Annotated in this window: 52 protein-coding genes and 1 riboswitch (2 of these 53 cut by a window edge); of the genes, 24 read left to right on the top strand and 28 right to left on the bottom strand. The window is 68.1% G+C overall.

Annotation, left to right across the window (positions count from 1 at the left end):
* Both AB7878_RS08025 and AB7878_RS08020 read left to right on the top strand, forming a co-directional pair.
* Positions 1–723 carry the 3' portion of an alkaline phosphatase family protein gene (locus tag AB7878_RS08025; protein WP_369493857.1) on the top strand. 1,323 nt of this gene lie to the left of the window's left edge, so the window shows 723 of its 2,046 coding nt (coding positions 1,324–2,046); the start codon falls outside the window, past its left edge; the stop codon is at positions 721–723.
* A gap of 76 nt (positions 724–799) precedes the next feature.
* Complete coding sequence (locus tag AB7878_RS08020) at positions 800–1,273, top strand: DUF3617 domain-containing protein (RefSeq protein ID WP_369493856.1); 474 nt, start codon at positions 800–802, stop codon at positions 1,271–1,273.
* 16 nt (positions 1,274–1,289) lie between these two features.
* Here AB7878_RS08020 and AB7878_RS08015 read toward each other — a convergent pair whose 3' ends face one another.
* The gene (locus AB7878_RS08015; RefSeq protein WP_369493855.1) at positions 1,290–1,859 is read right to left on the bottom strand and encodes a hypothetical protein; all 570 of its coding nucleotides are present in this window, start codon (positions 1,857–1,859) and stop codon (positions 1,290–1,292) included.
* Positions 1,860–1,950: 91 nt separating this feature from the next.
* Positions 1,951–2,775, bottom strand: a complete 825-nt coding sequence (gene queF, locus AB7878_RS08010) for an NADPH-dependent 7-cyano-7-deazaguanine reductase QueF (RefSeq protein WP_369493854.1) — start codon at positions 2,773–2,775, stop codon at positions 1,951–1,953.
* Positions 2,776–2,995: 220 nt separating this feature from the next.
* Between queF and AB7878_RS08005 the strand changes: the two genes are divergently transcribed.
* Positions 2,996–4,963 carry a M1 family metallopeptidase gene (locus AB7878_RS08005; protein WP_369493853.1) on the top strand — a complete coding sequence of 656 codons (1,968 nt, stop codon included), beginning with the start codon at positions 2,996–2,998 and terminating at the stop codon, positions 4,961–4,963.
* A gap of 28 nt (positions 4,964–4,991) precedes the next feature.
* Here AB7878_RS08005 and AB7878_RS08000 read toward each other — a convergent pair whose 3' ends face one another.
* Positions 4,992–5,741 carry a glutathione S-transferase family protein gene (locus AB7878_RS08000; RefSeq protein ID WP_369493852.1) on the bottom strand — a complete coding sequence of 250 codons (750 nt, stop codon included), beginning with the start codon at positions 5,739–5,741 and terminating at the stop codon, positions 4,992–4,994.
* Between the two features lie 366 nt (positions 5,742–6,107).
* On the opposite strand from AB7878_RS08000, the gene AB7878_RS07995 reads away from it, so the two are divergent.
* Positions 6,108–7,058 carry a FecR family protein gene (locus tag AB7878_RS07995; protein WP_369493851.1) on the top strand — a complete coding sequence of 317 codons (951 nt, stop codon included), beginning with the start codon at positions 6,108–6,110 and terminating at the stop codon, positions 7,056–7,058.
* A 172-nt stretch (positions 7,059–7,230) separates the two neighbouring features.
* Positions 7,231–9,573, top strand: coding sequence for a S9 family peptidase (locus AB7878_RS07990; RefSeq protein WP_369493850.1), 2,343 nt, complete (start codon positions 7,231–7,233; stop codon positions 9,571–9,573).
* Positions 9,574–9,698: 125 nt separating this feature from the next.
* Here the strand turns inward: AB7878_RS07990 and AB7878_RS07985 are convergent, their stop codons facing one another.
* From AB7878_RS07985 to AB7878_RS07960, 6 genes are all read right to left on the bottom strand, one after another.
* On the bottom strand, positions 9,699–11,657 hold the full coding sequence (locus AB7878_RS07985) for a M56 family metallopeptidase (RefSeq protein ID WP_369493849.1): 1,959 nt from the start codon (positions 11,655–11,657) through the stop codon (positions 9,699–9,701).
* A gap of 1 nt (position 11,658) precedes the next feature.
* On the bottom strand, positions 11,659–12,045 hold the full coding sequence (locus tag AB7878_RS07980) for a BlaI/MecI/CopY family transcriptional regulator (RefSeq protein WP_369493848.1): 387 nt from the start codon (positions 12,043–12,045) through the stop codon (positions 11,659–11,661).
* Between the two features lie 100 nt (positions 12,046–12,145).
* On the bottom strand, positions 12,146–12,823 hold the full coding sequence (locus AB7878_RS07975) for a CPBP family intramembrane glutamic endopeptidase (RefSeq protein WP_369493847.1): 678 nt from the start codon (positions 12,821–12,823) through the stop codon (positions 12,146–12,148).
* Between the two features lie 44 nt (positions 12,824–12,867).
* Complete coding sequence (locus AB7878_RS07970) at positions 12,868–13,434, bottom strand: TetR/AcrR family transcriptional regulator (protein ID WP_369493846.1); 567 nt, start codon at positions 13,432–13,434, stop codon at positions 12,868–12,870.
* Positions 13,435–13,550: 116 nt separating this feature from the next.
* The gene (locus tag AB7878_RS07965; RefSeq protein WP_369493845.1) at positions 13,551–16,796 is read right to left on the bottom strand and encodes a TonB-dependent receptor; all 3,246 of its coding nucleotides are present in this window, start codon (positions 16,794–16,796) and stop codon (positions 13,551–13,553) included.
* 171 nt (positions 16,797–16,967) lie between these two features.
* The gene (locus AB7878_RS07960) at positions 16,968–17,966 is read right to left on the bottom strand and encodes a ribonucleotide-diphosphate reductase subunit beta (protein ID WP_369493844.1); all 999 of its coding nucleotides are present in this window, start codon (positions 17,964–17,966) and stop codon (positions 16,968–16,970) included.
* A 60-nt stretch (positions 17,967–18,026) separates the two neighbouring features.
* On the opposite strand from AB7878_RS07960, the gene AB7878_RS07955 reads away from it, so the two are divergent.
* A complete protein-coding gene (locus tag AB7878_RS07955; RefSeq protein WP_369493843.1) occupies positions 18,027–18,395 on the top strand; it encodes a four helix bundle protein in 369 nt (122 codons plus the stop codon).
* A gap of 53 nt (positions 18,396–18,448) precedes the next feature.
* Here the strand turns inward: AB7878_RS07955 and AB7878_RS07950 are convergent, their stop codons facing one another.
* Both AB7878_RS07950 and glnK read right to left on the bottom strand, forming a co-directional pair.
* The gene (locus AB7878_RS07950; protein ID WP_439653776.1) at positions 18,449–20,956 is read right to left on the bottom strand and encodes a ribonucleoside-diphosphate reductase subunit alpha; all 2,508 of its coding nucleotides are present in this window, start codon (positions 20,954–20,956) and stop codon (positions 18,449–18,451) included.
* A gap of 150 nt (positions 20,957–21,106) precedes the next feature.
* Positions 21,107–21,320: riboswitch (cobalamin riboswitch) on the bottom strand.
* A 202-nt stretch (positions 21,321–21,522) separates the two neighbouring features.
* Positions 21,523–21,861: a P-II family nitrogen regulator gene (gene glnK, locus AB7878_RS07945; protein WP_192163057.1), complete on the bottom strand. Its 339-nt coding sequence runs from the start codon at positions 21,859–21,861 to the stop codon at positions 21,523–21,525.
* A 182-nt stretch (positions 21,862–22,043) separates the two neighbouring features.
* On the opposite strand from glnK, the gene ubiK reads away from it, so the two are divergent.
* The gene (ubiK, locus tag AB7878_RS07940) at positions 22,044–22,301 is read left to right on the top strand and encodes a ubiquinone biosynthesis accessory factor UbiK (protein WP_077484001.1); all 258 of its coding nucleotides are present in this window, start codon (positions 22,044–22,046) and stop codon (positions 22,299–22,301) included.
* A gap of 154 nt (positions 22,302–22,455) precedes the next feature.
* A complete protein-coding gene (locus AB7878_RS07935) occupies positions 22,456–23,955 on the top strand; it encodes a YifB family Mg chelatase-like AAA ATPase (protein ID WP_369493842.1) in 1,500 nt (499 codons plus the stop codon).
* Positions 23,956–24,022: 67 nt separating this feature from the next.
* On the opposite strand, the gene aceA is transcribed toward AB7878_RS07935, so the two are convergent.
* The gene (aceA, locus tag AB7878_RS07930) at positions 24,023–25,318 is read right to left on the bottom strand and encodes an isocitrate lyase (RefSeq protein WP_369493841.1); all 1,296 of its coding nucleotides are present in this window, start codon (positions 25,316–25,318) and stop codon (positions 24,023–24,025) included.
* A gap of 95 nt (positions 25,319–25,413) precedes the next feature.
* Positions 25,414–27,012: a malate synthase A gene (gene aceB, locus AB7878_RS07925; protein WP_369493840.1), complete on the bottom strand. Its 1,599-nt coding sequence runs from the start codon at positions 27,010–27,012 to the stop codon at positions 25,414–25,416.
* Positions 27,013–27,127: 115 nt separating this feature from the next.
* Between aceB and AB7878_RS07920 the strand changes: the two genes are divergently transcribed.
* The 5 genes from AB7878_RS07920 to AB7878_RS07900 all read left to right on the top strand — a co-directional run bounded on the left by AB7878_RS07920 (position 27,128) and on the right by AB7878_RS07900 (position 31,530).
* Positions 27,128–28,177, top strand: coding sequence for a LysR family transcriptional regulator (locus tag AB7878_RS07920; protein ID WP_369493839.1), 1,050 nt, complete (start codon positions 27,128–27,130; stop codon positions 28,175–28,177).
* 130 nt (positions 28,178–28,307) lie between these two features.
* Positions 28,308–28,850: a hypothetical protein gene (locus AB7878_RS07915; RefSeq protein ID WP_369493838.1), complete on the top strand. Its 543-nt coding sequence runs from the start codon at positions 28,308–28,310 to the stop codon at positions 28,848–28,850.
* 121 nt (positions 28,851–28,971) lie between these two features.
* The gene (locus AB7878_RS07910; protein ID WP_369493837.1) at positions 28,972–29,574 is read left to right on the top strand and encodes a hypothetical protein; all 603 of its coding nucleotides are present in this window, start codon (positions 28,972–28,974) and stop codon (positions 29,572–29,574) included.
* A gap of 15 nt (positions 29,575–29,589) precedes the next feature.
* Positions 29,590–31,014, top strand: a complete 1,425-nt coding sequence (locus tag AB7878_RS07905; protein ID WP_369493836.1) for a phospholipase effector Tle1 domain-containing protein — start codon at positions 29,590–29,592, stop codon at positions 31,012–31,014.
* Between the two features lie 21 nt (positions 31,015–31,035).
* Positions 31,036–31,530, top strand: a complete 495-nt coding sequence (locus AB7878_RS07900; protein ID WP_369493835.1) for a hypothetical protein — start codon at positions 31,036–31,038, stop codon at positions 31,528–31,530.
* Between the two features lie 57 nt (positions 31,531–31,587).
* Here AB7878_RS07900 and bla read toward each other — a convergent pair whose 3' ends face one another.
* The 10 genes from bla to AB7878_RS07850 all read right to left on the bottom strand — a co-directional run bounded on the left by bla (position 31,588) and on the right by AB7878_RS07850 (position 38,661).
* Positions 31,588–32,667 carry a class A beta-lactamase gene (bla, locus tag AB7878_RS07895; RefSeq protein ID WP_369493834.1) on the bottom strand — a complete coding sequence of 360 codons (1,080 nt, stop codon included), beginning with the start codon at positions 32,665–32,667 and terminating at the stop codon, positions 31,588–31,590.
* A 35-nt stretch (positions 32,668–32,702) separates the two neighbouring features.
* Positions 32,703–33,332: a LysE family translocator gene (locus AB7878_RS07890; protein ID WP_369493833.1), complete on the bottom strand. Its 630-nt coding sequence runs from the start codon at positions 33,330–33,332 to the stop codon at positions 32,703–32,705.
* Between the two features lie 33 nt (positions 33,333–33,365).
* Positions 33,366–33,962, bottom strand: coding sequence for a 1-acyl-sn-glycerol-3-phosphate acyltransferase (locus AB7878_RS07885; protein WP_369493832.1), 597 nt, complete (start codon positions 33,960–33,962; stop codon positions 33,366–33,368).
* Entirely contained in the window at positions 33,959–34,381 is a 423-nt protein-coding gene (gene arfB / locus AB7878_RS07880; protein WP_369493831.1) for an alternative ribosome rescue aminoacyl-tRNA hydrolase ArfB, read from the bottom strand. The genes AB7878_RS07885 and arfB overlap by 4 nt, the downstream gene beginning before the upstream one ends.
* 96 nt (positions 34,382–34,477) lie before the next feature.
* Entirely contained in the window at positions 34,478–35,194 is a 717-nt protein-coding gene (locus AB7878_RS07875) for a pseudouridine synthase (protein WP_369495741.1), read from the bottom strand.
* A gap of 99 nt (positions 35,195–35,293) precedes the next feature.
* Positions 35,294–36,943 carry a ubiquinone biosynthesis regulatory protein kinase UbiB gene (ubiB, locus tag AB7878_RS07870; protein ID WP_369493830.1) on the bottom strand — a complete coding sequence of 550 codons (1,650 nt, stop codon included), beginning with the start codon at positions 36,941–36,943 and terminating at the stop codon, positions 35,294–35,296.
* On the bottom strand, positions 36,940–37,617 hold the full coding sequence (locus AB7878_RS07865; protein ID WP_369493829.1) for a ubiquinone biosynthesis accessory factor UbiJ: 678 nt from the start codon (positions 37,615–37,617) through the stop codon (positions 36,940–36,942). The genes ubiB and AB7878_RS07865 overlap by 4 nt, the downstream gene beginning before the upstream one ends.
* A gap of 95 nt (positions 37,618–37,712) precedes the next feature.
* Positions 37,713–38,180 (bottom strand): tRNA (uridine(34)/cytosine(34)/5-carboxymethylaminomethyluridine(34)-2'-O)-methyltransferase TrmL, encoded by a 468-nt coding sequence (gene trmL / locus AB7878_RS07860; protein WP_369493828.1) that lies wholly within the window; start codon positions 38,178–38,180, stop codon positions 37,713–37,715.
* 48 nt (positions 38,181–38,228) lie between these two features.
* On the bottom strand, positions 38,229–38,432 hold the full coding sequence (locus AB7878_RS07855; RefSeq protein WP_369493827.1) for a hypothetical protein: 204 nt from the start codon (positions 38,430–38,432) through the stop codon (positions 38,229–38,231).
* Positions 38,433–38,466: 34 nt separating this feature from the next.
* Positions 38,467–38,661, bottom strand: a complete 195-nt coding sequence (locus AB7878_RS07850; RefSeq protein ID WP_369493826.1) for a hypothetical protein — start codon at positions 38,659–38,661, stop codon at positions 38,467–38,469.
* A 261-nt stretch (positions 38,662–38,922) separates the two neighbouring features.
* Here AB7878_RS07850 and AB7878_RS07845 point away from each other — a divergent pair, with 261 nt between their 5' ends.
* Together AB7878_RS07845 and AB7878_RS07840 are read left to right on the top strand one after the other, a co-directional pair.
* Entirely contained in the window at positions 38,923–41,817 is a 2,895-nt protein-coding gene (locus tag AB7878_RS07845) for a M16 family metallopeptidase (protein WP_369493825.1), read from the top strand.
* A 99-nt stretch (positions 41,818–41,916) separates the two neighbouring features.
* Positions 41,917–42,321 carry a DUF4156 domain-containing protein gene (locus tag AB7878_RS07840; protein ID WP_369493824.1) on the top strand — a complete coding sequence of 135 codons (405 nt, stop codon included), beginning with the start codon at positions 41,917–41,919 and terminating at the stop codon, positions 42,319–42,321.
* A 99-nt stretch (positions 42,322–42,420) separates the two neighbouring features.
* On the opposite strand, the gene AB7878_RS07835 is transcribed toward AB7878_RS07840, so the two are convergent.
* Entirely contained in the window at positions 42,421–44,502 is a 2,082-nt protein-coding gene (locus AB7878_RS07835) for a S46 family peptidase (RefSeq protein WP_369493823.1), read from the bottom strand.
* 203 nt (positions 44,503–44,705) lie between these two features.
* Here AB7878_RS07835 and AB7878_RS07830 point away from each other — a divergent pair, with 203 nt between their 5' ends.
* The 5 genes from AB7878_RS07830 to pssA are packed head-to-tail and all read left to right on the top strand — an operon-like array spanning position 44,706 to position 49,983.
* Positions 44,706–45,200, top strand: a complete 495-nt coding sequence (locus tag AB7878_RS07830) for a MarR family winged helix-turn-helix transcriptional regulator (protein WP_369493822.1) — start codon at positions 44,706–44,708, stop codon at positions 45,198–45,200.
* A 21-nt stretch (positions 45,201–45,221) separates the two neighbouring features.
* Positions 45,222–47,327 carry an FUSC family protein gene (locus AB7878_RS07825; RefSeq protein WP_369493821.1) on the top strand — a complete coding sequence of 702 codons (2,106 nt, stop codon included), beginning with the start codon at positions 45,222–45,224 and terminating at the stop codon, positions 47,325–47,327.
* Positions 47,317–47,517, top strand: coding sequence for a DUF1656 domain-containing protein (locus AB7878_RS07820; RefSeq protein ID WP_369493820.1), 201 nt, complete (start codon positions 47,317–47,319; stop codon positions 47,515–47,517). Before AB7878_RS07825 ends, AB7878_RS07820 begins: the two co-directional genes overlap by 11 nt.
* A gap of 12 nt (positions 47,518–47,529) precedes the next feature.
* Entirely contained in the window at positions 47,530–48,534 is a 1,005-nt protein-coding gene (locus AB7878_RS07815) for an HlyD family secretion protein (protein ID WP_369493819.1), read from the top strand.
* 60 nt (positions 48,535–48,594) lie between these two features.
* Positions 48,595–49,983 (top strand): CDP-diacylglycerol--serine O-phosphatidyltransferase, encoded by a 1,389-nt coding sequence (gene pssA, locus AB7878_RS07810; protein WP_369493818.1) that lies wholly within the window; start codon positions 48,595–48,597, stop codon positions 49,981–49,983.
* A 93-nt stretch (positions 49,984–50,076) separates the two neighbouring features.
* On the opposite strand, the gene dbpA is transcribed toward pssA, so the two are convergent.
* Both dbpA and AB7878_RS07800 read right to left on the bottom strand, forming a co-directional pair.
* Positions 50,077–51,471, bottom strand: coding sequence for an ATP-dependent RNA helicase DbpA (gene dbpA, locus AB7878_RS07805; RefSeq protein WP_369493817.1), 1,395 nt, complete (start codon positions 51,469–51,471; stop codon positions 50,077–50,079).
* A 33-nt stretch (positions 51,472–51,504) separates the two neighbouring features.
* A complete protein-coding gene (locus AB7878_RS07800) occupies positions 51,505–51,915 on the bottom strand; it encodes an OsmC family protein (protein ID WP_369493816.1) in 411 nt (136 codons plus the stop codon).
* Between the two features lie 130 nt (positions 51,916–52,045).
* On the opposite strand from AB7878_RS07800, the gene folB reads away from it, so the two are divergent.
* From folB to AB7878_RS07785, 3 genes are all read left to right on the top strand, one after another.
* The gene (folB, locus tag AB7878_RS07795) at positions 52,046–52,405 is read left to right on the top strand and encodes a dihydroneopterin aldolase (RefSeq protein WP_369493815.1); all 360 of its coding nucleotides are present in this window, start codon (positions 52,046–52,048) and stop codon (positions 52,403–52,405) included.
* Between the two features lie 2 nt (positions 52,406–52,407).
* Entirely contained in the window at positions 52,408–52,890 is a 483-nt protein-coding gene (gene folK / locus AB7878_RS07790) for a 2-amino-4-hydroxy-6-hydroxymethyldihydropteridine diphosphokinase (RefSeq protein ID WP_369493814.1), read from the top strand.
* Between the two features lie 70 nt (positions 52,891–52,960).
* Positions 52,961–53,815, top strand: a complete 855-nt coding sequence (locus AB7878_RS07785; RefSeq protein WP_369493813.1) for a DUF6159 family protein — start codon at positions 52,961–52,963, stop codon at positions 53,813–53,815.
* Between the two features lies 1 nt (position 53,816).
* Here AB7878_RS07785 and AB7878_RS07780 read toward each other — a convergent pair whose 3' ends face one another.
* Both AB7878_RS07780 and AB7878_RS07775 read right to left on the bottom strand, forming a co-directional pair.
* Positions 53,817–54,563, bottom strand: coding sequence for a pteridine reductase (locus tag AB7878_RS07780; RefSeq protein WP_369493812.1), 747 nt, complete (start codon positions 54,561–54,563; stop codon positions 53,817–53,819).
* Positions 54,564–54,620: 57 nt separating this feature from the next.
* Positions 54,621–55,304 (bottom strand): hypothetical protein, encoded by a 684-nt coding sequence (locus AB7878_RS07775; RefSeq protein WP_369493811.1) that lies wholly within the window; start codon positions 55,302–55,304, stop codon positions 54,621–54,623.
* A gap of 199 nt (positions 55,305–55,503) precedes the next feature.
* Between AB7878_RS07775 and AB7878_RS07770 the strand changes: the two genes are divergently transcribed.
* Positions 55,504–55,788 carry the beginning of a TonB-dependent receptor gene (locus AB7878_RS07770; protein WP_369493810.1) on the top strand. It continues 1,911 nt past the right edge of the window, so the window shows 285 of its 2,196 coding nt (coding positions 1–285); it begins with the start codon at positions 55,504–55,506; its stop codon lies off the right edge, out of view.

The raw sequence follows: 55,788 nt of genomic DNA, 5'->3' as shown, positions 1-55,788 counted from the left end.
CCGACGAAGCAGGACAACCTGGCCCTGCTGCTGAGCCGCCACCACGTGAGCTGGAAGTACTACGGCGAGGGCTGGGACAACGGCAAGGAGGACGGCGAGGGCGGCAGCTACTGCAACATCTGCAACCCGTTCCTGTACTCCGAACAGGTGATGACCAACCCGAAGCTGCGCGCGCGCAACCAGGACATCAACGACCTCTACAGCGACATTCGCAACGGCACCCTGCCCGCGGTCTCGATCGCCAAGCCCGACGGCCTGCTCGACGGCCATCCCGCCTCGTCCAAACTCGACCTGTACGAGGGCTACGTGCAGAAGATCGTGGAGATGGTCAAGGCCAACCCGACGCTGTGGAACGACACCGCGATCATGGTGACGTTCGACGAGGGCGGCGGCTATTACGACTCCGGCTACGTGCAGCCGATCGATTTCTTCGGCGACGGCACGCGCATTCCGCTGCTGGTGATCTCGAAGTACTCCGAGGGCGGCCACGTGGTGCACACCTACTACGACCACGTCTCCTTCGACAAATTCGTCGAGGCGAACTGGGGCCTGCACGAGCGCATCTCGCAGCGCAGCCGCGACAACCTGCCCAACCCCGTCGCGCTGCCCGAGGATCCCTACGTGCCGCTCAACGCACCGGCGATCGGCAACCTGATGGACATGTTCGACTTCCGCCTGGCGCACCAGCCGGGCCGCGACGATGACGAGGCGCTGCAGGACTGAGCGCGAACAGGAAGCGGGAATGCGCGGGCGGCTCGCCACGGCGGCCGCCCGCGCACCGCGTCACGGAGGTAAAGCCATGAGCGCATCGGATCGAATGACGGCATGCTGGACGCGTGGGTCGATCCTGCGTCTGGGCCTGTGCACGATCCTGCTGCTCGGCATGGCATCCATCGCCGTCACCCGCGCCGATCCCGCCGATTTCCAGGCCATGCCCGGCCTGTGGCGGATCGTGTTGCGCGACGTCAGCCACGGCCATGCGGGGCCGCCGCGGGTGGAGTGGCACTGCGTGAACGAAGGCGACGATCCCTGGGCGCGCTTCGCCGCCTTGCCGATGCCCGCGCCGCAGTGCCGGCGGGACAATGCGCACCGCAGCAGCACCACGCTGGACTGGACGCTCAGCTGTGCCGGCCTGCCGGCGCCGAGCGGACGCGGCCGGGTGGATTTCGACACGCCCGAGCACTACACCGCCAGCGTCAGCCTGCGGGGGCGCGGCGAGGTGTTGCGGGTGGAAGGCGTGCGCCGCGCCGCCTGCACCGGGCCCAGCGACTGAAGGTGTGCGGGCGGCTTCAACGCTTCCCGATCTCGAACTCGCGGCTGGCGACGGGTTTGCCGTTGAGCGAGATCTGCACGTTGTAGCGGCCGACTGGCCAGCGATTGGGGTTCTGCACCTTGAACGTGGTGACGGCGGGGCCGTCGGCGGCGACGATCTGGCTCAGTTCGTTGACCAGCACGCCCTGGCCTTCCAGGTAGCGCCAGCGCGCGTCCAGCGTGGCGCCGGCGGTGCGGCCGGTGGTGGCGACGCTGGCGTAGATCACCGGTGTGTCGGCGGCGAAGCGGGTGGCGGGCGCGGTCACCGCGTAGCCGGCGTCGATCGCGCTGCCCAGGGTGAGGGTGGCGACGCGGAAGCCGCCGTCGCTCGCGGCGGGCTTGGTGGTGCTGGCGGCCGGTGCGGGTGTGGTGCCGGCGGCGGCCGGCGCAGCGTGGATGATGGAAACCGGCTTGCTCGCATGTGCCACGGTGGACGCAGCCTTGGGCGCGCCCGCGGTCGATTCGGCCGGCGCGCTGTCGTGCCGGTGGCAGCCGCACAGCAGCGCGGCGGCACAGCACAGGACGAGCGGAAGAGCGAGACGGTGCATGGCGGTATCCCGTGGTCGCGGCCTCGCGCCGGACGCGATGCCGTTGCAGGCGATTACCGTCGAGGCTAACCCGTGCGCTCTGAAGCGCCGATTACTGCCGGGCGCCGCGCGGGTTGTCCGGCGTGGCTGGCACGCTGCTGCGGAACGGGTTGATGTCCAGCCCGCCGCGGCGGGTGTAGCGCGCGTACACGCTGAGCTGCGCGGGCGCACAGCGCGCCATCACGTCCATGAAGATGCGTTCCACGCACTGCTCGTGGAATTCGCTGTGGGTGCGGAATGAAACCAGATAACGCAAGAGGCCCTCGCGGGCTATCGGCGCGCCGCGGTAGGCGATCCGCACACTGCCCCAGTCGGGTTGGCCGGTGACCGGGCAGTTGGAGCGCAGCATGTCGGAGACGAGGGCCTCCTCGACCACCGCGGCGTGCGTGTCGGCGCGCAGGTAATCGGCTTTGGGCGGGCCGTAGTCGTCGATGCTGACGGACAGGGCATCGATGGATTCGCCCGCGAGGTCGACGAAGGCGTGCGCGGCGCAACGCGCGGGGTGCAGGATCACCTCCACCACGTCGCCAGCGGCGGTGGTGAGGTCCTGCTGCAGCAGCGCGCGCAACGCGGCCGCATTCGCCAGCGGCTCCTGCGCGAAGCCGTTCAGATACAGCTTGAACGACTTCGATTCGATGATGTTCGGCGTGCTCGCCGGCACGCGGAACTCGGCCACCGCCAGCTGCGGCTTGCCGTGCATGTCCAGCCACGACAGCTCGTAGGCGTTCCAGATGTCGGTGCCGTGGAACGGCAGCGGCGTGCCGATGCCGAGCTCGGTGCGCTTGGCCGCGCGCGGAATCGGGAACAGCAATTTGGGGTCGTAACGGTCGGCATAGGCCGTGGCCTTGCCGAGCGGGGAATGGTCGGGCGTGCTCATGCGTATCTCGAAAGCGATGTCTTGGGCCGTCATTCCCGCGAAAGCGGGAATCCACGCTGCTGTTGCGCAAGATCGCCATGGATTCCCGCTTTCGCGGGAATGACGACATCTGGTGGGAATGGATGCATTCTATCGGGTGCGGCCGGCGATGACTTCTGGCCTATCCGCCGGCGCGGCGCGCTTCCTATAGTGGGCGGGCCTCCCCACGCCGAAGACACCGATGAAGAACCCGATCCCGGCTTGCGCCGCCGCCACGCTTGCCGCCATCGCCCTGTGCGCGCCGCTGCATGCCCAGGACAAGGCTTCCCCCTTCGATCCGCAGGCGCTGTTCGCCCCGCTGTCCCTGCCGCAGCCGGCCAACGCGTTCCGCGATGGCGCGGGCAAGCCCGGCCCGGAGTTCTGGCAGAGCCGCGCCGACTACGACATCAAGGCGCGCATCGACCCGGCCACGCACAGCTTGGCCGGCGAGGAAACGATCACCTACACCAACCACAGCCCCGACGCGCTGGACGCGCTGTGGCTGCAGCTGGACCAGAACATCTACAAGAGTGATTCGCGCGGCGCGCTGACCTCGCCGTGGCCGAAGAAGTCTGGCCAGTCCACCGAGGGCTACCAGCTCGACGCGGTGGAAGTGGACGGCAAGCCGGTGCATTACCTCGTCGACGACACCCGCCTGCGGGTGGATCTGCCGGCGGCGCTGAAGGCGAAGGGCGGGCAGTTGAAGCTGCACATCCGCTACCACTACACCGTGCCCGGCACCTGGGGTGGGCGCACCGCGGTGACGCCGACGAAGAACGGCGACATCTACGAGATCGCGCAGTGGTTCCCGCGCATGGCGGTATACGACGACATCCGCGGCTGGGACACGCTGCCCTACCTGGGCCAGGAGTTCTATCTCGAATACGGCACGATCAATTACGCGGTCACCGTGCCGTGGAACTGGATTGTGGAAGGCTCCGGCGAGCTGATGAACCCCGAGCAGGTGCTCACCGCCACCGAGCGCGCGCGCCTCGCCGAAGCCGCGAAGAGCGACACCACCGTGTACATCCGCAAGCCGGAGGAGGTGAACGATCCGGCCTCGCGGCCGACGCGCAGCGGCACGCTCACCTGGCGCTTCCGCATGGAGCACACCCGCGACGTGGCCTTCGCCGCCTCGCCCGCCTTCGTGTGGGATGCCGCGCGCATCAACCTGCCCGACGGCAAGCACGCGCTGGCGATGTCGATCTATCCGGTCGAAGGCGTGGGCGCGGACAAGTGGAACCATTCCACCAAATACCTGAAGGGCGCGGTCGAGCACTTCTCCGCCAAGTGGTATCCCTACCCTTGGCCGGTGGCGGTGAACCTCGGCGGCCACGGCGCCGGCATGGAATACCCCGGCATCGTGTTCGACGGCTACGAGGACAGCGGCAAGCTGCTGTTCTGGATCACCGCGCACGAGATCGGCCACACCTGGTTCCCGATGATCGTGGGCTCGAACGAACGCCGCCATGCGTTCATGGACGAAGGCTTCAACACCTTCATCGACGTGTACTTCTCCGATGCGTTCGAGGGCGGCAAGTTCGGTCCCAAGCGCGACAGCGAATACGCGCCCAAGGGCGGCAACCCGGTGGACGAGATCCTGCCGCTGCTGGCCGACCCGGACGCGCCTACCCTGATGGCGCACGCCGACTCGGTCAGCGAGAAGTACCGCCATTCGCTCACCTACTTCAAGGGCGCACTGGGCCTGATCCTGCTGCGCGAGCAGATCCTCGGTCCGGATCGCTTCGACCCTGCGTTCCGCGCGTATATCCGCACCTGGGCGTACCACCATCCCACGCCGTCCGACTTCTTCCGCTTCATGGACAGCGCGGCGGGCGAGGATCTCTCGTGGTGGTGGCGCGGCTGGTACATGCACAACTGGCAGCTCGACATGGGCATCGCGGGCGCCGGCTACGTCGACAAGGATCCGGCCAAGGGCGTCACGGTGAACCTGGTCAGCCGGCAGAAGCTGGTGATGCCTGCCACGCTGCGCGTGGACTTCGCCGACGGCACGCAGCGCGACGTGCGCTTGCCGGTGGAAACCTGGCGCTACAGCGCCACGCCGAAGCTGACGCTGGATACGAACAAGCGCATCGCGAAGCTGGAACTCGACCCCGACCACAAGTTGCCGGATGCGGATCGTGGCAACAACAGCTACGTGATGCCGTGAGAACCGGAATCCTGGAAATGCAGGAGCGTCATGAGCTGCGCGGCAGCACCGGCCGCGGCGCGCAGGTGCCCATGGTGTCGCTGGTGAGCGGGGCGCCGGTCGCAAGCAGGGCGGCGCGCTGCTCGGCCAGCGGCAGGCGCAGCGTGCAGTCCTCGTAGCGGGCCAGCTTCTGCAGCGCCGGCAAGGCCTGCACCCGCGCCACCAGTGCGGCGGTATGCGGCCAGCGCGCGGCGTCGATCTCGTAGCGCACGAAGGATGCGGTGCGGAAATAGCTGGCGATGCCGAGGTCGGCGATCGACAGCGCGCCGAAGATGAAGCCGTCGTCCGGCAGCTGGGTTTCCAGGTAGTCGATCGCGGCGGGGATCTCGACCTCCAGCGCCTGCGTCACCACCGCCTCGTCGGGTGGTTCATGGAACACGCGGCGGCGGATCGAGCGCTGGTAGAACAGCTGCCAGATCAGCCCGTCGGCCAGCCGCGTGTCGGCATACTCCTCCAGCCAGCGCGCGCGGGCGCGGTCGGCGATGTCGCGCGGGTAGAGCGAGGGCGTGGGGTGGCGATCCTCCAGGTACTGGCAGATCACCGAGGAATCGTTCAGCACCAACCCGTCGTCGATCAATACCGGCACGCGCCGCAGCGGACTCAGCCGCGCGAAGTCCGCATTGCCCACGAACGGCGGCATCGGGTCGATCTCGTAGTCCAGCTCCTTGAGTTCGAGGAAGGCGAGCACCTTGCGCACATAGGGCGAGAGGTAGCTGCCGATCACCTTCAGACGAGACATCGTGCCGCTCCGCCGGGCGTGATGGCAAAAGCGTGCGCGGGTCGCCGTGCCGGCGTCAATCACCGGCGGGCAATCCAGGGGCCGCAATCCGGTCTTGTCCAGGCCAGCGCCTGGCCGCCGAACAGCGCGCCGTGGCGGCTGGTGTGGCCGGGGAAAATCACCCCGGCTGGCGGCTTCGGGCAGGGCGGTCGGCGTCGGCGGTTCCGGCAGGGGACGGAAAGCCCGCCATGTTGCCGCAGTCACCCCGGCAACCGCCCGCCGGGGCGGCGATGTTGCGTCGCCAGATGACAGATTGTCGCAGGCACGGGTTAACTGGCAGCCAGCCGTACCGTCGGGGAATGGCAGCGGAGGTCGGGCGTCATCGTCATGGCTCGCATATATGCCGACAACATCGTGTTCCTGATGCGTCCGGGCGAGGCGTCGCGGCGGCGTGTCGAGCGCGCGCCGGAAACACGGACTCCGCGGTCCGGCGAGCAGGCCGCGCCCGCCCGCCGCACGATCCCGGACGCGAATGCCCCGCTGGGATACAGCCATACCCTGGCGCCCCGGACTGCCGTGCGGGACGAGGTCCGGCAGTGCGAAGAGGCGCCTGTCCGTCGCGCCCCCTTGCTCCGGGTGCTGCTGCTGGCGGCGGCTTGCGTATTGCCGATGGCGGCGCTCACCTGGCGGGCCGTGGCCCACCAGGCCTCGCTGCAGCACTACACCACCGCCATCGGCGGCCAGCGCACGCTGCCGCTGCCCGGGGGCGGCTCGGCCCTGCTGGACACGGCGACATCGGTCAGCGTGGCTGCCGACGCGCCGCACGCGGTGACGCTGGAGCGCGGACGCGTGCAATTCGACACTAGCGGGCGAGCCATCGTCGTGCATGCCGGCGACGGCATCGTCCGCGCGGCGGCTGGCCGCTTCCAGGTGAGCCGGCTGTCGGACGCGGTGCGCGTCACCGCGCTGGCCGGCGCCGTCACGGTGCAGCTGCCGGCCAGCCATGAACAGGTGACGCTGCGGCCCGGCCAGCAGGTCGACTACGGCTACGGCCGCCTGGGCGGCGTGGAACCGGCGGACCTGGCCGCCGCCCGTGGCTGGCCGCGCGGCGAGCTGGTGTTCCACCACCGCAGCCTTGCCGAGCTGGTGGCGGCGATGAACCGCTATTCGGACACCCGGCTGGTGATCGGCGACGCGGCCTTGCGCAACCTGCCGGTCAGCGGCGTCTTCGACGCGGGCGATCCGCTCGCCTTGGCGCAGGCGCTGCAACGCAGCCGCCTGCTGCGGGCGGTCCAGGTGGCGCCGGACGAGATCGTGCTGCAGCCCGCGGCACATTGATCCCCCTCCCCGATCCAACGCGCGGCGCATGTCGGCATGCCGCCGACCTCAACCTTTGGCAGGGGTGCCGAAGGTCATGGCGCGCTAGCATCGGGTGTTCGCGCACGGCGCGAAGGTCGCTACACCGGAACACCCGTACTCAGAACACCCGCACTCCGAGGGGAACACGACAATGCATTCGACGATCAGCAGGAAGCGCCTGACCGGCGCGCTGGCAGCAGGGCTGCTGGTGTGCGCCACCGGCGCGATGGCGCAGGGACGCACGCTCACCGCGCAGGACTACGCGCAAGCGGAACGCTTCATGTCCTACAACACCGCGCCGCTGGTCGACCACGACGTGCAGCGGGTGAAGTGGCTGGACGATACCCACTTCTGGTACATCGACCACGATGCCGGCGGCGACCATGCGATGACCATGGACACCGCCACCGGCAAGGCCGCGCCGGCGTTCGACCAGGCCAAGCTCGCCGCCGCGCTGGGCAAGGCCACCGGCAAACCGGTGCAGGCGAACAAGCTGCCGCCGCGCGGCTTCGATTTCAGTGTCGGCAAGGACGGCAGCTACGACGTCGCGCTGATGGGCAAGCATTACCTCTGCGACCTCAAGGGTGCCGGCGAATGCACGGCCAAGGCCAAGGCGAAGACCGGCGACGAGCCCGGCATCGTCTCGCCCGACAAGACCAAGGAAGCCTTCATCCGCGACTGGAACCTGTGGGTGCGTGACCTCGCCACCGGCAAGGAGACCCGGCTCACCACCGACGGCGTGCAGGACTTCGGTTACGCCACCGACAACGCCGGCTGGATCCACACCAATCGCGCCGTGCTGAACTGGTCGCCGGACTCGAAGAAGATCGCCACCTACCAGCAGGACCAGCGCGGCGTGGGCGAGATGTACACCGTGCAGACCAAGGTCGGCCATCCGGTGCTGGACGCCTGGAAATACCCGCTGCCGGGCGACGAGAAAGTGTTCATGATCGAGCCGGTGGTGATCGACGTGGCCGCGCACAAGGTGGTGCGCCTGAAGATCGATCCGCAGCAGCGCCTGTCCAGCCTGTGCGACGACATCAGCTGCAACAGCGACGGCCAGTGGAGCGACCTGAAGTGGTCGCCGGACAGCAAGACCTTCGCGATGGTCAACAGCTCGCGCGACCGCAAGCAGGTCTGGTATCGCGTGGCGAATGCCGACACCGGCGCCGTGCGCACCGCCTTCGACGAGCAGGTGGCGACCTATTACGAGAGCGGCCACGGCGAGGTGAACTGGCAGTACCTGCCCAAGGCCAACGAGGCCGTCTGGCCGTCCGAACGCAACGACTGGAACAACCTCTACCTCTACAACCTCAAGACCGGCAAGGCGATCCACCCGATCACCAGCGGCGACGGCAACGTCACCGAGGTGCTGCACCTGGACCACCATGCGCGCGAACTGTGGTTCGTGGGCGTGGGCAAGGTGCCCGGCGTGAACCCGTACTACCGGCAGTTCTGGAAGGTGGGCCTGGACGGCGGCAAGCCGGTGCTGCTCACGCCGGAAGACGCCGACCACAGCATCAGCATGTCGCCCGACGGCAAGACCTTCGTCGACAGCTGGTCCACGCCGACCACGCCGCCGGTGACCGTGCTGCGCTCCAGCGCCGACGGCCGCGTCATCGCCACCGTCGCGAAGGCCGACATCACCCGGCTCAAGGCCGCCGGCTGGGTGCCGCCGATCCCGTTCACGGTGAAGGCGCGCGACGGCAAGACCGAGCTCTACGGCATGATGTTCAAGCCGAGCCACTTCGATCCGGCCAAGAAGTACCCGGTGATCGACTACGTGTATCCGGGCCCGCAGACCGGCTCGGTGCGCGGGCGCAGCTTCCTGGCTTCGCGCGGCGACAACCAGGCGCTGGCCGAGCTGGGCTTCATCGTGGTCGCGCTGGACGGCATGGGCACGCCGTGGCGCTCGGCCTCGTTCCACCACACCTGGTACGGTGACATGGGCGACAACACCCTGCCCGACCAGGTCGCCGGCATCAAGGAGCTGGCCCAGCGCTACTCGTGGATCGACATCAACCGTGTCGGCATCTGGGGTCACTCCGGCGGCGGCAACACCACCGCCGACGCGATGTTCCGCTACCCCGACTTCTTCAAGGTCGGCTGGGCCGAGAGCGGCAACCACGACAACCGCAATTACGAGAATGACTGGGGCGAGAAGTACCAGGGCCTGCTGGTGACGAACAAGGACGGCACCACCAACTACGACAACCAGGCCAACCAGGATCTCGCGAAGCACCTCAAGGGCCGCCTGATGCTGGTGCACGGCACGATCGACGACAACGTGCCGATCGACGAGACCTACCTGGTCGCCGAGGCGCTGATCAAGGCCAACCGCGACTTCGACATGCTGATCATCCCCAACGTCCATCACGGCTACGCGGCCGCCACGCCGTACGCCACGCGCCGCCGCTGGGACTACTTCGTGCAGTATCTCGCCGGCAACACGCCGCCGAAGGAATACGAACTGAAGAAGTGGCCGTGGTTCTGAGGGTCTGAACCCCGCGATCTCGCCTCGCATGGGCGAGGCCGCGAGACGACACCGGAATGCGCAAATGAAAACCGGCGGATGGCTCCGCCGGTTTTTTTATGGAAGTCCGTTGGATCGGGCGTTGCTCAGCGTTTGCCCACCGGCTGCGCCACGCCCTTGGCTCGCGCCTCCTCCAGCAACTGCTCGATCTGCTGCTCGGCTTTCGCCGAGGCCGCGCGTTGCCGCTCGCCCAGCGCCTGCTGCTGCTTGCCGAGTGCTTCCTGCTGCTGACCCAGGGCCGCCTGTCGTTCGCCCAGCGCGGCCTGCTGCTTGCCGAGGCCGGCATGTTGCGCTTGCAGGGCCTCACGCTCGGCATCGAGCTTGGCGGATTCGGCCGCGATCGCCTTGCGCGCGGCGGCCGTGGCCTGATCGCTGCTGGCCTGGCTGTCCAGCTCGGCGATGCGGCTGGCCAGGCGCGCCTGCTGCGCCGCCAGCGCGGCCGTGCGCGCGCCGAACTCGCCTTGCTGACCGCCAAGGCTGCCTTGCTGTGCACCCAGCTGGCCTTGTTGCGCGCCGAGCGCACCTTGCTGCCTGCCCAGCTCGCCTTGTTCCTTGCCGAGCGCGGTCATGGGGGCATAGATGGCTTCCGCGCGCTGGATATAGCCACGGTCGCGGATCACCCAGGACTGGTCGCCGTGGCGGAACCACAGCAGCGGTTCGCCCGGCTTGCGCAGCTGCCGCACGGTGGCAAGGTCGCCGGCGGTACCGTTGATGGTGGCCGAGTCGCCGTCGAGCAGGGCGAAGGCGCGGCCGGTGTCGTCGTGCGTGCTGATGATCATGTGATGGGCCGCGAAGCCGGACGGCGGCGGCACGGGGGGCGGCGGCGGAACGGGAGGTGCAGGCGGCGGTGGCGCCATGCCAGGCACCGGCGGCGGTGGTGGCGGTGCAGGCGGCAGTGGCGGCGGGGGTGGCGTGGCGGGCAGGTAGGTGCCGGCGGTGCTGCCGGCCGTCGCGGGTTGCGCGGCATCGGCCACCACGCGATACGGCAGCACGCCGATCAGCGCGACGAGCGCGACGAGCAGCCAGCCGCGGTGGCGCGGCATCGCCGCAGAGGTCTGTTGCAGCATGGTCAGTCGCCTCTTGAGGTTGTGGAAGGTGGGAGATGCGCCGGCGAGGCCGGCATGCAGCGGGCGCGCCACGCCCAGCCGCAGCAGCAGCTGGCCGTAGTCCTGCGGTGCGACGCGCTGCTGTTCGACGGCCTGTGCATCGCAGGCGGCCTCGCGGTGCAGCGCGTATTCGCGCATCGCCCAGCGCAACAGCGGATGGAAGCAGAACAGCCGCATGGCCAGCGCGGGAATCCAGCCCAGCAGCAGATCGCCGCGCTTGAGATGGGCGAGCTCGTGGGCCAGCGCCAACTCGGCTTCCTCGGCGTTCAGCGTGGCGTGCGCCGGCCACAGCACCACCGGGCGCCAGCCGCCGCTGACCTGGGGCGAGGCGATGTCGGGCGAGGCCAGCACGGCGGGTGCGCGGCGCAAGCCGAGCGCGCGGGCCTGCCGCGCGCAGCGCATCCGCAGTTCGGCATCCGTCACCGTCTGCGCGGCATGACGCAGGCGATGCGCGCGGAGGTATTCGCGGATCAGCGCGGGCAACTGCGCCAGCAGCAGGAGCAGCCACGCGGCGACCAGGGCCGTGCGCCAGCGGGTGGCCAGCCAGCCGGGTTCGCCGCCGGTGGACGCCGTGGCGCCGGGCATCGGCGTTGCGGCAGGCGTGGCCGTGAGGGGCGCGATGGCATGGTCGACGTCCGCGCCGGCGGCGGTGGTGTGGCCCGTTGCGGTATCGGACGCGCTGCGCTGTGGCGTGGCAACGGTCGGCGTTGCCGCGGCCATCGGCGGCGCCAGCAGCGGCAGGCGGATCGGCGCCTGCCAGGCCAGCCCCAGCAGCACCTGCAGGCCCACCAGCCACCACAGCGCGCAGCGCGCGGCGGCGGGCAGGCGCGGAAAGGCGCGGACGAGCAGGGCGACCGCACCCACCAGCACGATGGCTTGCAGCGAGGTCCAGGCGAGGCGTTCCAGCAGCAGGGCGGCCAGATGATCGAGCGTCGTCATCTCACTTCTCCTTGCGCGTGGTCTTGAGCTGCTTCACCAGCGCCTGCAGTTCGGCCAGCTCGTTGTCGCTGACCTCGCCGCGCTCGGCCATCCACGCCACGAACGGCGAAACCGAGCCGCTCAGCGTCTTTTCCACGAACTGGCCCACCGCGCTGCGCATCGCCTCGCCGGGGCCGGTGGCGGTGCTGTAGCGGTACACGCCCTGCGCATGGCGGCGCTTGAGGTAACCCTTGGCGCGCAGGCGCTCCATCATCGTCAGCACGGTGGAGCGGGCGAGGCCTTGCGTCTCGCCGAAGCCGGCGGCCACCTCGCCCACCGAGACCGGCTCGTGGGCGGCGAGATGGCGCAGCAGGGCGAGTTCCTGGTCGCCGATGGAGGATCTTGGCATGCGGGCGCACCTGTTGTGACTACACGTGTCGGCACGCTACGCCTGACGACACGTGTAGTCAATAGGGCGCCGCCGCCCCGTTGTGGGTCTTGCTGTCGCCTCAGGCGAGCACCGAGGCGGCATCCACGATGAAGTGGGCGATGATGTTGATCCACAGGTTGCGCCGCCACAGGTACAGCAGCGAAAACGCCAGGCCGCCGACGGCGACGATCAGTTCGTGGCTCCAGCCCCAGTAGGTCACGTGGTCGATGGTGAACACGGCCAGGGAGAGCAGCAGCGCGATGGCGCGGCTGCCACTCAACTCCTCGATCCGCTGCATCGCATAGCCGCGGAACAGCACTTCCTCGGAAACCGCGGCGCGCACGGTCGAGACGAGGCGCCACCAGAAAGGCGTGGCCATCAGTGCGCCTCCGTTCGCCGTGGCCGCTGCCGAGTCGCCCAAGTGCAGGGCAGGGAGCACGAGGAAGTACATCGCGCCCAGCAGGGCCAGTACCGCCACGCCGGCCGCCACGCCGATCAGCGTGTTGCCGATGCCGGGCGCGCGGAGACCGATGGACGACAGCGGCCGTCGTTCGACCTTGCGCACGTAGAGCAACATCGCCGCGATGTAGATCCACCAGATCGCCTCGTTGCCGACCAGATGCCCGACGCTGGCGAACTCGTGATCCCAGGTGCTGAAGGGCAGGCTGACCACGCCGAGCGCGAGCAGCAGGCCAGCGAGGATGACGGACCATCGGCGCTTCTCGATCGTCCGCGCATGGGCGAGCAGGGTGTGCATGGAAAGTCCTTCCGGGGCGGTGCGGCGTGGCGTGGGTTCCGGGTTCAGGCGCCTGTGCGCTGCTTGCGGGTGTCGCCGGCGATGCGGATGAAGCGGTCGAGCGCCTGCGAGGTCCGCTTGCGGTCGCCCGTGCTCATCAGTTCGAGGAAGAGGCCGTCGAACACCGCCGCGCACAACGTGGCGAAGGCGGGATCGCGCCGCGGCGCCGGGAGCATCGTGAGGATGAAGTCCGACCAGTTCGAGGCGTTGCGTTGCAGGTACTGCGCGTAAGTGTCCGGGCTCTGGATGGCGAGTATCTGCAGCTCGTAGAGCAGCTTGAGGTAGGGGTAGTTGCGCCTGGCGGTCGCCCATTGCCAGAGCAGCTTGAGCGGCTGCGGCTGCCGTTCCGGCGTGCCTGGCGCAAGCAGTTGCGCGAAGGACTGGCGCAGCCGCGTCTGCATGGTTTCGAGGACCTCGGCGAGCAGGCCTTCCTTCGTCTCGAAGTGGTAGATGAGCAAGCGGGCACTGGTGCCGGTGGCCGCGGCGAGCGGGCGCAGCGACAGGTCGGCCAGCCCGCGTTCGAGCAAGTGGGCGATGAGGGCGTCGATCAGTGCATCTTTGCGCGTCTGCATGTAACGAACGTTACGTGTAACGATCGTTACATGTCAAGCGGCACGGGTCGCCGCGATGCCGGAAACGACACGGGCGCCCGCAGGCGCCCGTGCTCGGTTGCGGCCGGAACGACCGGTCAGAAGTTGTAGCGCAGGGTGAGCATGGCCGACCAGCGCGAGACCACGCGGCTGGGGTCGTAGAAGCCGCCGTCGTAGGTCTGCAGCGGCTGCGGCTGGTAGTTGCCGTTCTTGTCGGTGGGCAGCGAATACAGGTACTGCCCCTGTGCGTTCACGCCGGCGTAGTTGGCGAGGATGCGGGTGGGGTAGATGCCGGTGTTGCGCTGCTGGCCCCAGTCGCTGTTGACCAGGTTGAGCACGTTGTAGATGTCCAGCCGCAGCACGCCCTTGTTGCCCTGGAAGATGCCGGGTACTTCCTGCGAGAAGCTCATGTCCAGCTCGTTGACCCAGGCGGTGCGGTCGCCGTTGCGGTTGGCGATCTGGCCGCGGTGGTCGCGCAGGTAGTCGTCGCCGGCGAGGAAGGCCTGGAACTGCTGGATCACCTGCGCGCTGGTGCCGGCAGCGTAGGCCACCTTCGGGTCGTTCGCCGACGGGATGTAGACCGGATCCCAGCCGCCGATGCTGTCGCCGTTGGCGTCGTTGCCGAACACCCAGGTATAGGGCAGGCCGGTGTGGCCGCTGTAGAACAGCGAGACCTGGGTGTTGTAGTCGCCGAAGAATGCGTGCTGCCAGGTCAGCGAGGCCTTCAGCGTCTTGGCCACGTTGTAGTTGGAGGTGGCCAGCACGTCGCTGTTCGGGTTCAGCCGCGCCACGCGCTGGTAGCCGTTGTAGGCGATGGTGTCGGTGCCGGGGTCGACGTCGCTGGCGTGGTTGAAGGTGAGGCTGACGTTGCCGAACCAGCTGTCCGAGAACGGCTTGTTCAACGCCAGCGTGAAGCTGTCCGACTTGCCCTTGTGGGTGTTGGTGAGCAACGTGGAGGCGGTGCTGAAGGCGTGGTTCTGGTTGGCCAGGGTGTCGGCCGTCTTCGGCGCCTCGCCCGGAACCTTCCAGAACTGCTCGCGGCCGTCCGGCAGCGTGCCGGTGGGCGCGCCGAAGTTCACTGCCTCGTACAGGATGCCGTCGCGCACCTGGATGTGCTGGTACTCGGCAGAGGCCACCAGGCCCCACCACGGCAGCTCGCGGTCCAGCGCCAGGCTCATCTTCCACACGCTGGGCAGGCGGAAGTTGCGGGCTATGGTGTCGATCGAGCCGGCGCCGCCGCCGGCCGGGATGTTCTGGTGGAACGGGTCGGGGCTGAATGGCGCGTTGGCCGGGTTGAACGAGGTGTAGTTGAGCAGGGTGACGCCGTTGTTCTGGAACGGGTTGGTCATCCACACCGTGGGCGGGTTGGTCTGGAACAGGCCCGCGCCGCCGCGCAGCTGGGTCTTGTACGCGGTGTCGAAGTTGTAGTTGAACGACAGTCGCGGCTCGACGATGCGGTTGGAAGAGCCGACGGTGTAGTTGTTCGCGTAGCCGAAGGTCTGCGCGAAGGCTGCGTTGTACACCGGCTGCTTGTTGGAGTGCGGGATGTCCATGCGCACGCCGTACTGCACCGACAGCGCATCGTTGACCTGCCAGGTGTCCTGCAGGAACGGGCTGAACTGGCTGTAGGTCCACTTGGCGGCGATGTCGGCCAGTGCGTAGCCGGGCGCCGGGTGGTACAGCGAATACTTGTTGTAGTTGCCGGCGGCGAAGTTGGCCAGGCCCCAGAACGTGTAGACGCCGAACTCGGACTGGCCGAACAGGTTGTAGATCTGGTTGCGCTGGAAATCGACGCCGCCCTTGATCGAGTGGTCGCCCAGGTACCAGGTGGCGGCGAGGAAGACGCTGGCCTTCTTGGTGTCGATGTGGTTGTAATGGCGGAACTGTTCCTCGCCCAGGTTCACCGACGGCCCCTTGCCGGTGGGCGAGAGGTTCACGTTCACCGAAGGCTGCTGGAACGGCGCGGTGGTGTCCTGCACGTACTTCTGGTAACCGACCTTGGCCTCGGTGGAGAAGCTGTCGCTCCAGTCGTCGTACAGGTGCAGCACGTAGTTGTTGGTGGTGATGGCCTTGGTGTAGGTGTAGCTGGTCAGGCCCACGCTGTTCGGGCTGTTGCCGCCCACCGCCGGCAGCAGCTCCTTGGTGTGCTGGTAGGTGAAGCTGGCGCGGTGGTTGTTGGTGATGTTCCAGTCGATCTTGCCGAGGTAACGCTTGTCGTCGTAGGTCAGGCCGGTGGGGCCGCCGAAGTTGCCGGGGGTGAGGCCGAGCTTGCTGGCGGTGGCGATGACCTGCTGCAGGTCGCCCGGCGAGACCTTGTTGCTGGTGGACGGGCCGTTGCCCAGCGTGTTGTCCAGGCCGTTGGCCGAATCGGCGCCGATGCCGGTGGTCTTCTCGTGCTCCGCGGAGACGAAGAAGAACAGCTTGTCCTTGAGGATCGGGCCGCCGACGTTGAAGCCGTAGGTGGCGTCCTTCTGGTAGCCCTTGTAGTGGTAGCCGGGATCGCTGCTGGGCAGCCAGCCGGCGTCGCCCACCAGGTGGTTCGCGTTGCGGTAGCTGTAGTAGACCGAGCCGTGGAACTGGTTGGTGCCGGACTTTGTCACCGCGTTGACGTCGGCGCCGACCACGTCGGAGGAGACGTCGTAGTTCGCGGTGGAGATGTTGTATTCGGCGATCGTCTCGGGCGAGATCGGCGACTTCTGGTAGGGCAGGCCGTTCGCGTTGAGGCCGAACGGATCGCCCTGGGTCACGCCGTCCACCGCGATGTTGTTGTAGCGGTTGTTCATGCCCGCGGCGGAGATCGCGCCGGTGCCCTGGTCGGTCACGGTGATGCGCGGGTCCAGCCGCACCACGTCGTCGATCGAGCGGTTGCCCTGCGGCGTGGCCTGCAGTTCGCGCTGCGAGATGGTGGTGGACAGGCCCTTGTTCTCGGAGGTGAAGGTCTGCGCCAGCGACGAGGCGCTCACCGTCACCGCGCCTAGCGTGCGCGCCGATTCGGCGCCCGCGCCCAGGCTGAGGTTGATCGAGGAAGGCTGGCCCAGCTGCAGGTAGACGTTGTCCTGTTCGGTGCCGGCGAATCCGGTCTTCGCCGCTGTGATCGTGAACGGGCCGCCCGTGCGCAGGCCTTGCGCGGCGTAACGGCCGTCGGCATCCGTGGTCACCGTCTTGGTGGTGCCGGAGGGCACGTGCAGGATGGTCACGGTGGCATCGGCCACGGGCTTGCCCTGCGCGTCCAGCACGCGACCGATGGCGCCGGAGGTGGTGATGTTCTGGGCGAAGACGGAACTGGTCGCCAGCAGCGTGGCGATGGCGAACGGAAGCGAGCGGGCACGCATCGTGATGGCCATGGGTTTCCTCGTGTGGTTTTTATAAGTGTCCCCGGAACGACGACGCCTCCCCGGTGGGGAGGCGGTCGGCAACGGCGCGCTGGTTGCCGCCAGCGGCAGGGGGCATCTTAGGGCGGAAATTGTGACAAGTGCGTGTGAAGGAAGTCCGCCCGCGGCGCGTGTCCGCGGACGTCAAAACGCCATGTCGAACGCCACCTCGCCTTCCACGCCCACCTGGTAGGCCGAGACGCGGCGCTCGAAGAAGTTCGTAACTTCCTGCACATCCTGCAGGTCCATGAAGTCGAACGGGTTCTTCGCGCCGTACTTCTTCGGGAGATCCAGCTGGGCCAGGCGCTGGTCGGCGCAGTATTCCAGGTACTGGCGCATCTCCTTCGCCGACAGGCCCACCACGCCGCCGGAGAGCACGTCCTCGGCGAACTGCGTCTCGCAGGCGATCGCGTCCTCCAGCATTTCCTCCACCTGCGTGCGCATCTCATCGTCGAACAGCTCGGGTTCTTCCGCACGCACGGTGCGCACCACCTCGAACGCGAACGCCATGTGGCAGCTCTCGTCGCGGAACACCCAGTTGGTGCCTGAGGCCAGGCCGTGCAGCAGGCCGCGCGAGCGGAAGTAGTACACGTAGGCGAACGCGGCGAAGAAGAACAGGCCCTCGATGCAGGCGGCGAAGCAGATCAGGTTGAGCAGGAACTGCCGGCGTTGCTCGCGCGTCTGCAGCTTCTGCAGGCCCTGGATGGAATCGATCCACTTGAAGCAGAACTCGCCCTTGGCACGGATCGAGGGGATGTTCTCGATCGCCGCGAACGCCTTCGCACGCTCGCCCGGATCGGGGATGTAGGTGTCCAGCAGGGTCAGGTAGAACTGCACGTGCAGCGCCTCCTCGTACAGCTGGCGCGACAGGTACATGCGCGCCTCCGGCGCGTTCACGTGCTGGTACAGGTTCAGCACCAGGTTGTTCGACACGATGGTGTCGCCGGTGGCGAAAAACGCGATCAGCCGCTGGATCAGGTGGCGGTCGGCCGCCGACATCTTCGCGTTGAGGTCGGTGGTGTCCAGCGAGAAATCCACTTCGTCCACCGTCCAGGTGTTCTTGATGGCATTGCGGTACATCTCGTAGAAGCCCGGGTAGCGCATCGGGCGCAGAGTCAGCTCGAAGCCGGGGTCGAGGAGCATGGAAGTGAGTGAAGAGGAGTGAGAAGTGAGAGATGATGTTCCGGACATGGAGGTATTCCTATGCACTATCGAGAGGCGGTGGTCTGGACAAGAGCCATGCAGGTCGCACGGGAGGTTTATGGGTTGGTGCGGCTTCTTCCACGCGAAGAGACATATGGCATGCGGGCGCAAATGACGCGGGCTGCGATATCCGTGCCAAGCAACATCGCCGAAGGTTGGACGCGTGAATCGAAGGCAGAGAAGCGCCAGTTCTTCGCTATCGCACAAGGCTCATTGGCGGAACTGGAAACTCAGCTGACCCTGTGCGAAGAGGTCGGATGGTTGCCTCTCGCACAAACGAGACTCCTCAGGGAAGGCATTGACGAAACTAGTCGCATCTTGACGACATTCCGCCAACGCCTGCGGCCCAAACCGCGTGTAGAAGAGTGAGGGTATCGGCTTTTGCCTTCTCTCACTTCTCACTCCTCTCCACTCACTTCTGCTTACTGGCAGGCTTCGCAGTACTCGGGGTTTTCCAGCGAGCAGAACACGGCGGCGGTGGCTACTTGTTGTGCATCGACAGGTGCTGCCACAACGCTGGCCGGCGCCGACACCGTGGTCTTGGCGATCTTCGTCGCCGGGCGCGAGCGCAGGTAGTAGGTGGTCTTGATGCCGGCCTTCCACGCGTACATGTACATGGAGCTGAGCTGGCCGATGTTCGGGTTTTCCATGAACAGGTTCAGCGACTGGCTCTGGTCGATATAAGCTCCACGAGAAGCCGCGAGGTCGATCAGCGCCTTCTGCGGCAGCTCCCACACGGTGCGGTAGATCGCGCGCAGGCGCTCGGGGATCGCGGCGATGCCCTGGATCGAACCTTCGGCCAGCTTGATCTGGTCGCGCACTTCGGGTGTCCACAGGCCCAACGACTTCAGCTCGTCGGCGAGGTAGCGGTTCACCACGAGGAAGTCGCCGGACAGCGTCTCGCGCTTGAACAGGTTCGACACCTGCGGCTCGATGCATTCGTAGCAACCGGCGATCGAGGCGATGGTGGCGGTAGGGGCGATCGCGATCAGCAGCGAGTTGCGCAGGCCGTTCGTCTTGATAGCCTCGCGCAGCACATCCCAGCGGGCGACGTCGTTGGGCGTTGCGTTCGGCCAGTAGTCGAACTGCAGCTCGCCGTTCGCGGCGCGGCTTTCGGCGAAGCCCGGATGCGCACCGGCCTGTGCGGCCAGTTCGTTCGATTGCGACAACGCGTGGAAGTAGATCTTCTCGGCGATGCGGGTGGACAGCGCCAGCGCCTCGGCCGAGTCGAACGGCAGGCGCAGTTTGAAGAACACGTCCTGCAGGCCCATCACGCCCAGGCCCACCGGGCGCCACTTGCGGTTGGCGGTGGCGGCGGTATCGATGGGATAGAAGTTGAGGTCGATCACGCGGTCCAGCTGGCGCACCGCGGTGCGCACGGTAGCGGCGAGCTTGTCGAAGTCGAACGCGCCGTCCACCACGTGGCGCGACAGGTTGATCGAACCCAGGTTGCACACCGCCGTCTCGCCGGCATTGGTGACTTCCAGGATCTCGGTGCAGAGATTGGAAAGATGGATCACGTTCGCCGGCAACGCCGTCTGGTTGCTGGTGGCGTTGCTGCGGTCCTTGAAGGTCACCCAGCCGTTGCCGGTCTGCGCCAGCGTGCGCAGCATGCGCGCGTACAGCTCGCGCGCCTTCACCGTCTTCGTCGCGAGGCCGTCGGCTTCGGCCTTGCGGTACGCGGCCTCGAACGTCGCGCCCCAGCTGTCCACGAAGTGCGGCACCACCTTGGGATCGAACAGCGACCAGTCGCCGTCGCTCTCCACGCGGCGCATGAATTCGTCCGGGATCCAGTTCGCGAGGTTGAGGTTGTGCGTGCGGCGCGCCTCGTCGCCGGTGTTGTCGCGCAGTTCGAGGAATTCCTCGATGTCGGCGTGCCACGGCTCCAGGTACACGCAGGCGGCGCCCTTGCGCTTGCCGCCCTGGTTCACCGCGGCCACCGAGGCGTCCAGCGTCTTCAGCCACGGCACCAGGCCGTTGGAGTGGCCGTTGGTGCCGCGGATCAGCGAGCCGCGTGAGCGCACGCGTGAATACGCCAGGCCGATGCCGCCGGCGAACTTCGACAACTTCGCCACGTCCGCGTACTTGTCGTAGATCGATTCCAGCGAGTCGGTGGGCGAGTCGAGAAGGAAACACGACGACAGCTGCTCATGTGCGGTGCCGGCGTTGAACAGCGTCGGCGAGCTGGCGATGTATTCCAGCGACGACAGCAGGCGATACAGCTCCAGCGTCTCGCCGATCTCGCCGCCGCCCAGCGCGCAGGCGATGCGCATGAAGAAATGCTGCGGCGTTTCGATCACCTTGCGCTGCTGCGGGTGGCGCAAGAGATACCGGTCGTAGACCGTGCGCAGGCCGAAGTATTCGAAGCGGCGGGTGGCGAGCGGATCGATCGCGTCGTTGAGCTTGCGCGCGTTGACAGCCACGAAGTCGCGCAGTCGCGCGTTCAAGATGCCCAGCTCGGCGCCGCGCGCGATCGACTGCGAGAAGCTCTGGATCTCCTGCCCGCTCACTTCCTTGTCGATGTAGGCGCCGAGCAGGCGCGCGGCGAGCTGGCCGTATTCCGGTTCCTCTGCGGTGAGCGCAGCGGCGGTGCGGATGGAGAGCTGGTCCAGTTCCTGCGTGGTGGCGCCGTCGTACAGGCCGCCTATGGTCTTCAGCGCCACGCGCAGTGGGTCCACCGCGTGCAGGCCGTCGGCGCTGCGGGTCACCGCGCGCACGATCTTGTTGACGTCCACCGTCTCCTGGCCGCCGTTGCGCTTGGTCACGCGCATCTGGCCGGGGTTGTGCGGCGGGGTGAGGGCGAAGGGCTGTTCTTGTGTCGCAACGGGCATCGGGGTTTCGCTGGTGGGTGCCGGGACTTCGGCGGAAAACGCGGACGGCTCCACGCGGGCGCCGGAACGCTCGCGGGTGGCGGTATCGAGAGGCTGCATGTCGGTGACTCCAGACCGAGGTGATCAACCGCCTGCTCCCGCGCGCAGGGCTGAAGTGGCGGTTGCTCGCGGACGGCCGCGCGATCGGGCGGCTGGGCCCGATGCGTCGACGCGCCTCCCCGCGGAAGCCGTCACCACTCGGCACGACGCTCCGGTCGTGCCGTGTCGGCAGGTCTTCGGACTCGCGGACCCGGGTCTGGCGACCCGCCTACTTGCCTTCGCTTCCCGGCCGCTGCGAGCCAGTGCGATTTCAAGGCGTTCGTTTCCGCTTACCGCTGCGGGGCAGTTCCGGATTCGCACCGGATTCCCTTTTGAGCTCGACCGACGATCGCGTCTGGCCGGGCACCGACAGACACAACATATCGGGCTGGATCGGGTCGGTCAACCCAACAACTTGTGCACAAGCCGTGGATAAGTGAGCCCAGCCCGCGCCGGAGCTGGCTTGCGCCCGGGCCAGGATGGAACGGGGAGTGGGGAGCCCATGATCGGGCGATGACGCCGGGATGCCGGCAGCCCGCCCTGATCGTGTGGGCCATGTGAATCGGCAGGAGCCTTGAGACAGGCTTTTACAGTGCGTCCTGGTCCAGTTCGCCGGTGCGGATGCGGATCACCTGCTCCAGCGGACTGACGAAGATCTTGCCGTCGCCGATCTTGCCGGTGCGGGCGGAGTTCTGGATCGCTTCCAGCACGCGGTCGAGCTGCTCGTCGGCCACCGCCGCTTCCAGCTTGATCTTGGGCAGGAAGTCGACCACGTACTCGGCGCCGCGGTACAGCTCGGTGTGGCCCTTCTGGCGGCCGAAACCCTTCACCTCGGTCACGGTGATGCCCTGCACGCCGACCTCGGCCAGCGCCTCGCGCACGTCGTCGAGCTTGAACGGCTTGATGATCGCCACGACCAGCTTCATGGAATGTCCTCGGCAGGGGGCGTCGAAGGCGACGCGGACGACCATTTTGCCTTCACGGCTGCGCGCTGTCGCGTGGCGGCTACCATGTAGGAAAATTCCTACACCAAATCACGGAGTCCGCCGATGGCGCGTCCACCTTGTGTTCACGGATACTTTTCCCCGACAAGTTCGAGGCGTCGTCCATGATGGACCGACTTGATATCGACCAGCTGGCACGACGCCTGGCATCGTTGGTTCCGCCCGGAGTGGCACAGGCGCAGCAGGATCTGCGAACCAATTTCCACGATGTCCTGGCGCAGGGACTGCGCCGCCTCGATCTGGTCACCCGCGAAGAATTCGACGTCCAGAGCCAGGTGCTTGCGCGCACCCGCGCCAAGGTCGAGGAATTGGAGCGGCGCGTGGCCGAACTCGAAGCCGCCGCCGCCGCCCGCGGGGACTAGCAGCACCAAGCCTCCCGGGAGCCGCCCCCGATCCGTCACCCTCACCCCGAGCTAACGATCGGGGGCGGTTATTTACGACCTGAAGCCTACGACGGAGTCGCTCGATGCGGTTGTGTGACAGCGGCTTCCGGGCGAGCCGGCGGCAGGCGGCCGCATGAGTCTTGCCGTCACCCTCAGCCGTGCCCAGGAAGGCATCGCCGCGCCGCAGGTGATGGTCGAGGTGCATCTTTCCGGCGGACTGCCGGCCACCAATATCGTCGGTCTGCCCGAGGCCGCCGTGCGCGAGGCGCGCGACCGCGTGCGGGTGGCGATCCAGAACACCGCCTTCGAATACCCCGGCCGCAAGGTCACCGTGAACCTGGCACCCGCCGAGCTGCCCAAGGACGGTGGCCGCTTCGATTTGCCGATTGCGCTGGGCATCCTCGCCGCCAGCGGCCAGGTGCCGCGCGAGAAACTGGACGATTGCGAATTCCTCGGCGAGCTGGCGCTGTCCGGCTCGCTGCGCAGCGTGTCCGGGGTGTTGCCGGCGCTGCTGCGCGCGCGGGCGCGCGGACGCAAGGTGGTGGTGCCGCGCGCGAACGCGGCGGAAGCCGCGCTGGTTTCGGAAGTGGACGTGCGCGTGGCCGATACCCTGGCCGAGGTCTGCGGCTGGTTGCGTGGCGCGCAGGAACTGGCGACGCCGATTGGCATCGACGCCGACGGTGGCATCCACGACGGCCCGGACCTGCGCGACGTGCGCGGCCAGCTGCAGGCGCGGCGCGCGCTGGAGATCGCCGCCGTGGGCGGCCATCACCTGCTGCTGGTGGGGCCGCCGGGCACCGGCAAGACCATGCTGGCCGAGCGCCTGCCCGGCATCCTGCCGCCGCTCTCGGAATCCGAGGCGCTGGAAACCTGCGCGGTGCTGTCGGTGGCCGGCCAGCCCACCGATCCCGCGCGCTGGCGCCGCCGACCGTTTCGCGCACCGCACCACACCGCCTCGGCGGTGGCGCTGGTGGGCGGCGGTTCGCTGCCGCGGCCGGGCGAGATCTCGCTGGCGCACAACGGCGTACTGTTCCTCGACGAGCTGCCGGAATTCAGCCGGCACGTGCTGGAGGTGCTGCGCGAACCGCTGGAGTCGGGCCACATCGTGGTCTCGCGCGCGGCACGGCAATCCACCTTTCCCGCCCAGTTCCAGCTGGTGGCGGCGATGAACCCCTGCCCCTGCGGCTACGCGGGCGATCCGCGTCGGCAGTGCCGCTGCACGCCGGAGCAGGTCCAGCGTTATCGCGCGCGGATCTCCGGGCCACTGCTGGACCGCATCGACCTCGCGGTCGAGGTGCCGCCGCTGCCGCTGCGCGAGATGGATGCGGCGCGCGGCCCGCACGACGAGGATTCCGCCACCGTGCGCGCCCGCGTGCTGCAGGCGCGCCGGCACGCGCTGATGCGCGCGGGCCGACCGAACGCGGAGATCAACCACCGCGAGCTGGAACGCGACTGCGCGCTGGGTCCGGCCGAGCGGCGCTGGTACGAGCAGGCGCTGGAGCGGCTGGGCCTGTCCGCGCGCGCCTATCACCGCGTGTTGCGGGTGGCGCGCACGATCGCCGACCTCGACGGCGGAGCCGGGTTGCTCGAACGCGAACATCTGGCCGAGGCGCTGCAATACCGCCGGCTGTGAAGCAGGAGTGGGGGAAGGGCAGGGCGCGCCGCGAGGCGCTTTCTCGCACTCCTCACTCCTTAGGCTCTTACGCCGCGGCGATGCGCTGGAACTGGGCCTCCTCGGTCGAGCCCTTCAGCGCCGTGGTCGACGACTGGCCTTGCTGGATCGCCTGGGTCACCGCGTCGAAATAGCCGGTGCCCACCTCGCGCTGATGCTTCACCGCGGTGAAGCCGCGCTCCGCGGCGGCGAATTCCTTTTCCTGCAATTCCACGAAGGCGCTCATCTGGCGCCGCGCATAGCCGTGGGCGAGGTCGAACATGCCGTAGTTGAGGCTGTGGAAACCGGCCAGGGTGATGAACTGGAACTTGTAGCCCATCGCGCCCAATTCCTTCTGGAACTTCGCGATGGTGGCGTCGTCGAGGTTCTGCCGCCAGTTGAAGCTGGGTGAGCAGTTGTAGGCGAGCAGCTTGCCGGGGAACCTCGCGTGGATCGCCTCGGCGAAGCGACGCGCATCGACCAGGTTCGGCTTGCTGGTCTCGCACCACACCAGGTCGGCGTAGGGTGCGTAGGCGAGGCCGCGGCTGATCGCCTGGTCGAGACCGGGCTTGACGCGGAAGAAGCCTTCCACGGTGCGCTCACCGGTGACGAAGGGCTGGTCGTTGGGGTCGATGTCGGAGGTGAGCAGGTCGGCCGCGTCGGCGTCGGTGCGCGCCACGATCAGGGTAGGCACGCCCAGCACGTCGGCGGCGAGGCGCGCGGCGTTCAACTTGTCCACCGCCTCGCGGGTGGGCACCAGCACCTTGCCGCCCATGTGGCCGCACTTCTTCACGCTGGCGAGCTGGTCCTCGAAGTGCACGCCGGCGGCGCCGGCCTCGATCATCGCCTTCATCAGCTCGAACGCGTTCAGCACGCCGCCGAAGCCGGCCTCGGCATCGGCCACGATGGGTGCGAGCCAGTCGATGCCGTCCTTGCCTTCGGCATGGTGCAGCTGGTCGGCGCGCAGCAAGGTGTTGTTGATGCGCTTGACCACCTGCGGCACGGAGTTCGCGGGGTACAGCGACTGGTCGGGGTACATCTCGCCGGCGTTGTTGGCGTCGGCGGCGACCTGCCAGCCGCTGAGGTAGATGGCCTTCAGGCCCGCCTTCACCTGCTGCATCGCCTGATTGCCGGTGAGCGCACCCAGCGCGTTGACGAAGTCCTCCTCGTGCAGCGATTTCCACAGGCGCTCGGCGCCGTGGCGCGCCAGCGAGTGCTCGATGGCCACGGTGCCGCGCAGGCGCACCACGTCCTCGGCGCTGTAGTGGCGGCGGATGCCAGCCCAGCGTGGGTTGTTGTTCCAGTCGAGGGTGAGTTGCTCGGCGGTGGGCAGATGCGTCTTCATGGCGTGGCTCCGATGATGATGTGATCGTGTAGGAGCGGCTTCAGCCGCGATTCGACCTGCCGGTCGCGGCTGAAGCCGCTCCTGCAGAGGCGGAATCAGGCGAGCAGGTCGTAGGCCGGCAGGGTGAGGAAATCGGCCGGCGTGTCGGCGTGGATCAGCGCGGAGATCAGCTTGGCTGCTTCGTCCATGCGTGCCGCGCCGGGCATGTCGCTGCCGCGCAAGCGATGGGTGTGCGCGGCCAACGCGTGGTCGAACAGCGCGAAGTCGATCGGTGCGTGGTCGGGAAATTCCAGATTCCCGTGATGGAGCCACTGCCACAGCTGCGCGCGCGCGATCTCGGCGGTGGCGGCGTCTTCCATCAGGTGATGGATCGGCACGCAACCCAGGCCGTCCAGCCAGGCTGCGGTGTAGCGCAGGCACACCTCGACGTTGTTGTCGAAGCCGGCGCGGGTGATCGTGCCGCGACAGGGTTCCAGCAACTGTTCGCGCGTCACCCGCACGTCGGCGCGCTCCACGTCGCGCTGGTTCGGCTCGGGCATGTACTCGTCGAAGATCGCCTGCGCCACCGGCACCAGCGCGGGATGCGCCACCCAGGTGCCGTCGTGGCCGGCCTTGACCTCGCGCAGCTTGTCGGCGCGCACCTTGGCCAGCGCGGCCTCGTTCGCGGCCACGTCGCCCTTGATCGGGATCTGCGCCGCCATGCCGCCCATTGCGAACGCGCCGCGCCGGTGGCAGGTCTGGATCAACAGTTCCGAATAGTTCTTCAGGAACGGCACCGTCATCTGCACCTGGCCGCGCTCGGGCAGCAGGCGGTCGGCGTGGCTGCGCAGGGTCTTGAGGTAGGAGAAGATGTAGTCCCAGCGGCCGCAGTTGAGGCCTACGCAGCGCGACTGCAGCGCGTGCAGGATCTCGTGCATCTGGAACGCTGCGGGCAGGGTCTCGATCAGCACGGTGACCTTCATGCTGCCGGGCGGGAGATCCAGCTCGGTTTCCGCGTGCGCCATCACGTCGTCCCACAGCGCCGCCTCTTCCATGCATTCGAGCTTGGGCAGGTAGAAGTACGGGCCGCGGTCGCGGCGGTGCAGGGCGCGTGCGTTGTGGAAGGCGTACAGGCCGAAGTCGACCAGCGCGCCGGCCATGGGTTCGCCGTCCACCGTGATGTGGCGTTCCGGCAGGTGCCAGCCGCGCGGGCGCACCACCAGCACCGCGGGGTTCGCGTTCACGCGGTAGTGCCTGCCTTCGGGCGAGGTGTAGTCGAGTCGGCCGGCCACCGCGTCGCGCAGGTTGATCTGGCCGTCCATTTGATTGTCGAAGCTGGGCGCCGAGGAATCCTCGAAGTCCGCCATGAACACCTTCGCGCTGGAGTTCAGCGCGTTGATGATCATCTTGCGTTCTACCGGACCGGTGATCTCCACGCGGCGGTCACGCAGTGCGGGCGGGATCGGTCCCACCGTCCAGTCCGACTCGCGGATCGCGGCGGTGTCGGCGCGGAAATCCGGCAGCTCGCCGGCGTCCCAGCGTGCCTGGCGCGCCCGGCGGGCGGCCAGCAGTGCGCGGCGGCGGGCGTCGAAGCGGCGGTGCAGGTCGGCGAGGAAGGCCAGCGCGCCCGGGCCGAGGATCGCCTGCTGGGCTGGGCTGGGTTGGACGTGCAACTGCACAGTGGCGCTGTCGAGGCGTTCCCGGGGCAAGGCCATGGTGGGCTCCGTAGTCGTGGACGGCTCGAAGCTAGGCCATCGAATTATAGTTTGACAAAGCAAATGTTTCAATTTTTGCTATTGTAGAAATCAATATGACTTTCAAGTCACTGATATGACAGAGCGAAAGCCGAAATCTCGTGGGGCGGGGTTGCCGAAAAAACCGCGCCGCGGTGCAGCAAAAAAACGTACGTCGGCGCACGGCGGGGAGGCGGAGGCCACCCGCTACTACTACAAGGGCAACCGCCACAAGCAGTTGCGTGCCTTCGTGGCCACGGTGAAGTTGGGCACGCTGAGTCGCGCCGCCGAGGCGCTGTACCTCTCGCAACCCTCGGTGAGCCTGCAGTTGCAGGCGCTGGAACGCGAGCTGGGCACGATCCTGCTGGAACGCCGCCGCCGCCGCATCAACCTCACCGATGCGGGCGAGGCGCTGTACGAGCTGGCGCGCCCGCTGGTGGAAGGCTGGGAAAACCTCGACCGCGACTTCCAGGCCAAGGTGCAGGGCCTGCAGGCCGGCAAGCTCGTGATCGCCGCCGGCACTTCCACCATCCAGTACCTGCTGCCCGAACTGGTGCGCCGCTACCGCGAGCGCCATCCCGCGGTGCAGTTGCAGCTGGCCAACGTCACCGGCAAGGACGGCCTCGCCATGCTGCGCGAGGACAAGGCCGACTTCGCCGTCGGCTCGATGCTGGACGTGCCGCACGACATCGCCTGGGAGCCGGTGCGCCATTACGACCCCATGTTGATCCTGCCGCCCGATCACCCGTTGGCGGCGAAGGAGCCGCTGGAGCTGCAGGACCTCTCGCCTTGGGGCCTGATCCTGCCGCCGCAGCGGCTGTCCACCTATCGCCTGGTGGACCTGGTGTTCCAGCAGAACCAGGTGCCGTACAAGGTGGCTATCGAGGTGGGTGGCTGGGACGTCATCAAGGAATACGTGGCGATGGGGCTCGGCATCTCCATCGTCACCGGCATCTGCATCACCGACGCCGATCGCGAACGCCTCGCCGTGCGCAACATGTCGCGCTGGTTTCCCCAGCGGAGTTACGGCGTGGTGATGCGCAAGGGCAAGTTTCTCAGTGCCGAGGCGCGCGCTTTCATCGACCTGATTCGGCCGGGGCTGCTCACATATCGCGACTACGACGAGCCGGGGCATTCGGGGCGGTAGGCGGCTGGAGCCGGACATCGCAATCCGCCGATGGCCATGGCCGTACCAGAAATGCGGCGAGCACCCACATCTTGCCCGGCCGGCATGCGCTATAACGCATCGGCGTATGCCGCCGAGGAAGGAACCCGCCATGCCCGTGTACCGTCGCCGTCGACATCTGTTGCTTACCGTCGCTGCGGGCTTGCTGTTTGCCCAGGTGGCAACAGCATCTGAGCCAAGTAATGCGCCGAACATCACCGAGCCACGCAATGCGGCCGCGGGTTTCGCGATCACTCTGTGGATGGTTAATGTCGATGCATTGGGTGATCACTGTTCCAAGCTGGCCAGTCCAATGAGTGGACAATTCCTGGGCGCGTTGAAGGCATGGCAAGGGCGGAACGCGCCTTATGTGAACGCCGCGCTCGAGTACATGGCGGATATCGAGGATTACATCAAGGCGACGCAAGGCGAAGCTGTGCGAAAGCAGTTTCGAGCCGATCGCAAGGCCGAATTCGTGGCTTCGGCACAAAAGGCCGAGCTGGTCTGGTTTCCGGACAGGAAGCTCAACGAGGTGTCGTGCTTGCGCATGGCCCGTCACGCAGAAGATGGCTCGATGGATCTCGATCAGAATGCCGAGTTCTTTCCGATACTCCAGGCGATGAAGGCCGAGACCGGCCGGAAGGGGGAGCCATGAGACGCCGCTGCGCCATCGTTCGATGCGCCGATGCATACGAATCATTCTGTCGACTCGCACGGCAGAGATCGTGGACGGGGCGTAACCGTGACGCGGCAGGGGTGGCACGATGGAGTGAATCATGATTCGCAGGCTTCAGGCCTCTCGCGCCGCAGCACTTGCCGCGCTGCTTCTTTCGCTGACCACAGGATGCCAACCCGCCATGTCCACCCAACCCGACAAGCCGCAGGGCGAGGCGACGTCGTCCATGTTTCCGCTGAAGTTCTACAAGCACAGCTTTGACGTGTTTTGCTACAACACGCTCCGCTGCCATGTGATCTACGACAACCGTAACCTCACGCCGTACAAGGCCGACGAGCGGCCTTCCGGGCCGCCGCCATCGCCGGATTACAGGGAGCGATGGGGACAAGCTGGATTCGGTGGTTTTCGCAACTTCCCCCCACCCGCCGAGGTGACGTGGACATCGCTGGACGGAACCGAGCATGAGGCCAGGGTGGATATCGGTGCGATCTTCAAGGATCAGCGCGTGTTGTATCGCGCGCCCGATTCGGAAATACCTGACAAGTCGTGGGGTGACGACCCCAGCATCCATCTCGAAATCAACGACCGCACCATCAACGTGTATATGCGCGCGTATATCGTGACAAAGACGGAGCAGATCCCGGGGAATCCGTACAGCCATCATCGAACTGACACGATCTTGGCATGGACCTGCACCTACTAAGCAAGGAGCGCATTCATGAGTCCACACGACAAGATCGATGCAGACGGCGCCCAAAGCGATGGTGTGCCTTACAAGTCCGCCACCGACAAGTTGCCGATCTATGCCGAAGTGCGCCAGCAGTTGGCTTCTTTCCAGGAGCCGGTGCTTCTGCATGCCGATAACCCACACGAGCGGCTGTTCGTGGCGGCAATGGATGGTACTGGCAACGACATGATCCATGACCCGGATCACATCACCAATGTGGGTCTGATCGCTCAACAAGTCCAAGCGTCCAACAACCCGAACATTCGGTTCTGGTACGTTCCAGGTCCTGGTACCCAGCAGCACGCCCCTTTTACGAAAGTGTGGGATGACATCACTGGATACACCGTCGATGAACGCGCCGAAGAGATGTACAAGCAGTTCATCGAGCAGGCAAGCGAGTGGCGACAACAAGACCCGCATGCACAGATTCGTGTCGTCGGTGTCAGCTTCAGTCGAGGCGCCGAAGTGGGAGCGTTGTTTGCGCGACTGGTGGAGGAGCGGGGCATACAGGATCGAGACGGCGCCCACTACACCTACGACTCCCATCACCGGATCACCCACATCGAGTACACCAAACCGGCGCTGGTCGGCGCGCACGAAGTGGCGCAGGCGGTGGCGCTGTTCGATCCCGTGGGCACCGGCCACGCCATGCGCGAGGATCGTCGGTTGCCGCCTTCGGTGATCTCCGGCATCCAGTTCATTGCGCTGGACGAGCATCGCCGCCTGTTCAAGTCCGACCACATCATCGATCCGGGCATCACGCCGGATGGCCGCTTTGCCGGCGTCTACGTGCCGGGGGCACATTCGGACGTGGGCGGCGGTTACCATCGCGATGGGCTGTCGACGCGCACCGGCAACTTCGTCATCGACTACGTGAACGGCTTGAGCGACCGGCCGATAGTCGAAAAAAGCCCCGAGCCGGACGATCCGCGCCTGGATGTGATCCATGATTCGCGCAAGGGCATGTGGCTGTATCGATGGATGCCCGGAGTAGACCGGGTTGCACCGAATGGTTACGTCGAGCTGGAAGTGCCCCGCGGCGAAAAGAACCGGGTGCCCGACCCCTACAACGCCGAGCCGCGCAACGAGGCGTTGAGCCGGCAGTTCGAGCGGCAGCCCATGCCGGACGCGCCAGTACCGGGCGCGTTGGCGCGGCAACCGGATCTGCCGAAAAGCGAGTTCGACCAGTGGCTGGATCACCTCCACGTGGCTGCGCAGAATCCGGACAACGGCGCCTGGGATCGAGTGCAGCACGAGGCGGCGCAAGCCTACATGTGCACGCCGGGCGGACAACTGTTCCAGCAACAGGCCAACGAGCTGAACCACATATGGGATTTGCAGCAAGCCGCGTTGCAGGCGCAACAGCAGGCCCTTCAGCAGCAGGCGCAACAGCCATCCCAGGGTTTCTGCCAGTAATTTCAAGGGAGCACCGAACGCATGGACAGCAGTACGGAAGCGCTGCAACAGTCGTTGGTGAAGCTGCTTGCCGTCGTCGACAGGCTCGATGCCCGCAACCTGCAAACCGTGCAGCGCCTTGAAGCGGCGACGGCCGCCATGGAGCAGGGCGTCGGCCGGCTGGATCGTGGCGGCGAGCAATTTGCGCAGCAGGCTGCGCATGGCGTCCAGTGGGCCGCGCAGGCGATGGACGAGCAACGCAAGAGTTTGGCGGCCGCTCGGCGATCACTGCTCTGGATCGGGGCGATGGCCTTGCTGATCGGTTCGCTGCTGGCTGCAGGTGGCACTGCATGGATTGCGCACCGGAGCATGCAGGAGATCGCGCAAGCCGACTTCGGCAAAGACATTCTGCAAGCCACCCGGGACGGCGCCATCACGCGATGCGGGGACTCGTTGTGCGTGCGGATCGGCAAGAAGCCGCGGCACTACGGCAAGGAAGGCGAGTACGTGTTGTTGCAGGACCCGGTTGTCCGCTGAATTGCGGATCCGTGGTGCCTCGCTAAGGCAAGTTCCTCTCCCCTGAGGCGCAGGCCTTCATTGATTCGATCCGGGCTGTGCTGCTGATGTGGCGCGACTACGGCGAACCGGGGCATTCGGGGCGGCAGCCACGGCCGCATCGCGCGGATGCAGTGCCGCGACCACCGCGCGCGTGAGGTCGGCGAAGATCGCGTCACGCGCGTCCTTCGGGGCGGTCGATGCAGTGAGGAACGCAGCCACTGCCACCGCGTGGCCGTTCGGCCAGCTCAGGATGCCGATGTCGTTGTAGGCCGCCGTGGTGTGCTCCAGCGTGTACGAGGTGCCGCACTTGTCGGCCAGGCGCACGCCTGGCGGCAGACCCAGCCGGAGGCGGCTCGGGGTCGTCTGTGCATACATCAGGTCGAGCAGGTATTGCGTCGAGGCTGGCGACAGGAGCTCCTTGTTCCACAGCTTGCGCAGGAAGTCGGCGGCGGCGTCCGGCGTGCTGCGGTTGCGCGGATCGGCCAGGTAGGTGCGATAGCCGCGGCGCAGCCTCGCGAGCTGCTGTGCGTCGGTCTCGTGGGCAGGTGACGATTGGCCGGGTTGGAGATCCTCGAAAACGGATCCAAAACCTCGCTCGCCAATATCCACATGCATGCCGTCGATGCCATGGGCACGAAGGAAGGTGGTCACGACCTGCGGGCCGCCGATGACCTTGAGCAGCGTATCGATGGCCGTGTTGTCGCTGTGGCTCACGGCGTCAGTGAGCAGCTGGCGCACGGTGAAGCTCATCCGTTCGCCCTGGAAATGGTCGCGTATCGTGCCCGACTCGAGCTCGTCGCGATGCACGACGACGGTCTGGCCGTAGGACCATCTGCCCTGCTCGATGCCCGCCAGCACGGCGGCGGCCACCGGGGCCTTGAACACGCTCATCATCGGGAATGAGCGGTCGGCATTCGCGCGCCATGCCTGGCCGCTCTGCAGGTCGATCACGGTGACGCCGAGCATGCCGGGGCGCGCCTTATGCGCCAGCTCATCGAGGCGATGCTGCAATTCCGGCGGGTTGGGGATGGGCGGCTGTGCAACTGCGACGGCAATGCGGCCGAAGGTGAGCTGAAACGCAGCGAATATCAGGATGCAGACACGTCTTGCGTTCATCGATGTCCCTGAAGATTTCCGGATATTTGCGGGTTTCAACCGCGCTGCTGCAGCGCCAGTTTCAGACCGAAGCCGAGCAGCACGATGCCGCAGACACGGTCCATCCACTGGCCGACCTGCGGCCGGCGCTGCAGCAGGCGGTGGATGCGGCCGCCCGCCATGGCCAGCACCAGCGACCAGGTGAGCCCGGTGCCGATGAAGCTGGCGCCCAGCACCAGCAGGCCAAGCTGCGGATGGGCGGCGTGCAGCGACACGAACTGCGGCAGGAAGGCGAGGTAGAACAGCGCCACCTTCGGGTTCAGCACGTTGGTTAGCATGCCCTGGCGGAACGCGGCGGCGAAGCCGGTGCCGCGCGTCTGCGTCGGTGCGCGGGCGTGCCGGCGGCTGAACAGCATGCGCAGGCCGATCCACACCAGATAGGCCGCACCGAGGTATTTCAGCACGGCGAAAGCCAACGCCGAAGTCATCAGCAGTGCCGACAGGCCCAGTACCGCGGCCAGCGTGTGCACGACGCAGCCGGCGTTGATGCCCAGTGCGGCACCCAGTCCCACCGCATGCCCTTCGCGGCCGCTGCGCGCGAGGATGTAGAACGTGTCCAGCCCCGGCGTGAGGTTCAGCGCGATGCAGGCGAGCAGGAAGGCGTCGTAGTGCTGGATGCCGAACATGGGCAGGGCTCGCGCGATGGAGGATGCGCGCAATCAGACGTCGCGATGCTTGCCGCGGAACGGCGCGTACCAGGCGCGCAATCGGGCGAGGTCGGCGGCCACGTCCGCCGTGGTGTCGAACAGCGGGCCGAGCTGGATGGTCTTGTCGGGGTAATGGAACGCCACCGGAAAGACCGGCACGCCGGCGCCGCGCGCGATGTGCCAGAAACCGTGCTTCCAGCGCGCTACCGGCTTGCGCGTGCCCTCGGGCGCGATGCCCAGCCACAACCGTTCGCGCTGGCGGAACTGGTCGATCATCTGCTCGACCACGCCCTTGGCGGCACCACGGTCGATGGCCATGCCGCCGAGCCGGCGCAGCAGGCCGCCGAGCGGGCCGCGGAACAGTTCCTGCTTGGCCATGAAGTGCACGTCGGCGCCGATCGCCGCCTTGATCAGCAGGCCCCACACGCCGTCCCACCAGGACGAGTGCGGCGCGGCGATCAGTACCAGCTTCGGCACGTCGGGAAACTCGCCGGTCAGGCTCCAGCCGCACAGGCGCAACACGGCGCGGCAGGCGCGACGTCGCCAGTCATCGCGCAGTTGCGGCATCTGCGCAGGCAGTTGCGACGGGATCGGCAGGGATGCTTTCATTCGAAGTCCGGCTTGCGCGAGCGCGTCTGCTTGATCTTGCCGCGTTGCTGCTTGCCGACCAGGCGGCGTTCCTTCGAAGCGCGGGTGGGCTTGGTCGCCACGCGCTTCTTCGGTGGTACCAGCACGCCGCGAATGATTTCGGCGAGCCGCTCGCGCACATCGTCGCGATTGCGCGCCTGGTCGCGGAAGCGGCGACCCTGGATCACCAGCACGCCGTCGGCGGTGAGCCGGCGGTCGCGTCGCGCCAGCAGACGCGCGCGCACGACATCCGGCAGCGACGGCGAATGCGCCACGTCGAAGCGCAGTTCGACTGCACTCTCGGTGCGATTGACGTGCTGGCCACCGGGACCGTCGGCACGCAGGAAGCGTTCGACCAGCTCGGTTTCAGGAATCGACAGGGTGCGGCTGACGGTCAGCATGCGGGAAGTTTAGGGGATGGCACGGATTCGTAGGAGCGGCTTCAGCCGCGATGCTCTTGGCTGGTGGATCGAAGAGCATCGCGGCTGAAGCCGCTCCTACGCGAGACCGACGTCCGGCAGCGTCCAGCCGAAGCGACGGAGCAGGTCCGCGTACGCTTCGTCCAGCGGCGCCTCGAGCTGCATCGGTGTGCCGGTGACTGGATGCGCGAAGCGCAGTCGCCACGCGTGCAGCAGCATGCGGTGGCAGCCGAAGTGCTGCTTGTACAGGCGGTTGTGGTCGCCGCGGCCGTGCTGGCAGTCGCCGATCACCGGATGGTGGAGGTGGGCGAGATGCTTGCGGATCTGGCGGAAGCGGCCGGTTTCGGGCTCGGCCAGCACGAGGGCGTAACGCTGTTGTGGGTAGCGGCCGAGTTCGATGGGCACTTCCACCGTGGCGAGGCGGCGATAGCACGTGCGTGCCTCGCGGCGCGGGCCGGTTTCGCGCGAACCGGGCAGCGGGTAGTCGGTCACGCCTTCGGCCGGCTCCGGCCAGCCGCGTACCACGGTGAGGTATTGCTTGCGGACGTCGCGGCCCATGAACTGCTCGCCCAACGCGGCGGCGACTTCGCTGGACCGCGCCACCAGCAGCACGCCGCTGGTGGCGCGGTCGAGGCGGTGGGCGAGGTAGACGTTGCCGCCCAGCTGTTCGCGCAGCACGTCGACGAGGTAATGCTCGGCATCGTTCACCATTTTCGAGCGGTGCACGGCCAGGCCCGCGGGCTTGTTCACCGCGACGAGGGCGTCGTCCTGATGGAGGATCTCGATGGGTGGCATGGTGGGATGGGATGCAATGGTAGGAGCGGCTTCAGCCGCGATGCTCTTGTTGTGCATGATGTCGGGAAAGCCGGAAAGGCATCGCGGCTGAAGCCGCTCCTACCGGTGGCCCAGCCAGCCCCAGCCGAACGCCAGCAGCCCCGCCACGCCCATGCCCAGCGGCAACCACGGTCCGTGCTGTGGCGCCAGCGCCCACAGCAGGGTGGCGCCCAGCAGCAGGGTGGCGCCCAGCGCGCTGCCCGCGATCATGCGCAGCAGCCGGCGCAGCAGGTGGCGCTGGTGGCTCAGGGTGTCCACGTCGGCGAGCAGGCGGTGTTCGCCGCGCGCGATGCGTTCGAGCGAGTCGTGCACCAGTTCGGGCAGGCGCGGCGCGAGGTGGAACCATTCGGGCAGGCGCTTGCGCACTTCGCGCAGTGTGCGCAGCGGGCTGTAGCGCTCGCGCAGGATGCGCTTCAGCACCGGATGCGCCACCGCCCAGATGTCGATCTCCGGATCGAGCAGGCGGCCCACGCCCTCGATGTTGAGCAGGGTCTTCTGCAGCAGGATCAGCTGCGGCTGCAGGGTCAGCTCGAAGCGGCGCGCGGTCTGGAACAGTTTCACCACCAGCTCGGCCAGCGAGATCTGCGACAGCGGGCGGGTGAAGTAGGGCTCGCATACCGTGCGCACCGCCGCTTCCAGCTCGTCCAGCCGCACCGTGGCCGGCATCCAGCCGGCGTCCACATGCAGCTTGGCGATGCGCGCGTAGTCGCGCTCGAACAGTGCGATGAAGTTCTGCGCCAGCCAGTACTGGTCGGCCTCGGGCAGCGAGCCCATGATGCCGAAGTCCAGCGCGATGAAGCGTGGCTCGGTGGGGCGCGTGGGGTCCACCCAGATGTTGCCGGGGTGGGCGTCGGCGTGGAAGAAGTTGTCGCGGAACACCTGTTCGTAGAACACCCGCACGCCCTTGACGGCGAGCGCCTTGCGGTCGATGCCGGCGGCGTCGATCGCGGCGATGTCATCGCTGCTGATGCCGTGCACGCGCTCCAGCGTGAGCACGCGCTGCGCGGTCAGGTCCCAGTGCACCTCGGGCACGTAGAGATCGACGCCGCTGGCGAAGTTGCGGCGCAGCAGGCTGGCGCTGGCGCCTTCGCGCTGCAGGTCCAGTTCGTGCTCCAGCATCTTCTCCACTTCCGCGACGACATCCAGCGGCCGGATCTTGTCGGCGTTCGGATGCCAGCGCTGCGCGAGCAGGCCCAGCGAATGCAGCAGGCGCACGTCGCGCGCGATCTTCGCGTCGATGCCGGGGCGCAACACCTTCACCACCACCGCGCGGCCGTCGGGAAGCTCCGCGGCGTGCACCTGGGCGATCGAGGCGGAGGCCAGCGGCGTCTCGTCGAAGTGCGCGTACAGATGGCCAATCGGCGACTTCAGCTCGCGCTCGACGATCGCCTTGGCCTCGACGCCGGGGAAGGGCGGCACCTGGTCCTGCAGCAGGGCGAGTTCGTCGGCGATGTCCTCGGGCACCAGGTCGCGGCGGGTCGACAGCACCTGGCCGGCCTTGACGAAGATCGGCCCCAGCGCGGTGAGCGCGAGGCGCAGCCGCACGCCGCGCGCCAGCGGGCGCACGTCGACGGCGGGCCGGCCCAGCAGCGGACGCAGGAATTTCAGCGGCCGGAACAGATGGGTGGCGTCGACCAGCTCGTCCAGCCGGTAGCGCAGCAGCACCACGGCGACACGCAGCAGGCGCGGCACGACGGCGAGCGGAGTCACGCGCCAGCTCCCTTGGGATGTGTCCCTTGCAAGCGTGCCGCCAATCGATTGATACGCGCCTCCAGCCGCTCGCTGCGTTCGCGCAGCGCATCCACGCCGTCGAGGAAGGCTTCTGCCTCGCCCGGCGCCAGCGCGAGGCGCGATTCGTCGCGCAACCAGGCAGCGCCGTCCTCGGTAAGGTGGCTGGCGGTCTCTTTCGCGTGCGCCAGCGCCTTGCGCACGGCGCGTGCGATCGGCACGCCCAGCACGTCGCCGAACGTGCGGGCGAACGCTTCCTCGAAATCCGGGGCGAACTGGCTGGCGAGTTTTTCCAGCCGGCGCGCGAGGTCGGCGTCGCCGGCGATCTCCACCTTGCCCGGCGCCACGCCGTCGTCGCCGCGGCGCAGCGCCATCGCCAGCAGGCTGCCGGGCGTGGCGGCCACGCGCAGCGTGCTGGCCGCGGTTTCTGTCTCGTCCGGCGGGCCGACCTTGAGGCGACCGTCCTGCACCTGCACGGCCAGCGCCAGCTCCGGCCCGGCGAGGTGCAGCAGCACGCGGCGACCGTTCAACGCGGCGAGCTTCTGCTGCGTGTCGGGATCGAGCGACAGCGTGTGGTTCAGCGCGGTTTCCAGCGCGCGTCCGGCCAGCTTGCGCAGCGGCACGGGCAGCCAGGCGTTGGGTGTGGGGTCGGTCATCCGGCGATTGTAGCGGGCAAGCGCTCGTGGGTCGGGATTCATCCCGACACGTACGAGTCTGTCGGGCTGAAGCCCGACCTGCGCGCAAGGGGTTTTCAATCGATGGCGCCGTCGAAGCCGAGTTGCCGCCAGGCTTCGTACACGGCCACGGCGACGGCATTGGAGAGATTGAGGCTGCGGCTGTCCGGCCGCATCGGCAGGCGCATGCGCTGTGCCTCGGGAATGCCGTCCAGCACCTCGACGGGCAGGCCGGCGGTCTCGCAGCCGAACAGCAACGCGTCGCCGTCGGCGTAGCGGGCATCGACATGGCGCGTGCGGCCGCGGGTGGTGAAGGCATACACGCGCGGCTGGCCGATCGCGGCGAGGCAGTCGTCGAGCTTGTCGTGCACCTGCACGCGGGCGTACTCGTGGTAGTCCAGGCCCGCGCGGCGCAGGCGCGCATCGTCGAGCGCGAAGCCGAGCGGGCGGATCAGGTGCAGCGCGGCGCCGGTGTTGGCGCACAGACGGATGACGTTGCCGGTGTTCGGCGGGATTTCGGGATGGAACAGGATGACATGCAGCATCCGGCGATTATCGCGTGCTCGACGGCACGCGAGCCAACCATCCAGCGATCAGCCGCGCGGCAGCGGGCAGGTTGCGCCGTGGCCCGGCGCCACGCAGGCGTTGGTCGAGGCAACCAGCGCGTGGGTGGCGCCGGCCTTGGCGGCGAACTGCGCCGACAGCGGGACCGTCGTCAGCATCGAGCCGACCACCAGGGCGCAGACCAGCAGGCAGGCGGCGAACAGGCCGTGCAGCATCAGGGTTTCGTGTTTCATGGCGGTACTCCGGTAGTCGCGTCGTGGGGTGGGCTCAGCCCGGCTGACGCGGACAGATCACGCCGTCGGCCAGCAGCGCGCATTGCGTGGGCGAAGCCAGCAGGGAGCTGCCGGCGCTGGCCAGCTGCACGGACGAAGGGGTGGCACTCAGCATCGCGCCCAGCACCAGGGTGCAAACCAGCAGGCAGACGACGAACAGGCCGCTCAGCATCAGGTTCTCGTATTTCATGGTGTGTCTCCGACAAGGGTGGGTGGTTCCTGCACGTGTTCTGGTGCAATCCGCGTGCCAAGCCGAAAATTGTTTTCAAGTTATTGAATTCGAACGATTTGAAAAATCCAGCGTGCAGGCCGGTCGCTTGTCCGCGGACAGCTGGACAGGCAAACCGGACAGCCGGCCGGACGGACAGGCGGGCATGCCCATCGTCATCTGGCAAGAAGTTGCGAACTCCCATAGGCTCAGGCGACATCCGAACCGAAAAGGAGCGTCACGATGGGAAGCAAGCCACTCGCCCTGCTGATCGCGGGTCTGATGAGCGTCGCCGGCGGTGTCGCGCCGGACGTGGCCATGGCCGCGAACAGCGCGTCGGCCGCACACGGCATGCCGGAGATCGCCTACACCCGCTTCACCCTGCCGAACGGACTCACCGTGGTCGTGCACGAGGACCACAAGGCGCCGGTGGTGGCGGTGAGCATCTGGTACCACATCGGTTCGGCCGACGAGCCGAAGGGCAAGACCGGCTTCGCCCATCTGTTCGAGCACCTGATGTTCTCGGGCTCGGAGCACCACAAGGGCACCTACTTCCAGCCGTTCGAGCTGGCCGGCGCCACTGACATGAACGGCACCACCTGGTTCGACCGCACGAACTACTTCGAGACGGTGCCCACCACCGCGCTGGACATGGCGCTGTGGATGGAATCCGACCGCATGGGTCACCTGCTCGGCGCGATCGGCCAGAAGGAGCTCGACACCCAGCGCGGCGTGGTGCAGAACGAGAAGCGCCAGGGCGAGAACCGTCCCTACGGCCGCGTGGACGAGAACATCCTCGCCAACACCTATCCCGCGAACCACCCCTACCAGCACGACACCATCGGCTCGATGGCCGACCTCGACGCCGCCTCGCTGGCCGACGTGAAGGCGTGGTTCCACGACAACTACGGTGCCGCCAACACCACCCTGGTGCTGGCCGGCGACATCACCGTGGCCGAGGCCCGCGCGAAGGCGCTGAAGTACTTCGGCGACATCCCGGCCGGCCAGCCGGTGGCGCGCCAGCAGCCGTGGATCACCCCGCTGGCGAAGTCCACCCGCGGCGTGCAGCACGACCACGTGGCGCAGCCGCGCATCTATCGCACCTGGGTGGTGCCGCAGCTGGGCAGCGATGCCGCGATCCAGCTCGACCTTGCCAGCACCGTACTCGGCGGTGGCAAGACCTCGCGGTTGTACCAGCGCCTCGTCTACCAGGACAAGCTGGTGGACGACGTTTCCGCCAGCATGGCGCCGTTCGCGCTGGCCAGCCAGTTCCAGATCCAGGCCGACGTGAAGCAGGGCGTGGACCCGGCGAAAGTGGAAGCGGCGATCGATGACGAGCTGAAGAAGTTCCTCGCCAGCGGCCCCAGCGCCGACGAACTCGGTCGCGCCAAGATCGGCAACCGCGCGGCGTTCGTGCGCGGGCTGGAGAAGGTGGGCGGCTTCGGCGGCAAGGCGGTGATCCTCGCCGAGGGCCAGGTCTACCGCGGCAACCCGGGCGCCTACCGGCTCGACCTCGAACGCGCCGACGCGGCCACGCCGGCCAGCGTCAAGGCCGCGGCCGACCAGTGGCTCAACAAGGGCGACTACCTGCTCACCGTGCTGCCCGCCGGCAAGGGCTTCGATCCGGTCGCCGAAGACAAGGCGGTGCAGCCGCTGGGCGACGCCGCCGGTCGCCCGCAGCCGAAGCTGCCGGCCGCGCACGCGTACAGCGTGGCGAAGAGCGACGTGGACCGCAGCCAAGGCGTGCCACAGGTCGACGCATTCCCGTCGCTGAGCTTCCCGCAGCTCGAGCGCGGCAAGCTGAAGAACGGCATCGAGGTGATCCTCGCCCAGCGCCACACCATCCCGGTGACCCAGGTGCAGCTGCTGTTCGACGCCGGCTATGCCGCCGACCAAGGTCGCAAGCTCGGCACCGCGAACTTCACCGCGAGCCTGATGAACGAGAGCACCGGCAAGCTCGATTCGGTGGAGATCGCCAAGACCAAGCAGCGGCTGGGCGCGATCACCCGCGTCGGTTGCGGGCTGGACGACTGCAGCGCTTCGCTCAACGCGTTGAACGACCAGCTCCAGCCCTCGCTGGCGCTGTTCGCCGACATCGTGCGCGATCCCGCGTTCAAGCCGGCCGACATCGAGCGCGTGCGCGGCCAGTGGCTGGCCGACATTGCGCAGGAGAAGACCCAGCCGGTCGGCCTCGCGCTGCGCACCCTGCCGCCGCTGCTGTATGGCGCCGACCATGCCTACGGCATCCCGTTCACCGGCAGCGGCACCGAGGCCAGCATCAAGGCGTTGACCGCCGCCGACCTGCGCACCTTCCAGCAGCAGTGGTTGCGCCCGGACAACGTGAAGATCCTGGTCGCCGGCGACACCACGCTGGACCGGATCATCCCGGAACTGGACGCCGCCTTCGGCGACTGGCAGGCACCGGCCGGTGCGATCCCGCACAAGAACATCGCGAAGGTGGCGGCGCAGGCCAAACCGCGCGTGTTCCTGATCGACCGCCCCGATGCGCCGCAGTCGCTAATCATGGCCGGCCTGCTTGCGCCGTCCACGCGCGCGCCGGACAACCTCGCGATCCAGGTGGCGAACGGCGCCTTCGGCGGCACCTTCACCTCGCGCCTCAACATGAACCTGCGCGAGGACAAGCGCTGGGCCTACGGCGCGCAGAGCTTCCTGATGGACGCCCAGGGCCAGCGGCCGATGCTGTTCTACGCACCGGTGCAGACCGACAAGACCGCGCCCTCCGCCGCGGAGGTGCTGAAGGAGGCGCGCGCCGTGATAGCCGACAAGCCGCTGACCGCCGACGAGATCGCGAAGATCAAGGATCAGCGCATCCGCGCGCTGCCGGGCAGCTACGAGACCACCTCCGCGGTGCTCGGCGCGATGAACGGCATCGTTGAGTATGGCCGTCCCGACGACTATGTGCAGACGCTGAAGCCGAAGCTGGAGGCAATCACCCCGGCCGAGGCCGAGGCCGCGATCAAGCAGATCGTGCAGCCCGCGGCGATGACCTGGGTGATCGTGGGCGACCTCAAGCAGATCGAGGCGCCGGTGCGCGCGCTGAACCTGGGCGAGGTGCAGGTGCTCGACGCCGACGGCAAGCCGCTGGCTGACGCGCCAGCCGGCGCGTCAGCGAAATAAGCACGCAAAGGGGACGCGGCCACGCCGGCCGCGTTAGCATGGAGAGGCCGGGCGGTTCACTCCCCGGCCTCTTTCGTCAATGCCCGTCCGGAGTCGTCCATGCGCAAGACCGTGCTGCTGCTCGTCCCCACCCTGCTGCTGGGCGCCTGCACCTGGGGCATCAACCCCACGCCGGCGTCGCAGAACGTGCGCACGGCATGGAACGGCGACGTTTCCGGCTGCAAGGACCTGGGCAAGATCACCGTCTCGGTGATGGACCACGTGGGCCCGGTGGACCGCAACGACATCAAGGTGCGCGACGAACTGCAGGTGATGGCGCGCAACGAAGCCGCCACCATGCACGCCGACACCATCAAGCCGCTGGCCGAACCCAGCGACGGCTCGCAGCCCTGGGGCGCCTACCAGTGCGGCTCGCACCTGGTCACGCCCGCCGCGCCGGGTGGCAACCCGGCCGCGCCCGCTTCCAGTGGTGGCACGCAGACCTATCCGATCAAGGGCGGCTGAGACCGGATTTGCTGAAGCACGAAACACGAAGGGCGCCGAATGGCGCCCTTCGTGTTTCGTGGCCATCGATGCGCAGATGCAGCACGCGCCGTTGACGGATCACAGATGCCCGTTGGCCAGCTCGTCCGCCAGCCGCGGCAACTTGTAGACCTTGCGGACCGCTTCCATCAGCGCGGCGGTGTCCACCGCCACCGCGCGGTTGTTGCTGCCGTCGTAGACGAAGTCGCCGCCGATGGAGTGGATGTTGCCGTCGAAGATCAGGCCCACCGCGTGGCCGTCGCGGTCGATCACCGGGCTGCCGGAGTTGCCGCCGATGATGTCGTTGTCGGTGACGAAGTCGAACGGCGTGGAGAGATCCAGCGAATCCTTCGCCTTGATCCAGCTGTCCGGCAGCTTGAACGGATCGGCGCCGGTGGCGCGCCGGTAGGTGCCGGCGAAGTCGGTGAACGGCGGCACCTGGTGGTCGCCTTCCTTCCAGCCGACCACCTTGCCGTAGGACAGGCGCAGGGTGAAGGTGGCATCCGGGTAGTTGCTGGTGCCTTCGCGCGCGAAGCGGGCCTGGGCGATCGCCTCGCCGGCCTTGGTGGTGGGCGCCTGCACCTCACCCTCGTACTGCTTGCGCAGCTTCGTCGCGGTGGGCTCGATCTTGCGCGCGAACACGATCATCGGATCGGTGGAGGCTTCGATCGCCTTTTCGCCGCCATCCCACAGCTGCTTGCGCAGCGCGGGGTCGGCGAGTTTCGTGCCGTCCACCAGTGACTTGGCGAGTTCGTCGGGCGACTGCCTGCCCAGCGTCGCGTGCACGAAGGCATCGTCGGCGCCGAGGATCTGGCGCATCTTCTCCATCGACCAGGCCATCATGGTGCGTTCGTACTCCGGATACACCGGTACCTTCGCCTCCAGCGACTGCTCCACCGCGGGCAGGTTGGCGTTGCGGAACTGCGGCAGGCGTTCGGTGTCGGGCTTGGCGCGCTGGGCCGCGCCGCGCACCAGGGTCATCGCGTCGGCGAACAGCTGGGTGCCCACGCCGAAGCCGCGGCCACCGGCGATCATCAGGTAACGGTTCTGCAGCTCCTTGCCGCGCTGCTGGGCCTTGGCCAGTTCCGCCCACGGGTCGCCGTACTTCGCGCGGCGGGCCGGGTCGGCGGCGATCCAGTCGCGCAGCGCGGCGTCCGACTTCTGCTTGTGCGTGATGAAGCCTTCGTTGGTGAGCGTGGCCAGCCAGCCCTTGAACACCTTCAGCGTGTTCTCGATGCCGAACTGCATGTCCTGCGCTTCCTTGGCCTGCTGCGTGCCGGCGCGGCCGTACTGCCACAGCACGCCGCGCAGGTCGGACAGGTAGCCGTACAGCGGGATCAGCGTGTCGTCGCGCATGGCCGCCAGCTGGATCCACGGCGTCTCGCGCTGGGTGGAGCCGGGATTGCCCACCACGAAGGTGAGCTCGCCGGCCTTCGGGCCGTGCGGGTCGAACTTCAGGAACTGCGGCGTCTTCGCCGGCTTGCCGTCCACCCAAGCGCGGAAGAAGGTGACGTCGAGGTCGTAGCGCGGGAAGTTGAAGTTGTCCGGGTCGCCGCCGAAGAACGCGATGCTCTGCTCGGGTGCGAACACTAGGCGCACGTCCTGGTAGCGGCGGTACTTGTACAGCGCGTAGCGGCCGCCGTGGTACAGCGAGATCACGTCGCAGCGCCAGCTCTTTGCGTCGCCGGCCACGCATTGTTCTTCCAGCTGGCTGTCGATCGCGCGCTCGGCCTTGATGCGCTCGGCGCCGGTCTTGCCGTTCGTCGCCGCGTTCACCCTGGCGGTGACGTCGGTGATCGAGTCGAGCTGGTTGAGCTCGACGTCGGGGCACTTCGGCTCGTCCTCGGGCTTCATCGCCACGTAGCCGTCGGCCATGTAGTTGTGGCCGCTGCCGGAGAGCTGGGACAGGCAGGCGTTGGCGCAGTGATGGTTGGTCATCACCAGGCCGTCGGCGGAGACGAAGGAGCCGGAGCAGCCCTCGGCCAGCCGCACCGCCGCGTGCTGGATCAGGTCGATCCACTGCGGCGTGGGCGTGAAGCCGTAGCGTTGCTGCAGCTGCTTCGTCGGCAGGTGGTCCAGCGTCCACATGCCTTCGTCGGCCATCGCGCCGGCGGCGGCGCCCAGCAGCAGGCCGGAAAACCCCAGGAGCAACCAGCGTTTCATCGCGTCCCCTCCGTGTGTGGGCGGATCGGCGCGGATGGCGCGAGTCCGTCGTTGGCGTGTCGAACCGGCGGCCATCGTGGCACCGGCCGCAGGGACGCGGAAGTGAAGGCCGGCAGGGGTGCTTGCAGGCGGCCGGCGGCGGGCATAAAATCCACATCCATATATTTCATATATGAAATACAAACGCAGACATTAGTTCCGCCGTGAGCAGCTTCGCCCCCACCGAACAGCGCCTCGCCGTCACCTGCCGGCTCCAGCCCGCGTTTCCGCGCAAGCCGGCGGTGCTGGTGCGGCTGGTCAAGCACCTTTACAAGCGCGTGCACGACGACGCCAACGCGCTGCTGAAGCCCTGGGGCATCAGTCACCCGGAGTACAACATCCTGATGATGTTGTACGGCACCGAGGGCTACACGATGAACCCTTCGCAGCTGGCCGAGGCGGCGGGCGAGAAGTCGGCCAACATCACGCGGCTTGCAGACCGTCTGTGCGACAAGGGACTGATCGAGCGCACCGCGAGCGACGAGGACCGGCGCAAGATCAGCTTGAGCCTGAGTCGGCAGGGGTTGGCGATGATCGACGACTTCATGCCCGCGATCTGCGCGCTGCTGGAGCGCCAGACCGCCGGCCTGAAGCCCACCGAGACGGCGCAACTGGAACGCCTGCTCAAGAAATTCCTGGACCAGTTGGAACGGGACTGACGGTGGGGCGGGGTTGAGGCCATGGCGTCGGCAGCGATGAAGACGGGGCAGGTGGTGCGCCGCTGGCCGGTGCTGGCGGAAGCGTTCGCCGGTGAAGGCCGCGCCTGGCTGTTCGTGTTCAAGACGCTGCTGGCGCTGTACGTCACGGCGTGGCTGGCGATGTGGTTGCGGCTGGAGCAGCCGGCTACCGCGATGATCACGGTGGGTGTCGTGATGCATCCGCACAGCGGCATGGTGCGGGCCAAGAGCTTCTATCGCGCGATCGGCACGCTGTGTGGCAGCACGTTCGGACTGGCGTTGCTGTGCGTGTTCCCGCAGCAGCGCGTGCTGTTCCTGCTGTGCATGTCGCTGTGGGTGGGCTTGTGCGCGGGCGGCGCCACGCTGTACCGCAACTTCATGGCCTACGGTTTCGTGCTGGCTGGCTACACCGCGGCAATCGTGGCGTTGCCGGCGATCGGCAATCCGCTAGTCGTGTTCGACTCGGCCCTGATGCGTGTGAGCGAGGTGATGCTGGGCCTGGTGGTGTCCGGCGTGGTCAGCGACCTGGTGTTTCCCGAGCGCCTGCGCCTGGTGCTGCGCCAGGAGGCACGCGCGCACTTCGCGAACTTCATCGACTTCGTGCGCGGCTCCACCGGCGGCAGCATCCCGCGCGCGGAGATGGAACAGGCGCATCTGCGCTTCGTGCGTGCCGCGGTGCAACTGGAGAACCAGCGTGCCTCGGTGATCTTCGAGGATCCGGAAATCCGCGCGCGCAGCACCCGCATGCGCCTGCTCAACCAGCACAACATGGCGGCGGCGACCAGCTTCCAGTCGCTGCACCACCTGATCAATCGGCTGCAGCGCGAGCATCGCGATACGGAAGTGGCCGCGCTGACCGCGCTTTACCATCCGATCGGCGCGGCGCTGACCACCGCGCCCGACGACTTGCACGATCCCGCGGTGCTGGCGCCGCGCCTGCGCGAGTGCGCCGAGCAGCTGCCGGCACTGGAGGCGGAGTTGCGCGCGGGCCTGCCGCCGGGACGCGCGCAGCTGGCGTTCGACACCGGCGCCACGGTGCTGAAGCGCTTCCTCGACGAGCTGTGCGGCTACGTCGAGGTGGAGCTGGCGCTGCGCGCGCGCGTGCAGCGCGGCGCCGTGGAGCGCGTGCATTTCCGTCGCGGCAACGATGCCAGCGGCGCGATGGTGGCGGTGCTGCGCACCTTTCTCACCATGGCCACGCTGAGTGCGTTCTGGATCGCCAGCGGATGGCCGTTCGGCGCCAGCGCGATGCTGCTGGCCACCGTCTTCAGCGGCCTGCTCGCGGCGACGCCGAACCCGCTCGCCTCCGCGTTCAACATGCTGATCGGCTACGCCCTGGGCATGCTCGCCGGCCTGTTCACGGCCTACGTGCTGTTGCCCGGCAGCGACGGCTTCGTGATGCTGATCGCGGCGACCTTGCCGCTGCTGATGATCGGGCCGTGGCTCAACGCGCATCCGGAATGGCCCGGCATCGGCGGCGGCTACGCGATCGGCATCGTCTACATCCTCGCGCTGAAGAACCCGATGGTGTACGACCCGGCGCTGGCGTTGAACGAGGCCATCGCACAGCTGGCCGGCGTGGCGATGGCGGCGGTGGCCTTCGTGTTCGTGCCGCGCGTCACCGGCAGCGGCTGGCAGCGCCGGCGGCAGTTCCGTCGCCTGCGCGAGCAGGTGGTCGAGGCGGCCAGCGCATCGCTGGACGGTTTGCCGTGGCGCTTCGAAAGCGAGAGCCGCGACCTGTTCCACCAGGCCATCATGCATACCCGTCCGGGCAGCCGCGCGTCGCGCGAGCTGCTGGCCTGGGCGCTGGCGGTGCACGAGAGCGGGCGCGCGCTGATCGAGCTGCGCCAGCAGTTGCACGACGGCCGCTTCCCGGTCGAAGTGCGCGCGGCGGTGGAGCGTGCGGTGCAGGCGGTGGCGCAGCTGTACCACCACCCCGACGCGGTGCGCCGGCAACAAGCCGAGGACCTCGTGCGCGCCGCGATCGAGGACTGTGCCGACACGCCGGCGCTGCGCCCGCGCCTGTACCAGCTGCTGGGCGCGCTGCGCGACGACGAATCGCCGCTGGCCACCTGGATGCCTGCCGAGGAGGCCGCCCGTGCCACGTGAAATCGACATCCAGGGCGTGCTGGTGCCCGGCCTGTTGCCGATCTTCCTCGGCTGCCTGCTGTTGATGGCGCTGGTGGACCTGCTGGTCGGCCGCTACGGCCTGTACCGCTACGTGTGGCACCCGCCGCTGTTCCGCCTCGCCCTGTTCGCCTGTGTTTTCAGTCTTGCCGGGCTTCTGCTGCTTCGCTGACCAAGTCACGCCATGAACAAAACTTCGCTGTTGCGCTTCCTGTTCACCGCCGTGGTGGTGCTCGCCGCCACCGTGCTCGGCCACGCGCTGTGGAAGCACTACCTGTATTCGCCGTGGACCCGCGATGGCCGCGTGCGCGCCGACGTGGTGCAGATCGCGCCCGATGTGGCCGGCCTGGTCGCCACGGTGCCGGTGCACGACAACCAGTTCGTGCACAAGGGCGAGCTGCTGATGACGATCGACCGCGACCGCTACATCCTCGCCCTGCAGCAGGCCGAGGCGAACCTCGCCGCGGCCGAAGCCAGCGCCCGCGCGGCGGGTGCCGGCGCCGCGGCCGCCGCGGCCGCGATTTCCGGCAGCAAGACCGAGTACGAAATGTTCGAGGCGCAGGCGCAGCGGCGCCTGCAGATGCCCGAGCAGAGCGTGATCTCGGTCGAGGACCGGCAGAACGCGGTGGCCGCCGCGAACAATGCGCGCGCCGGCCTGCAGCAGGCCCAGGCCTCGCACAATCAGGCGAGCGCCGGCGCGCAGCAGGCGCTGGCGGCGGTGCAGCAGGCGCAGGTGGCGGTGGACCTGGCCCGGCTCAATCTCCAGCGCACCGAAGTGCGCGCACCGGCGGACGGCTACGTCACCAACCTCGACGTGCGCGTGGGCGACTACGCCGCCGCCGGCGCCGCGCGCATGGCGCTGATCGACAGCCACAGCTACTACATCTACGGCTACTTCGAGGAAACCAAGCTGCCGCAGCTGCGCGTGGGCGATCCGGTCGACATCCGCCTGATGGCCGGCGGCGTGCACCTCAAGGGCACGATCACCGGCATCGCGCGCGGCATCACCGACAGCGACAACCCCACCGGCGCGAACCTGCTCGCCGACGTCAATCCCACCTTCAACTGGGTGCGGCTGGCCCAGCGCGTGCCGGTGCGCATCGCGATCGACACCGCCGCGTTGCCCAAGGGCATGGTGCTGGCCGCCGGCATGACCGCCACGATCGAGGTGCAGCCGCACGCGAAATGACCCGCGTGCCGCTGCGTGCGGATAGGCAAGTCCGCGCGTGATTTGCCATCATGCGCGACCATGAACCGCTTGATGGACACCCCGGGCCGACTCGCCCGCCGCCTGCTGCCGCGTCGCCGCGGCGCGGCGGCGGAGCGCCTGCCCGCCTTCGCCGTGCCGGCCGACGCGATCGCGGCGCTGCCCGATCCGGCCGTCTTCCGCCAGACCCTGCTGCAGCTGATCGCCGAGGCCGAGCGGCGCATCGTGGTCGTGGCGCTGTACCTGCAGGACGACGATGGCGGCCGCGAGGTGCTCGAAGCGCTGTACGCAGCGAAGGCACGGCAGCCGGCGCTGCGCATCACGCTGTACGTGGACTGGCATCGCGCGCGTCGCGGCCTGATCGGCCAGGCGCACAGCGAGGGCAACGCGGGCATGTACCGCGAGTTCGCGCGTCGGCTGGGCGACGGCGTGGAGATCCGCGGCGTGCCGGTGCAGGGCCGCGAGCTGCTCGGCGTGCTGCACCTGAAGGGCTGGGTGATCGATGACGCCGTGCTGTACACCGGCGCCAGCCTCAACGACGTCTACCTCGCGCGGCACGGCCGCTACCGGCTGGATCGCTACCACCTGCTGCGCCATCGCGGGCTGGCCGATGCGCTGGCCGGCTTCGTCGAGCGCCAGTTCGCCGGCAACGCGGCCGTGCCGCGATTGGATACGCCGACGGCGCCGGCCACCCGCGCGCTGCTGCCGGCGATCCGCGAGTTGCACCAGTCGCTGCAGTCAGCCAGCTATGCCGTGCCCGACGAGACGCCGCCGGCCGACGGGGTGGCAGTGACGCCGCTGCTGGGCCTGGGCCGCAACGGCAACGCACTCAACGACACGGTACTGGCGCTGCTGCAGGAGGCGCGCGAGCGGGTGATCCTGCTCACGCCGTACTTCAACCTGCCGCGGCCGGTGCGCGCGGCGGTGGGTCACGCGCTGCGGCGCGGCTGCCGCATCGACATCATGGTGGGCGACAAGACCGCCAACGATTTCTACATCCCGCCGGGCCAGCCGTTCACCACGATCGGCCTGCTGCCGTATCTCTACGAGAACAACCTGCGTCGCTTCGCCCGCGCGCATGCGCGGCAGATCGCCAGCGGCCAGCTGAACCTGTGGCTGTGGCGCGACGGCGGCAACAGCTACCACCTGAAGGGCCTGCTGGTCGACGATCACGCGGCCCTGCTCACCGGCCACAACCTCAATCCGCGCGCCTGGTCGCTGGACCTGGAGAACGGCCTGCTGCTGCGCGACCCCGCGCGACGCCTGCATGCGATGCACGAAGCCGAGTGGGCGGAGCTGCGCCGGCACGCCGAGCGGCTCGCCGACTACCGCGCGCTGGAAAGCCCGCGGCACTATCCGCCGGAAGTGCGGCGCCTGTTGCGCCGCCTGAGCCGGGTGCGGCTGGATCGCCTGGTCAACTGGCTATTGTGATGCCCGGCGCCTGCGGGCGGGACTGGTCCGGCCCGCGGTGGCAGGCGTTTTTCGTTCCGGCCTTTTCCGGGCGGGAACCAGGGCCGGTGGCGCTCAACCCAGCGCGCGCACCCGGAAGTTGCGCCCCTTGATGCGCCCCGCGCGCAGCCGTTCCAGCGCCTTGTTCGCCAGCGCGCGGCTGATCGCCACGTAGGCGCGGGTGGCGTACACGTCGATCTTGCCGATGTCGTTCGCGTCCAGTCCGGCGTCGCCGGTGAGCGCGCCGAGGATGTCGCCGGGGCGCAGCTTGTCCTGGCGGCCGGCGTCGATCACCAGGGTCTTCATCGGCGCGAGGTTCAGCGTCTTGCCGCGCGGCGGCGCGAGCTTCAAGGCGCGCCACGGCAAGGGCGCGCCCATGGCCGCCTCGATGTTCGCCGCCTTGGGCCGCTCGCGCGGCGTGCACAGGGTGATGGCGAGGCCCGATTCGCCGGCGCGGCCGGTGCGACCGATGCGGTGGGTGTGCGTGTCCGGATCGTGCGCGATGTCGAAGCTGACCACCAGCGGCAGCGCGGCGATGTCGAGCCCGCGCGCAGCCACGTCGGTGGCCACCAGCACGTTGCAGCTCTTGTTGGCGAAGCGCACCAGCACCTCGTCGCGGTCGCGCTGTTCCATGTCGCCGTGCAGGGCCAGCGCGGAATAGCCGCGCCTGTCCAGCTCCTGCGCCACTGCGTCCACGTCCTTGCGCATGTTGCAGAACACCAGCGCGCCATCCCATTTTGAATCCGGCCCGCGCTCGCCGGTCAGCAGCTGCGCCAGCGCGTCGAGCTTGTGCGCGGGCTCCACTTCGATGAACTGCTGCTCGATCGCGGGCTTCGCTTCGGCGGGCGCCTCCACGGTGATCTCGACGGGCTCCTGCTGCACACGCTTGCTGACGGCGCGGATCTCATCGGGGTAAGTGGCCGAGAACAACAGCGTCTGGTGGTGCTTCGCGATGCGCCCCACGATGTCGTCGATCGCCTCGCTAAAGCCCATGTCCAGCATGCGGTCGGCCTCGTCCAGTACCAGCACCTTGATGCCGCCGCCGTGCAGGCTGCCGCGCTTCAGGTGTTCCTGCACGCGGCCGGGCGTGCCCACCACGATGTGCGGATCGTGCGTGAGCGAGGCCAGCTGCGGCCCCAGCGGCATGCCGCCGCACAAGGTCAGCAGCTTCACGTTGGGGATGTTCGCGGCCAGCTTGCGGATCGCCTTGCTGACCTGGTCGGCCAATTCGCGCGTGGGGCACAGCACCAGCGCCTGCAGGCGGATCGTTTCCACCTGCAGCGCCTGCAGCAGGGCCAGCCCGAACGCGGCCGTCTTGCCGCTGCCGGTCTGCGCCTGCGCGATCACGTCGCGGCCAGCCAGCATCGGCGGCAGGCTTTGTTCCTGCACGGGCGTCATGTCCGCATAGCCCAGGGTTTCGAGGCTGGCGAGCAGGGAGGGTTGGAGCGGGAGCGTGGCGAAGGCGGTCATGCGCCATGATCGCATGCGCCGCTGCCGCGCCGGCTATTCCAGCGCCGAATCGATGCGGATCTCGCCGGTGAGCACCTTGTGGATCGGGCAGGCGTTGGCGATCTGCAGCAGGCGTTCGCGCTGCGCCTCGTCCAGGGCGCCATGCACGGTGATGCGTCGGCGGATCCGGTTGCTGCCGTCTTCCGGCTTGCCGTCGGGGTTGAAGTCCAGCGCCACCTCGACGCCCTCCAGCGGCCAGCCCTTGCGCTCGGCGTACATCTTCAGCGTGATCGAGGTGCAGGCGCCCAGCGCGGAGAGCAGCAGCCGATGCGGGTCCGGGCCGCTGTCGCCGCCGCCGAGCGTCTGCGGCTCGTCGGCCAGCCACGTGTGCCCACGGTCGTCGTGGAAACGGACGGCGTAGGGCGTGTCGGCGATGGTGGCCGTGACGGCGGGAGTGGTGCTCATCGGTTGCTCCTTCGGTGTGCGGTGGAGTGGTGTAGCACGGCTGGCCCGCCGCCGCCGTGAAACCGGCCGACTTGCATCCGCGCACGCACTCGTCGACCCTGTACAGCCCCCGTTCCGCCTGTGCACCGCCATGGACATCGTCTTCATCGAGGATCTGCGCATCGATGCCGTGATCGGCATCTACGACTGGGAGCGCCGCGTGCGCCAGACGCTGGCGTTCGACATCGAGATGGCGTTCGACAACCGCGTGCCGGCCGCCGGCGACGACATCGCGCTCACGCTGAACTACAAGGACGTGTCGAAGCGGCTGATCGACTACGTGGGCGCCTCCAGCTTCGGCCTGGTGGAGACGCTGGCCGAGCGCTGCGCCGCGATCATCCGCGAGGAATTCGGCGTGAGCTGGGTGCGGCTGAAGCTGTCCAAGCCCGGCGCGGTGCGCGGCGCGAAGGCGGTGGGTGTGCGCATCGAGCGCGGCACGCGGCCGCAGTGAGCATGGCGCGTGTCTACCTCAGCCTGGGCTCGAACGTCGAGCCGCAGCGCTACCTCAAGGCTGCGCTGGATGAATTGCGCGCGCGCTTCGGCGCGATCACTGTGTCGCCGGCCTACCGCAGCCGCTCGGTGGGCTTCGATGGCGCGGATTTCGTGAACCTTGCGGTGGGACTGGACACGGAACTGGAACCGATCGCGCTCAACGACTGGCTGCACGCGCTGGAGGACCGCCACGGCCGTCGCCGCGACGTGCCGCGCTATTCGGACCGCACGCTGGACGTGGACATCGTGCTGTACGACGAGCGCGTGATCGATGGCCCCGGCCACCTGCAGATCCCGCGCAAGGAACTCCGGCACGCCTTCGTGCTGAAGCCGCTGGCCGACATCGCGCCCGTGGCGCGCCACCCCGTCGGCGGGCAGACGATGGCCGAGCTGTGGGCGGCATTCCCGCCGGAATGCGAGCCGTTGACGGTCGAGCCACTCTGATCCTTCCGCACTGTCGCCGTACCGCGCGCGGTGCTAGAAAGACGGCTCCAATCGCAGGGAGGGCAGGGGCATGGCCGGCAAGTTCGCCCGCAGCTGGGCATTGATGAAGGCGAGCGCGGGGGTGCTGCGCTCGGACAAGTCGCTGTTGCTGTTTCCGTTGCTGTCGGGGCTGTGCAGCCTCGTGGTGGCGGCGAGCTTCCTGCTGCCGGTGGTGCTGGCGATGATCGGCCACCACGGCGGCGACTTCGAGGGCCGCCGCTTCGCGTCGGTCTACTACGTGGTGCTGTTCGCGTTCTACCTGGCGCAGTACTTCGTGATCGTGTTCTTCAACACGGCGCTGGTCGGCGTGGCATTGGCGCGCCTGCGCGGCGAACCGGCCGGGTTGGCCGACGGCTTCGCGCTGGCGCGCTCGCGGCTGGGCAGCATCTTCGGTTATGCGCTGATCGCGGCCACGGTGGGCCTGTTCCTGCGCGCACTGCAGGAGCGGCTGGGTCTGATCGGCCGCTTCGTGGTGGGCCTGCTCGGCCTCGCGTGGACGGTGGCCACCTTCCTGGTGGTGCCGGTGCTGGCCAGCGAGGGCACGGGGCCGGTCGACGCGGTGAAGCGCAGCGCGGAACTGCTCAAGCAGACCTGGGGCGAGAACGTGATCGGCAACGTGGGCTTGGGCGTGGTGTTCGGCCTGGTGTTCTTCTTCGCGGCCGTGCTGGCGGCGGTGCTGGTGTTCGGCGCGATCGCCACCCAGTCGATCGCCGTCATCGCACCGGTGATCGTGCTGGTGGTGATCGGCTTCATGCTGCTGGGGCTGGTGCAGTCCACCCTGCAAGGCATCTACGCCGCGGCGTTGTACCGCTACGCGGAAGCAGGCGAGGCCGGCGGCGGCTTCGACCAGGCGCTGCTGGAGTCGGCGTTCCGTCCGAAGCGTTGATTCACGTCGACAACGTGCGCCCGCCATCCACGCGGATGATCTGGCCGGTCACGTAGGGCGCACCGCGCAGCAGCCAGAGCACCGCGCCGGCCACGTCTTCGGGCGTGCCGGCGCGCGCCAGCGGCGTGCGGGCGAGCATTGCCTGCTGGTCGGCGTAGGGCTTGCCGTCGCTGGGCCACAGCACGGCGCCGGGCGCGACGCCGTTGACGCGGATGTCGGGGGCGAGGTCGAGCGCGAGCGAGCGCGTCATCGCCGCCAGCGCGGCCTTCGCCATGCAGTAGATCGGATGGTCCGCCAACGGGCGCTCGGCGTAGATGTCCACCAGGTTCACGATCGCACCATGCGCGGCGCGCAGCGCGGGCGTGGCGGCCTGGGCGAGGAAGAACGGCGCCTGCGCGTTCGAGGCGAACAGCTCGTTCCACTGCGCCACGGTGGCGCTGCCCACCGGCGTGGGGTGGAAGGCCGACGCATTGTTCACCAGCGCGTCGAGCCGGCCGTAGCGGGCCAGTGTGGTGTCCACCAGCGCGGGCAGCGCGTGCGGATCGGCCAGTTCGGCCTGCAGCACCAGGGTGCTGTCGGCGCGCTCGCGCTCCAGCTCGGCGGCCAGCGCCTCGGCTTCCGCCACCGAGCGGCGGCAGTGCAGGGCGAGGTCGTAGCCGGCCGCGTGCAGCGTGCGCGCGATCACCGCGCCCACGCGCCGGCCGGCGCCGGTGACCAGGGCGACGGGACGTTCGGGGCGTGGCGACATGCGGCGATTCCTGCGCGACGGCGGATGCCGACAGCTTGCCGGAACGGCGCGGTGGCGTCACCCGCGCGGCAAGGGCGGTGCCACTGCCGTCGTCGTTCCGCCGTCGGCGTCGCCGATGCCGCCGTCGAACAGCTCGATCGCGGTGGCGGCCACCTGTCCGGTGTCGTAGTACGCGTAGGCGCCCACGCCCAGGGCGCCGATCACCGGCAGCCAGCGCGACACGCCTTCCCCCAGCGCGCGGCGGCTGAGCTTCACGCCCAGGTGCCTGGCGATGCGCTCCACCACCGTCTGCGACATGCGGCGGAACAGCAGGCGGTCGCCCATGCGCACCACCAGGTCGCGGAAGGCCTGCGCCGCGGTGTGGCGGAACAGGCAGTACAGCATCTGCTCGCGGCCCAGTTCGGCGTGGCGGCCGTAGGCGGCGGCGATGTCGCTGACCATCTGCGCCTGCAGCTTCCAGATCGCCACCAGTTCCGGCAGCACGGTGAGCCAGCCCAGCGGCCCCGGCGGCAGCGCCAGCGAGCCGGCGGTGAGCGCGGCGCGCTGGGCGGCGCGGCCGGCGATCGCGCGTGCCTGCACCTTCGCGTCGGCGGCGGCGTCCACCTTGCTGCGGGGGATATGGCTGACGAAATCGAGGATCGCCTGGGTGACCCGGTTCGCTTCCTCGTGCTTGCCGATCACGGCGGGAACCTGGCGGCTACCGTCGGCGCGATCCGGTTCGGGCGGGTGTCGCTGGTTCATGGCGCACTCCGTGGGCGCGCTGGCTTCGCGCACGAGTAGGCAAGTCTAGGCCGCTGGCATGAAGCCGGGATCAATGACCGTGACGTTGCAGCCATGACTTGTGGCCCGGGTAGGCTTGGGTCAATGTTAGTAATGTTATAACATTACGTACATCAACCCGGCCGCATCGCCGGGCTGCCGCCCCCTGGAATCCCTGCCCATGAAGCCTTTCCCGCTCGCCCTCAGCCTCGCCGCCGCGTTGTGCCTGGTGTCCATCCATGCGCACTCCGCCGACACCACACCTGCCGCTGCCTTCACTGCCACCGCGACCGGCAGCACGGCGCCGGACGACGGCCTGGGCAACACCCGCAACCGGCACGCGCCGAAAGTGCACGAGCTCGGCACGATCAGCGTCACGGCCGCGCTGGACCAGGCGCGCAACGCGCTGTCGCCGGACACCGGCTCCAGCCAGTACGTGATCGACCAGAAGGCGATCGCGCAACTG

The sequence above is a fragment of the Rhodanobacter humi genome, from assembly GCF_041107455.1.
GTDB lineage: Bacteria > Pseudomonadota > Gammaproteobacteria > Xanthomonadales > Rhodanobacteraceae > Rhodanobacter_A.
This window is presented reverse-complemented; position numbering and strand designations above follow the sequence as displayed.

Excerpts from the sequence above, each read along its gene's own strand:
- AB7878_RS07970 (WP_369493846.1), bottom strand. The coding sequence starts at position 13,434 with ATGCAGACGCGCAAAGATGCACTGATCGACGCCCTCATCGCCCACTTG.
- AB7878_RS07990 (WP_369493850.1), top strand. The coding sequence starts at position 7,231 with ATGCATTCGACGATCAGCAGGAAGCGCCTGACCGGCGCGCTGGCAGCA.
- arfB (WP_369493831.1), bottom strand. The coding sequence starts at position 34,381 with ATGCTGACCGTCAGCCGCACCCTGTCGATTCCTGAAACCGAGCTGGTC.
- AB7878_RS08000 (WP_369493852.1), bottom strand. The coding sequence starts at position 5,741 with ATGTCTCGTCTGAAGGTGATCGGCAGCTACCTCTCGCCCTATGTGCGC.
- AB7878_RS07915 (WP_369493838.1), top strand. The coding sequence starts at position 28,308 with ATGCCCGTGTACCGTCGCCGTCGACATCTGTTGCTTACCGTCGCTGCG.
- glnK (WP_192163057.1), bottom strand. The coding sequence starts at position 21,861 with ATGAAGCTGGTCGTGGCGATCATCAAGCCGTTCAAGCTCGACGACGTG.
- AB7878_RS07890 (WP_369493833.1), bottom strand. The coding sequence starts at position 33,332 with ATGTTCGGCATCCAGCACTACGACGCCTTCCTGCTCGCCTGCATCGCG.
- AB7878_RS07780 (WP_369493812.1), bottom strand. The coding sequence starts at position 54,563 with ATGTCGCCACGCCCCGAACGTCCCGTCGCCCTGGTCACCGGCGCCGGC.
- AB7878_RS07985 (WP_369493849.1), bottom strand. The coding sequence starts at position 11,657 with ATGACGACGCTCGATCATCTGGCCGCCCTGCTGCTGGAACGCCTCGCC.
- AB7878_RS07910 (WP_369493837.1), top strand. The coding sequence starts at position 28,972 with ATGATTCGCAGGCTTCAGGCCTCTCGCGCCGCAGCACTTGCCGCGCTG.
- AB7878_RS07875 (WP_369495741.1), bottom strand. The coding sequence starts at position 35,194 with ATGCCACCCATCGAGATCCTCCATCAGGACGACGCCCTCGTCGCGGTG.
- folK (WP_369493814.1), top strand. The coding sequence starts at position 52,408 with ATGGCGCGTGTCTACCTCAGCCTGGGCTCGAACGTCGAGCCGCAGCGC.
- AB7878_RS07950 (WP_439653776.1), bottom strand. The coding sequence starts at position 20,956 with ATGCAGCCTCTCGATACCGCCACCCGCGAGCGTTCCGGCGCCCGCGTG.
- AB7878_RS07965 (WP_369493845.1), bottom strand. The coding sequence starts at position 16,796 with ATGGCCATCACGATGCGTGCCCGCTCGCTTCCGTTCGCCATCGCCACG.
- AB7878_RS07825 (WP_369493821.1), top strand. The coding sequence starts at position 45,222 with ATGGCGTCGGCAGCGATGAAGACGGGGCAGGTGGTGCGCCGCTGGCCG.
- AB7878_RS07995 (WP_369493851.1), top strand. The coding sequence starts at position 6,108 with ATGGCTCGCATATATGCCGACAACATCGTGTTCCTGATGCGTCCGGGC.
- AB7878_RS07850 (WP_369493826.1), bottom strand. The coding sequence starts at position 38,661 with ATGAAATACGAGAACCTGATGCTGAGCGGCCTGTTCGTCGTCTGCCTG.
- AB7878_RS07835 (WP_369493823.1), bottom strand. The coding sequence starts at position 44,502 with ATGAAACGCTGGTTGCTCCTGGGGTTTTCCGGCCTGCTGCTGGGCGCC.
- AB7878_RS07960 (WP_369493844.1), bottom strand. The coding sequence starts at position 17,966 with ATGCTCCTCGACCCCGGCTTCGAGCTGACTCTGCGCCCGATGCGCTAC.
- AB7878_RS08015 (WP_369493855.1), bottom strand. The coding sequence starts at position 1,859 with ATGCACCGTCTCGCTCTTCCGCTCGTCCTGTGCTGTGCCGCCGCGCTG.
- bla (WP_369493834.1), bottom strand. The coding sequence starts at position 32,667 with ATGAACGCAAGACGTGTCTGCATCCTGATATTCGCTGCGTTTCAGCTC.
- AB7878_RS07920 (WP_369493839.1), top strand. The coding sequence starts at position 27,128 with ATGACAGAGCGAAAGCCGAAATCTCGTGGGGCGGGGTTGCCGAAAAAA.
- AB7878_RS07855 (WP_369493827.1), bottom strand. The coding sequence starts at position 38,432 with ATGAAACACGAAACCCTGATGCTGCACGGCCTGTTCGCCGCCTGCCTG.
- AB7878_RS07885 (WP_369493832.1), bottom strand. The coding sequence starts at position 33,962 with ATGAAAGCATCCCTGCCGATCCCGTCGCAACTGCCTGCGCAGATGCCG.
- AB7878_RS08020 (WP_369493856.1), top strand. The coding sequence starts at position 800 with ATGAGCGCATCGGATCGAATGACGGCATGCTGGACGCGTGGGTCGATC.
- trmL (WP_369493828.1), bottom strand. The coding sequence starts at position 38,180 with ATGCTGCATGTCATCCTGTTCCATCCCGAAATCCCGCCGAACACCGGC.
- AB7878_RS07800 (WP_369493816.1), bottom strand. The coding sequence starts at position 51,915 with ATGAGCACCACTCCCGCCGTCACGGCCACCATCGCCGACACGCCCTAC.
- AB7878_RS07980 (WP_369493848.1), bottom strand. The coding sequence starts at position 12,045 with ATGCCAAGATCCTCCATCGGCGACCAGGAACTCGCCCTGCTGCGCCAT.
- aceB (WP_369493840.1), bottom strand. The coding sequence starts at position 27,012 with ATGGCCTTGCCCCGGGAACGCCTCGACAGCGCCACTGTGCAGTTGCAC.
- aceA (WP_369493841.1), bottom strand. The coding sequence starts at position 25,318 with ATGAAGACGCATCTGCCCACCGCCGAGCAACTCACCCTCGACTGGAAC.
- AB7878_RS07840 (WP_369493824.1), top strand. The coding sequence starts at position 41,917 with ATGCGCAAGACCGTGCTGCTGCTCGTCCCCACCCTGCTGCTGGGCGCC.
- ubiK (WP_077484001.1), top strand. The coding sequence starts at position 22,044 with ATGATGGACCGACTTGATATCGACCAGCTGGCACGACGCCTGGCATCG.
- AB7878_RS07815 (WP_369493819.1), top strand. The coding sequence starts at position 47,530 with ATGAACAAAACTTCGCTGTTGCGCTTCCTGTTCACCGCCGTGGTGGTG.
- queF (WP_369493854.1), bottom strand. The coding sequence starts at position 2,775 with ATGAGCACGCCCGACCATTCCCCGCTCGGCAAGGCCACGGCCTATGCC.
- AB7878_RS07900 (WP_369493835.1), top strand. The coding sequence starts at position 31,036 with ATGGACAGCAGTACGGAAGCGCTGCAACAGTCGTTGGTGAAGCTGCTT.
- AB7878_RS07785 (WP_369493813.1), top strand. The coding sequence starts at position 52,961 with ATGGCCGGCAAGTTCGCCCGCAGCTGGGCATTGATGAAGGCGAGCGCG.
- AB7878_RS08005 (WP_369493853.1), top strand. The coding sequence starts at position 2,996 with ATGAAGAACCCGATCCCGGCTTGCGCCGCCGCCACGCTTGCCGCCATC.
- AB7878_RS07955 (WP_369493843.1), top strand. The coding sequence starts at position 18,027 with ATGCACTATCGAGAGGCGGTGGTCTGGACAAGAGCCATGCAGGTCGCA.
- pssA (WP_369493818.1), top strand. The coding sequence starts at position 48,595 with ATGAACCGCTTGATGGACACCCCGGGCCGACTCGCCCGCCGCCTGCTG.
- AB7878_RS07975 (WP_369493847.1), bottom strand. The coding sequence starts at position 12,823 with ATGCACACCCTGCTCGCCCATGCGCGGACGATCGAGAAGCGCCGATGG.
- AB7878_RS07775 (WP_369493811.1), bottom strand. The coding sequence starts at position 55,304 with ATGAACCAGCGACACCCGCCCGAACCGGATCGCGCCGACGGTAGCCGC.
- dbpA (WP_369493817.1), bottom strand. The coding sequence starts at position 51,471 with ATGACCGCCTTCGCCACGCTCCCGCTCCAACCCTCCCTGCTCGCCAGC.
- AB7878_RS07845 (WP_369493825.1), top strand. The coding sequence starts at position 38,923 with ATGGGAAGCAAGCCACTCGCCCTGCTGATCGCGGGTCTGATGAGCGTC.
- folB (WP_369493815.1), top strand. The coding sequence starts at position 52,046 with ATGGACATCGTCTTCATCGAGGATCTGCGCATCGATGCCGTGATCGGC.
- AB7878_RS07865 (WP_369493829.1), bottom strand. The coding sequence starts at position 37,617 with ATGACCGACCCCACACCCAACGCCTGGCTGCCCGTGCCGCTGCGCAAG.
- AB7878_RS07935 (WP_369493842.1), top strand. The coding sequence starts at position 22,456 with ATGAGTCTTGCCGTCACCCTCAGCCGTGCCCAGGAAGGCATCGCCGCG.
- AB7878_RS07905 (WP_369493836.1), top strand. The coding sequence starts at position 29,590 with ATGAGTCCACACGACAAGATCGATGCAGACGGCGCCCAAAGCGATGGT.